A 44609-nucleotide genomic window follows, 5' to 3' on the forward strand; every position below is an offset into this window, starting at 1 on the left:
CCGACATCACCCTTGGCGGTCAGATCCGAGCCCGAGATCAGAATGCCGGTATTGGCATTGATCGCGATGTTGCCGCCGGCCGAGAGCTGCGAGGCCTGCTGATCGATACCGGTCGTCTTGGTGTAGCCATCGTCCGTCTTGCGGGCGAGATCGGTCGAGACGATGTTGACCGCACCATCCGTGGCCTTAAGTTTGAGATCGCCACCGGCCTTGGCCGAGGAATCTATGACATTGATGTCGTTGTTGGCCGCAATGGTGAGATTACCACCGGCGTTGACGCGGGCGCCTGTCGCATTCTGCTGACCGCCGTTGTCGACCTTGACGGTGGTGAGATTGACATTGGTGCCGGAAAGCTGGGCATTGCCGCCTGCGGCGATCTTGGTGCCCTGCAAGCTCAGCGTACCGCCCGCGGCGATCTGCAGGTTGCCGCCTGCCGACACGCCGGCATTGGTGTTGACGACATTCTGGCCGCCGATGGTCATCGTCTGCGCGGCGAGCGTGATGCCATTGGTGGCATTGAGGTTCATGTTGCCGCCGGCCAGGAAGGTGCCGCCATTTGCCTTGATCTCGGTGGCATTGATGGTCATGCCATCCGCAGCGGCAATCGCACCGGAATTGTTGACGGAGCCAGCATCGATGTTAACGCTGTTGCCGGCGATGACCGCACCGCCGCCGTTGACCTTCGCCTTGTCAGCGGCCGAGAGATAGACGACCGGCACCAGCACCTGCGCGCCGTCGACGATCTCAGTCTGATAGATCACCATCGACTGGGTCAGCGATGCGGCCTGTTCCGGCGTCAGCGCCTGCCCAAGGGTAAGCCCGTGTGCTTCGGCATAGGCGACGCCATTGTCGAGCAGCGACTTCATCTGGTCGGTGGCATTGTTGCCAGGGATGAAGGACCCAGCTCCAAGACCATCGCCCACCAGCTGCCGCATTTGTTCGTCGACGAGCTGATTGTCGAAATAGGCGTCGCCGAGGAAGGGAACCTTGGTCTCCGGCGTATAGCCGACACGGTCGATGAAATAACTCGAGCCGTAGAACTTCGATACGTCGAGGAAGGCGGCCCGGGTCTCGAACAGGAAGACCTGGCCCGGAACCGTGCCACCGACACCGCCCGATTGCGGTTTGGCAAGCGAGGCGAGTTCCGCGCCGTTGATCTGCAGCACCTGGGCAAGGTTGCCGCTGTTACCGAGAGCAGCGGTGAGCTTGCCCATCAGGCTGTTGGGATTGATCGCAGCGCCGCCGGTTGTCAGGGTGGCCGAGCTGATCGAAGGGCCGCTGGTGAGCGTCACACCGTTGCTGCTGACCGAAGCACCGACTGCTGCCGTCAGGCTGCCGCCGTTGACGGTCGGGCCGCCGGCGATCGTTGTGCCGGTACCAGTCAGTGATGGGCCGTTTGCGACGCTTGCGCCACGATTGGAGGCAACACTGCTCAATGCGGCATTGACATTGAACAAGGCGCCGCCGGCCGTCATGCCATTAAGAGCGGACAGAGGGTCGTTCGATGTCGACGGCGCACTGACGGCCGCGCCGCCGCCCGTCGAACCGAGCGACGTATTGTTGACCGTACCAAAATTGAGGCTGAGGGCACGGGCCGCCTTGAGCGTGCCAGCCGCGCCGCCGACAATCTGCGATCCCGATACGATCGACGTACCATTGGCGATATTGCGGGAAGGATCGGCCGTGCCGTCGGCGTTGTAGGCCGAGCACGCGCTTTGAGCGCTGCAGGTCAGTGTCGTGGTGCGATTGAGGACGACGCCTTCATTCGTGAGCGTCGATCCCTTGAGCGTCGCACTACCGCCGGCCTCGATCCGGCTGTAGGAATTGGTGAGGTTGGTGGCATCCACGGTGAGATTGCCGCCGGCGCGGATCACGGCCTCGGGGCTGAGCGCACTGGTGAAGCGGTCTTCATAAACCGACTGCGATATGTTGGACGTCGGATCCCAAGTGTAGGTCGTGCTTGTGTCCGAGCCGTTGCGGACGACTTCGTCGACAATGAAATAACGCGACGGATTGTTGGGATCGAGGAGGGGATTGCCATTGGCGTCCTTGGGAACGCGAGCCTTGATCCAGTCGAAAATCGGCCGCACTTCCGTCGGGCCACTGCCGCTGACCCAGGTCCAGGCGTGGTAGGAGGTACCGTCGGCAAGCGTTGCGACCGAATACAACAGCGGCTGATAGTCAGAAAACTGTCCCGGATCGACCCCCGCATAAAGCTGAAACATGTTCTGGTCAGTCGATTCCAGATAGGCGAAGGGCTGGCCTGCGACCGCTGGATTGAGCACGAAGGTCCCGACAACGGCACCGGAGGAGACCAGCTGGCCCGTCACCCAGGTCGGCGTCGTCGATCGCCTGTTGGTGAGATTGCTGGTGAGTATCGTCATGTCACCGCCGGACTGAATCAACCCGGACACATTGGTGACTGCCGCACTGCGCTGACCGGCGGTCGCTCCCTGGATCGTCAGCCCGTTATTGGCGACGATAGCACCCTGATCATTGGTCAACGTGCCATCGATAAAGAGGTTGGCATTGTTGCCGGCAAAGACGAGGCCGGACGGACTGTTGTAGAAGTCGCCAGCGACGTTGAAGGTGAGATTGTTGCCGGCGGCAAGCTGGCCGGTATTGCCGAGTGACGGCAGGTTGAGCGTCAGGTCATGCGCGGCAAGCAGGGACGTATTGGCGGTGGTGATGAGACCCGCTGCAGAAATGGCGATGTCGCCAGAGCCGCCGGCATTGGTGACCGTGCTGACGTCAGCGTTGGACAGATCCGCATTACCGGAGAGATTGAGCGACAGGCCGCCAAAGACGAGATTGCTGCCGGAAAGATTGGCCGAGGAGCCGTTGACGATCAGCATACCGCCGCCGGCAATCCGGCTCCCCCTGTTGCCGGAAAGATCGACGGCACCGGTATTGAGCGTCAGATCGCCGCCGACACGGGTAGTGTTGGTATAGGCAATAGTGCCAGGTGCGGTGAGCGTGGCGCTGCCGAGGCTCTGCAGGCTGCTGTAGCTGACGTTCTGCGTTGCCGTGGCGGCAAGATTACCGCCGGAAAGCAGGGAATTGGCACTGATGCTGCCATTGGAGGCGGACAGCGTCATCGCGCCGGTCCGTTGCAGCATAAGGCTGCCGCCGGCCGCGGCATTGGTGGCTGCGAAATCGACGCCGGAGACCAGCGTATCGATCGTCATCGATCGGGCGGATAGATTGGCGCTGCGGCTGGCAAGCGATTGGCCGGTGAGCGTGATCGCATTGCCGGCGGTGATCGTCAGATCGCCATGGGCGACGGCATTGGCGCTGACATTGTTCGCAGCATTGGCTGTGATGCTCCCGGCAGCAAGTAGGCTGTTGAACGAGACGTCTCCGGCCGTAGCTGTGAGCGTCAGATCGCCAGCCTGGCCTAGAATGACATTACCGGCACCCGACTGGTCCATCGCGGCAAAATCGACACCGGCCGCGATGACGTTACCGCTGACGGAAGATCCGATGAATGAGACATTGCCGGCGCCAAGGAGCTGGCCGTTGATCTTAACCGCGCCGGGACTCGTGGACGAACCGATCGTAACCGCGCCGTGGCCTGTGATGTTGCCGCCCGTAAAGCCACTCGACGCCACATTGAGGCTACCTGCGACGATCAACATGTTGGCGGTGGCGCTTCCCGCATTGATATTAAGATCGCCGCTTGTTCCGAGAGCGATAGCGCCGTTCGATGAACGCGCGGTGGTGGCGAAATCGACACCAGTGACCGCCTGATTGATCTGGACGGTCGAACCGGACAGCAAGACGTCGCCGGCACCGAGGAGTTGGCCGGTCACGTTGACACTGCTGTTGCCGGCAAGGATGATGTCGCCATGCCCGGTAACGGCATTGGCCGTGATCGTGGCGCCGCTGGCGTCGATTGTGCCGGCCGACAGCATGGTCTGCGTGGTGATGCCCGCAGAAACGGTGAGATTCATATTGCCGGACGATCCAAGCACGATACCGCCGCCGGCAGCATTGGTGGCAGCGAAATCGACGCCGGAGATCAGCGTTGGCGCGTTGATGTGACCGCCAGTCAGCGTGAGATTGCCAGCGGCAATGATCTGGTTGCTGACATCAACATTGCCGGCAATGCCAGCGTTACCGCTAGCGGTAATCGCGACCTTGCCGTGGCTGGTGACGCTGTCGGCGCTGAGGTTTGCCGCTGTTGCCGTGACATCACCGGCCGAAAGGATCGTTCCGGCCGTGATATTGCCGGAGGCCATCAGGCTGGTATTGCCGGATTGTGCCAGCACGATAGCGCCGCCGGCGGCATTGGTGGCGGCAAAGTCGATGCCGGAGATCAAGGTCGGCGCGCTGATGCTGCCGCCATTGATCGCGAGATCGCCGGCGGCCAGGATCTGATTACTGATATCGACGTTACCGACAACACCGATATTGCCGTGGCTGGTGATGCTACCGGCCTGAAGATTGGCCGTCCTTGCCGTGATATCCCCGGCCGACAGGATCGTGCCGGCCGCGGCATTGCCGGAGGCGGTGAGGTCTGTCGCGCCGGACCCTCCAAGCACGATGTTGCCACCGGCAGCGTTGGTCGCGGCAAAATCGACGCCGGAGACCAGAAGTCCGGTATCGAGGCTGCCGGTGTCGACCGAGAGTGTGCCTGATGACAGCACCTGGCCGCTGACATTGACGCGACCATTTGCCTTGAGGTCGGTGCTCCCATGGCTTGTGATGCTACTTGCCGTGAGATCGGCCGCTTGTGCGGTCAGATTGCCCGCCGACAACAGTGTGCCGATGGTGAGATTACCGCTCGAGGCCAGCGACAGATCGCCACTTGATGTCTGGACGATGTTACCGTTGGCGGCAGCCGTGCTTGCAAAATCGACACCGGAGACGATGGCGCCGGCCGAGATGCTCGGGCCTGAGACGCCGATGTTTCCGCCACCAAGGATCTGGCCGTTGACGGTGGTCGTACCAGCGAGCGTGATATCCTTGTGTCCGGTGACGGTGTCGGCCGTCACGCTGGCGGCGTTGACATCGGTAGCACCGGCGACTTCCACCGTCGATGCAGAGAATCCACCATTGAGCCGGGCGGTCAGGTCCCCGGTGCGACCAAGAACGATATTGCCACCGGCGGCATCGGTGGCGGCGAAGTCGATACCGGCGACGACAGACTGTGCCGACAGGCTTTGACCGGTGAACAGGACATTGCTCGCACCGAGAATCTGGCCGCTTACGGTCGTGGCACCATGGAGCGTTATGTCGCCATGCGCCGTGACTGCATTCGCGTTCACGGCCGCGCCGCTGGCCGAAAGAGCACCGGCAGACAGCAGTGTGCCGGTGTCGATATTGCCGGCGGAGGCAAGTGTCAGATCGCCGCTGCTGGCGAGCATGATATTGCCGTTGGAAGCAGCGGTTCTGGCGAAATCCACACCGGAGACGATGGCACTGGCCTTGATGCTCTGCCCGGAGATATCAATGTTGCCGCCGCCAAGCACCTGATTGGTGATCGCAACGCCACCAGCCGCCGTTCCGGAAAGAGTAATATCCTTGTGAGCGGTGATCGCGTTGGCTGCGATGGTTGCACCGCTGGCATCGACGGTACCGGCGGCCTGCACGGTCGAAGCCACAATGCCACCATTGACCGAGACCTTGAGGTCACCCATCTGGCCGAGCACGATGTTGCCGCCGGCGGCATTGGTGGCGTCGAAATCAATACCGGAAACGAGGGTCTGAGCCGCCAGACTCTGACCGGTGATCGATACATTGCCAGCGCCGAGGATCTGGTTTGTAACGCTGATGGCGCCGCCGAGCGTCATGTCGCCATGCGCAGTCACGCTATCCGCGCGAACGGTCGAACCGGAAGCGCTGAGATCGCCGGCCGACAATAGCGTGCTGGCATTGATATTGCCCGACGAGGCAAGGCTCAGGTCACCGCTGCCGGCAAGCACGATGTTGCCATTGGCGGCAGCAGTCCCTGTGAAATCGACACCGGAGACGACGGTGCCTGCCTGAATGCGCGAGCCAGAGATCGCGACACCGCCACCGCCAAGCACCTGATTGGAAACACTCACGCCACCGGCCGTGCCGGAAAGGGTGATATCCTTATGACCAGTGACCGCATCGGCGCTGATGGACGCGCCGCTGACATCGATGCGACCGGCAGCCTGTACTGTAGGCGCTGTCACAGCGCCATTGACGGATACGCTTAAATCACCGGATTGGCCAAGGACGATATTGCCGCCGGCTGCATTTGTGGCATCGAAGTCGATGCCTGCGACAAGAGTCTGGGCCGACAGGCTCTGGCCGCTGATCAAGATGTTACTGGAGCCGAGAATCTGGCCACTAACGGTGGTGGCACCATTGAGTGTCAGCGCGCCATGCGCGGAGACATTGTCGGCCGTGATCGTTGTGCCGCTGACGTTGAGGTCGCCGGCGGACAGCAGCGTAGCGACTTTGAGCTGATCGGATGCCGTCAATGAAAGATTGCCGGTCCCAGCCGCCGTCGAGCCCGCGACAATCGCAGGTGATTGCGCTGAGAGCACGATGCTGCCGCCTGAGGCATTAGTGGCGGCGATGTCGACGCCGGAGACGATAGCGCCCGCCTGGATGCCGAAGCCGGAAACGCCGACATTGCCGGCACCAAGAATCTGGCCGCTTACATCGATGCGACCGCTGCCGGCCACAGCGCTGGTAGCGCCTGAAAGCGCGATGTCCTTATGGCCGGTGATCGTGTCGGCGGTGATGGTCTGGCCGGTCGCGCTGATCGTACCGGCTGAAAAAATCGTCCCTGCCTTGATGGCGCCGAGGCCATCATTGACAGTTAGATTGCCGCCCGCACCAAGCACGATATTGCCGCCATTAGCTTTGGTCGCGGCAAAGTCGACGCCGGAGGCGAGAAGACCGGCGCTGACGCCATTGGCGTTGCCGTTGATGGTTATATTGCCAGCGCTGAGCAGTTGGTTGGCGACATCAACGCCGCCTGTGATGCCCACGATCCCATGGCTCGTGATGTTATTTGCCTGCAAAAGGGCGGCCTGAGCAGTCAGGTCGCCGGCCGACAGCAGCTTATCGACAACGATATTGCCCGCCGTGGCTGTCAAGCCGAGCGTGCCGGCCGAACCGATAGCGACGCCGCCACTGTTCGCACTCGTGGCCGCAAAGTCGACGCCAGAAGCGATCGCACCAGCCTGAATGGCGGCGCCGGAGATCAGGACGTTGTTCGCAGCAAGAACCTGGCCGCTGACATCAACGCGACCGCCTGTTGTATTGACCGTCAGCGCGCCATGCGAGGTAATGCCGCTCGCATTGAGCGATGCCGCGGTGACTGTCAGATTGTTGGTCGACTGGATGCTTCCAGCCGTGACATTGCCGGCCGCGCCGATGCCGACGCTTCCAGCCGACAACAGATTAGCGGTCGCAATATTGCCGCCGGTGGCCGTCAGGTTGAGATTGCCGGCCGGGCCGAGAACGACATTGCCGCTGGGATCGACACCGGTGGCAGCGATATTGATGCCCGAGACGACCATGCCGGTCGAGATCGAACGGCCTATGGCGCTGACATTGCCTTGCGCCAGCACGTTGCCGGCAACGGCAATATCGAGCCCGGCACTCAACGCGATGGTCTGGTTACTCAGCAGCGAAGCGGCCGAGATCGAACCGGCCGTTGCCGTCAGATTAAGATCACCGGTGCTATTGGCAGCACCGGTGATGGCTATATCGCCGGAGGTGGCAACAAGCGTCGCTGCCCCATTGCCAGCGCTGACGCTGCCGGCTGAGATCCCGCCGCCCGAACTCATCTGCACGGCCGTGCCACTGTTGACGTCACCCGTGACGCTCAAGAGGCCAATGCCGCTTGCAAGCACAATATCGCTATCGGCGGCAACCGACTGCAGGGTGATGCCTTGATCAGCCTGAACAGCAATCTTCCGCTTCGACGTGACCTTGGCCGCCGTCACCTTCTGTTTCGAGGTAATGGTGACGCCATCGCGACCCGAGGCATTGCCGATCGAGATCTTGCCATCGGCCGATAGCGTCAGCTCGCCGGCATTGGCGGCCATGTCGCCGCTCATCTTGACGCCGGCACCCTTCTCGGTGACGACGACCTTGATGCGATCGGCCTGCATGGCGCCGAGTGCCGTGCCGTCGATCGCATATTCCGGCGTGCCTGACGTGGCGGTCAGCGCCGTCGCCTCGCCGGTGGCATAGTTGTATTGGCTGGCGCCGCCTGTCAGCCGGATGGTTTTGCCGTAGACCGGTGCATTGACGTGGATATTGCGGGAGACGACGTCGAACAGGTCGACGGCGCCGGGAGCGGCTGCGAAGTTTCCGTCAGCTCCCTCGAAGGTAACGTCGCCGCCATTGACGGTGAAGCCGGACAGGCTGCCGTCGGCGCCGATATTGGGCACGCCGGTCGTCAGCGTCGCCCGCGGCGTGTTGATGAAGCCGCAGCCGTTGCAGGTAATTCCGTTCGGATTGGCGATTACCACATCGGCCCTGCCGCCGAATACTTCAGTCGGACCGTTGAGCGCGGAGCGATTGCCTGAGGTGACTTCGTTCAGGATGACGGAAGCCGGGCCTGATGTCCTCAGGTTCGGGTTACCAGGGGTGGCGCCGCCGAGGTTCGAGGTGCCGACCTCGCCGTTGAAGTTATTGAGGATGAGACCCGGCGCGCCGACGTTGAAATTGTCGTATTTGTTATGCGACAGGCCCGTGCTGTTCGGCGTGACGATGTCGATCAGCGGCACACCGTTCGGTGCAGCCCCGACGCCTGGCTGGTTAGCTGCAGGCGCCGACCCTGCCGCCGAGACCGACTGCGCATTGGCAATTGCCGGCTCAAGGAAGAGAAGCAAGCTCAGAGTGACGGCAAGCGATTGCCGCCCAAGACGCAGGAGCGGGCTTCGCAGATCAAACGCGACCTCCCTGTCCTTGGCCGCAAGCCGTGATCCAACCAACGCGATCTTCTTGCTCATCACACGCCTTCACTGGTGACTGCGCGGCACACCGAATTTGCCGCAGTTGAACCTAAGCTTGCAGATCGATCGCGACATCCACAACCGCGCGATCAACGCGCTTCCGGCCTATGGCTGAAGCAATCTTTGTGACCGGCATGGGCCGTTCACTCTGAACCCTCTCGGAAGGCCGACGTCAGAGCCGGCCTCCCGCTATTTCTTCGTCAACAACCACGTCTTGACGTTGGCGGTGAACGAGTCGGAAAGGCGCTGAGCCATCACCTCAGGAGAGCCGGAGGTCTGGATCGCATTCACGGCGACTGCGACAATGACGCCATAGCCACTCCCGCGCATGGAAAGGTCTTCACCGTGTATATTCTGCGCCGCTGCAATCAATTCCCCGGTCTTTGCGTTTTCCAGCCGGATCGTCCCGTCGATGCGACTGTCGTGGCCTCCGATGACGCGCGCCTTCTTCGTGCTGACGTCAAAGACGTGCAAAGTGACGACCAGGCGACCCGGGACGGGTCCGCCTGGCAAGCCGACGAGCTGCTTTGTCATTGTGTTCCGCAATACACGGATCGCATCCGCCATCTCTTGTTCCCCAAGCTTTTTATCCGCTTCAGGAAACGCCGTTAGATCAGGGGTCGTCTCGATGCGGATTTCGCGCACGGAGGTCTTTTGCAGAGCAGCCACAAGCCGTGGATCCGTTGTGACGCAGGACGCGAGCAACATCACGAGAACAATGGCGATACCGCCGGAGATATATCGCATCACCTGAGCGCCCAAGCCACCGGTTACAATTATCAAGCGCAAATCCATCTTCATTTCCTTAACCGCCTCTCGTCGCCGGCGCGGTTTTCACGCCGCCGTCAAGCTTCTTGTAGAGGTCACCGAGCTGCGATTTCAGTGCCGGGCACTTTCTCGAGCGGGCGAGGTCGGTCAGCACCTGGTTGCGATTGCGCAAGGCGTCGATCTCGATCTTTTCCGGCGACTTGGGATCCATGAAGAACAGCGCCGGCCAGAACAGAAGAACGCCGGTAGCCCCAAGGATCACGTTCTTCCCCTGCGCCTGCGAACGTTCCTTCACCGTCGTCAGGATCTGGCGTTCATTGGCCGCAAATTCCCGGGATATTCCGCTGCAGTCGGCGCCGCTATCGCCGGCATTGGTCGATGCGATCGGGTGTGCCTCGCGGCCACCGCAGCCAGAAAGGACGAGTGCACAGCAGACAAGCGCGGTCATGGAGAGAGACACCGTGAAGCGTGTCCTATTCTCTTTCTTTCCAATCAAGCTCATGGTTTCCCTCTAAACGTATAATTACCAACGTACGGATGAGCTGACGAAGATCAGCCCTGTATTGTTTTTGTCGACCGTGCCCCCAAGCACATCCGAATAACCCATATCGAAATTGACGTGGCCGCCGGCGAGCTTGGCGCCGACCGTCCAGCCGAGCATGTCGCCACCCTCGATGCGGTAGCGCGCCTGTGAGGCGATCCGCCCATAATCGAGGCCGACATAGGGCCGGAACTCGCCGAAGATCTTGGCGAGGTCGGCATTGTCGGCGAACGGCTGCGTGCGCCAGACGAGATCGTTGCGGATGAAGAAACCGTTATTGCCGTAGAGCATCGTCTCGCGCGTGCCGCGCACGGAGGAATAACCGCCGACCGAGATCTGCTCGGCTCCGAACAGGTTGTCGGGCGAATACTGGCCCGTAATGAGCGAATTGACCTCGAAGCGCTGGTCGGCAAGCTCGAACGGCTTCGTCATGGTGATCGTGCCAGTGAACTTCGAAAAGCGAGGGTCCGCATCCCCTGCCCCGGCATCACCGGGGGCGACCGCATCGAAGAGGTTCAGCCCCTGGCTATAGGAAAGGTCGAAGACCCAGAGGCCGCCCAGCATGCGGCGCGAATGCGAGATGCCAAGATCACCGACGGTATATTTGCGGCTTCCGACCTCTATTTTGTTGCCGAGCAGAAAGTTGTTGGTTTCCTTGTAGGTCAGCCCGCTGTTGAAGGTGGTGATCGAATCCTTGTCGCGGAAAATCACTCGATCGGCACCGATCCCAACCTGCTTGGAATCGCCCGACGTATTGAGCGGCCCGAAATTCCCCGGAACCGTGCTGTCGTATTCGTACCAGGAGCCGTTCGCCGAGAATGTCCAGTAACCGTAGGGCACGCTGACATTGCCGGAATAGCTGTTGCTCTTGCCCAGGCCGTCATCACGCCATGGGTAATCCGGGCCGCTATGCTCGTAAGAAAAGTTCCATTGGTCATTCACGCCGAACAGATTGTCATAGCCGATCGAGGCCGAGGACTTGGAGTATCCCGTCTGCTCTTGACCGAGATTGCTGTTGCCTAAGGAAAGATGCCAGGGATGATCCGGCTTGTTCTCGATATTGAGGATCGAGGTTCCATCCGTCTTTCCCGGCAGCATCGCTGTCTTGGCATTGTTGGAGGTCAGGCGGTTGATCTGGTCGAGACCCTGCTCGATGTTGCGCAGATTGGTGATCGCACCCTTCATGCCGGGAAAGGCCGTGGCGATTACACCGGAATCTGGCGCCGGCTTGCCGTTGATGTAGATGTCGGCAAGCGTGCCTTCGATGGCGACCAGGCGCAGCACCTTCGTCCCGGCAATATCCTGCGCCGGCACGTAGACGCGGGAACTCACGAACCCCTTGTCGAGATAAAGATGCGTGAGATCACGCAGCAGCCCATTGATCTCACCGACACCGACGCAGCGGTTCGCATAAGGCGCTGTGACCTGGTCGATGGCGGCAGCCGAAAACTGCCTTACGCCTTCGACCTCGACATGGGTGATCGCAAAACAGGGGCCGGCCTTCTTGCCCTCAGCAGCCGCAGGCTGCTGAGCCTCCACCGCAGATGGCTTCGGCGTCATCTCGCCGAGGGCCTTCAGGCGCTGCTGCTCGGCCTCCTGCGCCTGCCGGCGTGCGAAATCATCATTGGGCGCCGATGGAATTACTTGCGCCATTGCGGGCGAGATGACAAGAATCGCCGCCAGCAAAGCGCAGGCGGCCAGATCGAGGCCGTACCGAACAGCAGCGGATCGCCGGGCTGACTTCATAAATGCGCCCGTCCGGTCAGTTGGAAGCGGTCTTCTGCAGCGCATCGAGCGCCGCCGACAATCCCTTCAGCGAGAATTTGATGTTGACCTTCTGGCCATTCATCATCTGGACATGGCCGGTGCCATCGGACGCCTTGGTCAGTGCCGCGACCATCTTGGCGTCCAGCTTCTGCTGCGACCAGCAACCGGCCTGGTTGCAGTTGCGATAGGCAAGCTGCACCACCGGCTTCTCGGCCGCATCGATGCCAAGACCTGCAGGAATGTACATGTTGAGCGGCACGAGCGCCGTCAGCACGAGATCGCTTGCCGGCTGCTTTGCCGCCTTCTTGTTCGATGTCACAGGCTCGCCCGTCGCCTTGGCAATTGCCAGCGTCAAAACGTTCACGTCCTGATCGCCCTGCTTGACCGTGGCAATCTGCGCCACTTCACAATGCGTGGCCGTCGAACCATCGGCCGCCTTGCTGTCGATGCAGCGATAGTACCAGTCGTCGAACTTCTGTACCCGCGCCTGTGGGGCTGGCTGTTGTTCGCTTGCAGCGGGAGCGGGACTTTGCGCAGCGCTTGCATTGGAAGGCGGATTTGCGGCTGGCGCGGACTGCTCTTGCGCCATTGCCGAGGATGCAAGGAGTGCACTCGACAAAAACGTAACGAATCTCAGGGTTTTGATGGAAAACGTCTTACTCGTGTGGGGCATTCATAACTTCCCAAAGCCAAAGCCATTCGCTTGCGCAAGGCGTGCCTTGCTCAAGCGGCAAATCGTCAAAATTCATGAGAATGCACCCAATACGCGGCGCGGCCGATCATCGGCTAAGGCGCTACATAGCAGAATTCTAATCCATGCATCAGAAAGTAGTGGGCGGTGCACAATAATTCGCGCACGTTTCTGGGGAGGCGTGTCGATTCCGCAACATTGGCGGTTGCTATTCGCGAAGGCCGTGTGACGTGTAGCCCAACATTTACAACTATAGAATGATTTATTTGCACCGATCGGGATCAATTATAGCGAGCTGTCGCTGAATATCTCTCCGCGCGCAGCGCCAGCCGCCTGTCTTTGACGTCGCATGCCACGGCGACGTCGCTGAAAGCACTCTTTCATCGCCCACCGGCGGTGACGGCAAATAATCGGACCACCGCTCAGATAATCAGCCCCTTCATCGGCAGGACGTGATCGGATCCCGGGAAGACATCGCGCGTCAATACAGCTGGCGAGGCGCCGAGCAGGTCGACGGCGATGCCCTTCACGATGGCGCGAAGATCCGTGGTAGCCGCCAGATCACGCCCGTCGCGCAATTGCGCCTGCTTGAGGCCGGGCCAATCGGCGATCACCCGGCCGCCCTTGATGGCGCCGCCGGCGAGGAATGCGGTCGTTCCGGTGCCATGGTCCGTGCCCTGCGTGCCGTTGACCTGCGCCGTGCGACCGAATTCCGTCGCAACCAGGATGGCGGTATCTTTCCAGGCGGGGCCGAGTTCCTGCTGGAATGCGGCAAAGGAATTGTCGAGCCCGACGAGAAGCTTGCTGAGCCGATCCACCTCGCCGGCATGGGTATCCCATCCTTCGAAGGCCAGTGCCGCGACGCGGGGACCGTCGTCCTGCGCGAGCAGGCGGGCGGCACCTCTCGCCATCTGCTCCATTCCATTGGGATCACCGGGGCCGCCCCTTGCCTTGACGTCGAGGCCGGCGGCAATCTTGCCGGTCGAAATGCCCTCGGCGAGGATTTTCGCGAAAAGCGGATCGGTGTGATTGTAGAGGTCCATCAGCCGCGGCGGCAGGTCGTCGCTGACCGGCTTTAGATTAGACGGCGACCATCCGAGCACCGGCGCCTTGCCGCGAATGACGAGCGGTGCGTTCGCGCCAACGGACAATCCGCGAATCTCCGAAGCTCCCGGTGAAATCTTGTCACCCTTCGGCAGCCCTTCCAGCAGCCGGTTGAGCCAGCCGGAATCGACGCGGCCGGGTATCTCGTAGCCGGACTCCAGCACGTCCTGCCCGTCGAAATGGGAACGATCGCGATAGGGTGTGGCGCTGGCGTGAACGACGGCCGCTTGTCCCGTACGATAGAGCCGATTGAAATTCGGCATTGACGGATGTAGCGCGAAGAAGCTGTCGAGCGGAAGAGCGGCATTGGGACCGCTCGTCGTCATGGCGATCGACTGCCGCAGCGTTTGATAATCGGGATCGCCGACAGGCGGCACGGCCGTCAAACCATCGAGCGCCCCGCGCAGGATGATCGTGACGAAGCGTGGGTCGCGGCCGCCGGCGGCATGGGCGAAGCGTGGGATGAAGGCCCAGGCAAACAAGGCGCCGGAAGCACCGAGCACGGCACGACGGGTGGGGGTCATGAGTTCGCAGGTCATGGTCAGCGCCTTTGAAATTCGGGGGAGAGATAAGCGATCGCCAGACCCTGGTTGCGGGTCTCCGCGCGCGATACGGCCTGCAGCGTTTCATTCGAAAGAAGCGGGCCCAGGCTGTCGGAAACGAAGCGACGCGGATCGATCTGCGGCGGTACAGCGTTTGCGATCATATTGGCGACATCCATGCGCATGCTGAGGCTCTCGCTGGAGGCCCAGACATCGACGGTATCGGCAAAACCGTTCGGGCCGGCGGGTGCCCAGAAGGGCTGGCCCATGGCGGTCAAGGCACCGAGAATGACATTCGGCTTCGGCGTCTCGCCGCTTGCTCGCAGAAGTGCGGTCATGAATTCCAGCGGCGAGCGCACCTTTGACAATGTCGGATTCCAAGCGTCTTCGGAGGCAATCAGCGCCCGATAGACCGCCGAAAGATCGCCATCCGTCTTGCTGAAGGTCGCAGCGACGGCCTGTACGAGCGCCGGCGGCGGCGTATCCGCGACGAAATGCCGGACGAGCTTGGTGGCGATATGCCGCGCCGTCGCCGGATGGCGGGCGAGATCGCGCAACGCCTCCCGCCCCTGCCCGACGCCGTTATCGGCATAGGTGAGACCAAGCAGCGTCTGGTCGCCGGGCTCATGAGCGCCAGCGTTGAAGACGAAGGTGCCGGGTGTCCCAAGCTTGCCCTCGGCGCGCGCCACCGTCCAGCCGGTGATGATCTTGGCAAGCGTCGTCACGTCGGTCTGCGTATAGCCGCCATTGACGCCGAGCGTGTGCAGTTCCAGCGTCTCGCGGGCGAGATTTTCGTTGAGGCCGCGCTTCTTGTTGGCATTGGCCCTGGAGTTCGGCCCGATCGACTGCTGGCTGTCGAGATAGCCGAGCATGGCCGGATGAGTTTCGACGGCGAGCAGCATATCGGCAAAACGACCAAAGACATGTGGTCGGATGGCTTCGCGCTCGAAGGCGCCGGCAACGATATGAACTTCCTCGCTCTTCGAGACGGCAACCGCGAAATGGTTCGCCCAGAACATGGCGAGCCGCTCGCCGAACCCGATCAGCGGCTGCCGGATGGTGCCGTTGAAACGGGCATCGACTTCGGCCAGCAGGATCTGCTGCGGAAGATAAGGCATTGCGGGCTTTTCCAGCTTCTCGACCACCTTGCCGATCGCCGTTGCCATTGCCTGGTTAGCCGCTCGGGCCTGGTTGGCTGGCTGGGTCTGTTTGCTTGACTGGGCGGCCATGGCATCTGACGGCTGTGCTGGCGGCTGTTGCGGCCCCTGTATCGGCTTGTCCGGCTGCGTCGCAGCGGCGGTTGCGGCCTGCTGCCTTGCCTCCTTACGCTGCTCCTGGAATGCATAAAGGGAAACGAGAAGATCGGCCGTGGATTGAAGCTGCTGTCCGACGGGAACGGGCACGAAGCGCTCGGTGATTTCTTCCATCAATGCGCCGCGCGGATCCGAGGCGATCGACGCCGTGCCGTTATGATCTGCCCCTAGCCCAAATCGGGAAAGGGCAAGCGCGGCATAAACATCATTCGATTGCTGAGCCATGTTCCTGCCAACTCCTGCATCAAACACGCTCCTTGAACGCAGGGCTTGTTCCGATCCGTCGCTCGGCAAGTATGATCATTTTGTGGCAGCGGCTCTCGGCGCGCTGCGGCGAATGAGGCTTTCGGCAAGCGCCCGGCGTTCGTCGTAGGAGAGCGTTGCGGCGAAATCGACGGCGCGCTCCTCCAGTTTCGTTCTGAGGCCGATATCGGCATTGCGCGCCCGCGCCAGAGCAGCCAAGAGCGCCTCCTTGTCCAGCGTCGGCTGGCCGAGAATGGAGGCGGCGTCGACCTTGGCTTGCTGGGCCTCGAGAATGGTCTGCCTGCTATCCTTGCGGGCCTCGTTGAGCGCGGCACGCAAAGCTTTCTTCTGCGCCGAAGGCAGCTGCTCGCCGGCAAGGGGCATCATCCCCGCACGCGCCTGCGTCTTGCGGATCCAAGTCAAGCCGCCGCCCGCCAATGCTCCGATCAGGAACGTATTCAATATCAGCAGGGAAACGACCACTATTCTAAAACTGCGATCCGTCATTGGCTGTCCTGCGCTATACCCGCGTCCACTATGCCTGTATCCGGCCCGATATCGCCGAACATGGTCGCGGTTCCGTCGGAGACGACTGAAGTATCGGATGTCAGGCTTGGCGTCAGCACGGCAATGGCGATGCTGCCGGCAAGCGCGCCGGCGATGCCGACGCCGACAAGGCCGATGCCGGCGGAACCGAAGCGGAACCAGTTTCTGATCGTCACACGGCGGGCGACGTTTTTGAGGATCCGGGCTTCCAGATCCGCGCGGCCCGGTCTGACGACATAGGTATCGAGCAGTGCATCCAAATCGGCGGCGCGCGCAAGAATTCCGGCGGCGGCGGGGTCTTTGGCAAGTTCCCGCGCGGCGGCGCGTTCGGCCTGCGGCCACCGGGCGATATCGCCGCCATAGGCAGCGGTCAGTTCCTCAAACCGCCCGGCATTCATCGGACCTGCGATATTCTCAACCATCGCCCTGTTCCTTCAACAAAAGCAGCTGCAATGAGCGCCTTCCACGCGCAAGCAAGCTCTCCAGTGCGTCGACGCTGACGTCCATGATCTCGGCCGCCTCGGCATTCGACAGCGCCTGATAGTAGACCAGAATGATCGCCTCGCGCTGCCGGGGCGCGATCATCTGTATCGCCCGCTCCACACGCTTGGACGGATCGTCCTCACTCATCAGGCCCGCATCCGGCGCTGGCCCTTCATATTCGATGTCGGACGGATGCTCGGAAAGAACATCCTTGCGTCGGCGCAAGCGGTCGTAGCAAAGGTTGATCGCCACGCGATGCACCCAAGTACTGAAGCGGGCATTGCGCTGACGCCAGCTGCCGGCATTCCGCCAGACGCGCAGAAACGTCTCCTGCGCCACATCCTCGGCTTCGCTCGCATCGCCGAGCATGCGGGTTGCCACGGCGATGATGCGTGGCAGCTGCCTTGCCACCATCATACGCATCGCCGGAACGTCACCAGCGGCGATACGGCCAAGCAGATCCTCGTCCGGGTCGCCACTCCTGGGCGCGCGATCCCACTTCATCGACAATCGCCACCGCTCCTGTTTCGTGCGATACCGGCATGGCGCGTCGCCCGGCTCGGGCTTTCGGCAAGAAAGCTCTGCCTGGCCGTCAAATCCGGCAAGCGGCTCCCGTCGGATCGCAGCATCTCGGTCAGCGTATCATCCTTCGACATCAAGCGTGGGTTCGCAAGGATTGAACGGTTTATCTGCCGAATTCCGTCGCTCCCGCATCGAGGATTTTCAGATTTTCCTCCCTTCTCCGGCAAACTATCTATCGAGCGAATATGAAAAGAGCTGGCTCACCCGGACGTGGAGGCACCAACGTCTCCTGTCCGAGTTGCCGGCACTTCGCATGGATTAAATGCGAAAGCTCATGCGCGATCAGAGCGTCAGAAGATCGCTCCTCGTCTGGTCTTGCTCGTTGAATGCATAGAAACTGCCGAAGTCCGGCACCTGCGGCGGCTGCGGCCTCATGGCCTGCTCGAACCGGCTCTGCGTCAAAGATCCGGAACCGGCCGTATCGAGGCTCTTGAACAGCGCCGTTGCCTGATCTTCGCTGACATCGGACGGACGGGCAGCAACAGATTCCGCTCCCGGGCGAGCGAACTCGGCTTCATGCAGCCAATATATCGCCGCCATGGCCACGCATTAGCATCCGCGTATTTTCGACTGTTCACTTCCCAACGCGCGGAAATTGCACGCGGAAACTTGCGCGTGGCTTATAGGCGCTTGACGAAGGCCTCCTGTTACGATTTCCTTCCCTAATTTTAGGGGATTATATAATTCGGCCGCATTGCTGGTATGGGGAATTCCAGCGATAAGCGGCAGCGGTGGGGTAAAATGGCAAAAAAAGAGGGGTACAGCTTGAAAACTGATTTCCGTGGAGACGCGAATGAGGCGCACTAAGGAGGAGGCTGCGGAAACGAGGAGTGAGATCCTGCACTCTGCAAAGGCTCTGTTTCTCGACAAGGGCTACGAGAATGTCAGCCTTGAGGAGATAGCCACAGCGGCTGGTGTGACGAGGGGGGCCGTGCACTGGCATTTCAAGAACAAGCAGGGGCTGATGTTCGCGATTCGCGATGAGGCGCAGCAGCCGTTTCACGAATTGGCCGAGCGGATGTCGAGGGAGCTCCCGGCAAATCCGCTTGATCTTGTGGCGGAGGCGATTGCCGGGATATTCGACGATGTCCAGGGCGATCCGCGCAAGAGAAGCATGTTGAAGGTGATGATGCACCTCGATATGGCTTTTTGTGACGGCACCACAAGCCGCGCCAGCTCCTTCCGGCACGATATGCACGAGCACTTCGAACGCATATTCACCCTGATGAACGAGAAGACGAAGCTGCCCGCGCCGTGGACGCCGGATACGGCCGCCTCCGCGCTGACGGCCGTCATCGGCGGGCTGATCACCGAATGGACGCTCGACAGGGGCAATTTCCAGCTCGTGCCTTGCGGACAGATGTTCATCAAGATGGTCTTGAAGACATGGTTCCCGCTGGAGCAGGCACATGAGGTAGAGACCTCGGCTGCATAGAGCAGGTCACACAGAATCAAGGCTTTGAACATAAAAAAGGATCCGGAGGGAAAGCCGGATCCTTTACTTTGATCGGAGGTCAACCGATCGGGGGAAGAAGCCTGACGGATTGGAACATCAGGCTTCTGCATACCCGGCACAAGGCCGGGTAATTCAAACTTAGAAGCTACGCTCGAAGCGCAGGATACCAGCCCACTGATCCTGGTTTACAGAATCGAAGTTGGTGTAGGAGACTTCCGGCTCGATGAGCAGGTTCTTGACCGGGTTCCACTTGACGTTCGTGGTAGCGGCAAAGATCTTCGAGTCGGTGTAGGCGAGCTGCAGGTTCCACTTCAGCTTTTCGTTGATCGGAACGCCAACGCCGCCCCAAACAGCCCAATCACCCCAGCCGCACTTCGATTCGTCGTTAACCGGGCAAGCCGAACGATCGAGGTTGGTGCCGGCATACTTGTTCAGCTTGTCGCCGTCGGTGTTCCAGCCGCCCATCAAGAAGGCCGAGAATGCGCCGAAGTCGGCGTCAACGCGAGCCTTGATGGCGCCTTCTTCGACGATCGAGTCGTAACCGCCGACGACCTTGAAGCCCCATGCGCCAGACTTGAAGCCGGCACCGGCAACGACGTCAGGAGCATAATGGTTGCCCTTGTCGTCGGACCACCAGCTTGCGCCGTAGGAAGCGTCGGAGCCGCTGGAATTCGAGTCTTCAACCGAGATCATAGCCGTGAAGCCGTTGCCGGCATCATAGTTGTAGGTCAACTGGTTGAGTTCGTACGGGCCGTCATAGATCACGTCGTCGTTGATGACGTCGCCGGCATAACCGATGTAGGAGTTATACTGCGAGTCGGCCTTACCGACGAGGAAACCGCCGAGGCTGATGTTGGCGAACAGCAGCTTGGTGGAGGTGGAGTTGCCGTCGTTCCAGTCCCAACGGATGACCGTGTTGGTCTTCAGCGGGCCGTATTCGGTGTCAGTCGCGGTGTCGACGCTCAGCTCTGCACGGGTATGCCACAGCGTACCGTTCTTGCTGTTCGGGTTGTAGGCATCGTACCACTCGCCTTCGGAACGGACACGACCGCCGATCTTGAGGCAGGTTTCAGTGCCCGGAATGAAGAAGTAACCAGCACCGTAAGCGTCGCAGATGCGGACGTATTCCAACGGCTCCGGCTCGGCAGCAACGATAGCGTCAGCTGCATGGGCACCGGAAACTGCTGCCAGCGCAGCAGCGGAGCCGAGAAGAAGGCTCTTGATATTCATATTAAACTCCTGGTTGTAATATGCATTTCTAATTTGCCGCGAGTGCTGAGCTGGAAACCACCTTGAAGATCGGCTCGGTCGAAAACGCGACCGCGTAGCCCGGCAAGTACGCACGTAATGTTGGCTTGAGTCCCCTCGAACCTCCATGATTGACCCCGCGGCAAAGGTCTTGAAATGCCCCTACCGATCCGGCCGATCGCTCGACCGTAAGACAATTTCTGTCCTGCATCTGGCTTACAAACAGCCCGTATGTTTGTCAATTATATGAAACCGTGACGGGCGCCGGTCTGGCGTTAGTCTTGGCCGCTGTTGCTTAAATGCAACTGGGGACGGCAGGGCAAGGTTCGCTTCGCCCGGCGATCGCAGGGAGAGCACCAAAGGCTCGAATGCACGGCAAGGCTTAGAAACAAAACTCAACAAATCGCTACACACAGAAATGATGAATCTTCTTAAGATTCCGGCGACTCGCACCATTGGAAGGGAAAATCGCGCGCGAACGAGAATCGGTTGGTCTTCATAGCGACACCCTGCTTCGGCGGCCTCGTCACCAAGGATTATATGCAATCCATCTTTTCCCTGATGCAGACGGGAGCACAGGCCGGCGTGCAACTGACGCTCGCCCTTCTCTGCAATGACGCGCTGATTACCCGCAGCCGCAACACACTGGTATCGTCCTTCCTGAACGATACCACAGCGACCCACATGCTCTTCATCGATGCCGACATCAGCTTCGAGCCTGGGGTGGCGTCATGCCGACAGCCCGCTAAAACACGCTTAAGCTGTAGATTCTTTAATTCAGCGAAGCGCCGCTTTCGGGAAAAGGGCAATCATCATTGCAGGGTTGACAGGAGCCGAAGGGAGAGCATAGCCTTTCCGCATTCACCAGGGGGGTCCCGGCAAGGGGCTGAGATACTGCTGAACAATACGGCTTTGCCGATTGTGGGCGCAGTGACCCGTTGAACCTGATCCAGTTCATACTGGCGTAGGGACGGTGCGAGCGCTCGAAGGCTTCGGATTCCCGCGTGGATTCCATGCCGGCGTCTTTCCATCATTCCGGCTGATTGACTGGGTCTCCAACCGCAACTTGGAGCCTCAAACCATGACCATTGCCGCAAAAAACCTCACCCCGACCGTCACGACAGGCCCGCTGCCGGCCTCGCGGAAGATCTACATTCCCGGAGATATACACACCAACATCCGCGTACCGATGCGCGAGATCAGCGTCCATCCGACCTCGGGCGAGCCACCTGTCGTCGTCTATGATTCCTCCGGCCCCTATACGATCGAGGGTGCCGACATCCGCATCGAACAGGGCCTGTCGCAGCTCCGCCGCGACTGGGTGCTCGCCCGCGGCGACGTCGAGACCTATGAAGGCCGCCATGTACGCCCCGAAGACAATGGCTTTGTCACCGGCGAGCGGCTGACGCCGGAATTTCCGGCCAAGCGCCGGCCGCTGCGGGCAAAGGACGGCAAGGCCGTCACGCAGCTTGCCTATGCGCGCGCCGGCATCATCACGCCGGAAATGGAATTCATCGCCATCCGCGAGAATCTCGGCCGCAAGGCGAAAGCCGAGGCCTTGATTCGCGACGGCGAGAGCTTCGGCGCCCATATTCCGGATCATGTGACGCCCGAATTCGTCCGCCAGGAAGTCGCGGCCGGCCGGGCGATCATCCCGGCCAATATCAATCATCCGGAAAGCGAGCCGATGATCATCGGCCGGAACTTCCTGGTGAAGATCAATGCCAATATCGGCAACTCCGCCGTCACCTCCTCCATGGCGGAAGAGGTCGAAAAGATGGTCTGGGCCGCCCGCTGGGGTGCCGATACCGTCATGGATCTTTCGACCGGCCGCAACATCCACAATATCCGCGAATGGATCATCCGCAATTCGCCGCTGCCGATCGGCACCGTGCCGCTCTATCAGGCGCTGGAAAAGGTCGGTGGCATTGCCGAGGAGCTAACCTGGGAGGTCTATCGCGACACGCTGATCGAGCAGGCCGAACAAGGCGTCGACTATTTTACCATCCATGCCGGCGTGCGGCTGCATTACATCCCGCTCACCGTCAATCGCGTCACCGGCATCGTCTCGCGCGGCGGCTCGATCATGGCCAAGTGGTGTCTCCATCATCATCGCGAGAGCTTCCTTTACGAGCATTTCGAGGAGATCTGCGACATCTGCCGCGCCTATGACGTCTCCTTTTCGCTCGGCGACGGCCTGCGTCCCGGCTCGATCGCCGATGCCAACGACGCCGCGCAATTTGCCGAACTCGAAACGCTGGGCGAACTGACGAAGATCGCCTGGGCTAAGGATTGCCAGGTGATGATCGAAGGCCCCGGCCATGTGCCCATGCACAAGATCAAGGAAAACATGGACAAGCAGCTTGCCGTCTGCGGCGAGGCGCCCTTCTACACGCTCGGGCCGCTGACGACGGATATCGCGCCGGGCTACGATCACATCACCTCGGGCATCGGCGCTGCCATGATCGGCTGGTTCGGCACGGCGATGCTCTGCTACGTCACGCCGAAGGAGCATCTCGGCCTGCCCGACCGCAACGACGTCAAGACCGGCGTCATCACCTACAAGATCGCCGCCCATGCGGCCGATCTCGCCAAGGGTCATCCGGCCGCTCAGGTGCGCGACGACGCATTGTCGCGCGCCCGCTTCGAATTCCGCTGGGAGGACCAGTTCAACCTGTCGCTCGACCCCGATACCGCCCGCAGCTTCCATGACGAAACCTTGCCGAAGGAAGCCCACAAGGTGGCGCATTTCTGCTCGATGTGCGGTCCGAAATTCTGCTCGATGCGGATTTCGCACGACATCCGCGCCGAGGCGCAAAAGGAAGGCTTGGAGGCCATGGCGGCAAAATACCGGGAGGGTGGCGATCTCTATATGCCCGTCGAAGCCCCTGCGCAGTCGGCCGAGTGACATGCGTATCCTTGTCAAAGGGGCCGGCGTTGCCGGCCTCACTGTCGCCCACGAACTGCATGCTCGCGGTGCCGAGGTCACGGTTGTCGATCCCAGCGCGAATTTCCGCCGAGCCGCCTCATGGCTTGCCGGCGGCATGCTGGCGCCCTGGTGCGAGCGGGAAAGTGCCGATGGGGCCGTGCTGGAGCGCGGTCGCGATTCCGCCGATCGATGGGACGCTATCCTCCCTGGCAAGATCGTGCGCAACGGAACGCTGGTCGTCGCGCCGAACCGCGATCAACACGAGCTGAAGCGGTTCGCCAGTCGTACCACCGGCTATCGCTGGGTCGAGGAACCCGAGATCGCCGCCCTCGAGCCCTCACTTGCCGGTCGCTTCAGGCATGGCCTGTTTTTTCCGCAGGAAGCGCATCTCGATCCCCGCGAGGTCTTGCACTCGTTGAAGGACGCTCTTTCGGCAAAGGGCGTAACCTTTGTCGATCACATCGCGAATGACGCCGAATTTTCTGGCGTCATGGACTGCACGGGCGCCGCCGCTGTCGGCGAAAGCAGAGAATTGCGGGGCGTGCGCGGCGAAATGCTCTATCTGCAAACGCGGGAGGTCGCCCTTGCGCGGCCGGTGCGCCTGCTGCATCCGCGATTTCCCGTCTATATCGTGCCGCGCGGCGAAGGCCTGTTCATGGTCGGCGCGACCATGATCGAAACGGATTTCGAGGGACCGATCACCGCCCGCTCGCTGATGGAACTGCTGAACGCCGCCTATGCGCTGCATCCCGCATTTGCCGATGCAGCCGTCGTCGAAACCGGCGCCGGCATCCGTCCCGCCTTTCCAGACAATCTTCCGCGCGTGACGCGGCAGGGCAAAACCATCCTTATCAACGGCCTTTATCGCCACGGCTTCCTGCTGGCGCCGGCGATGGCGGCGGAGGCCGCGGATCTCCTCTTTTCCGGACACACCAGCGACAGGAACCGCCAATGCGCCTGATCATCAATGGCGAAGCACAGATCGTCGACGCAACCACGCTTTCGCAGCTTCTCGCCGCGCTCGAATATGAGGGCGAGTGGCTGGCAACCGCCGTCAATGGCGAACTCATCCATCGCGAAGAACGCGACGACCACACCTTAGCCGACGACGACAGGATCGAGATCCTGACGCCGATGCAGGGAGGCTGACCATGATCGAACTCTACGGAACCCGGATTGCATCGCATCTTCTTCTCGGCACGGCGCGCTATCCCTCGCCGGCCGTGTTGACTGAAGCCGTCAAACGCTCGGCAGCGGAAATCGTCACCGTATCGCTGCGCCGGGAGACGGCGGGCGGGCGCAATGGCGGTGCCTTTTTCGAAATGATTCGCGAACTTGGCGTTCGCGTTCTGCCCAATACCGCCGGTTGCCATGGTGTCTCCGAGGCGGTGCTAACGGCGAAGATGGCGCGCGAGGTCTTCCGGACCAACTGGATCAAGCTCGAAGTGATCGGCAATCACGACACGCTGCAGCCGGATGTCTTCGCGCTGATGGAGGCTGCGAGGATACTGACCGACGAAGGGTTCGAGGTCTTTCCCTATATGACGGACGATCTTGTGGTCGCCGAGCGACTGCTGGAAGCCGGATGCAAGGTGCTGATGCCCTGGTGCGCGCCGATCGGAACAGCGGCCGGTCCGCTCAATCTTTCCGCCCTTCGCTCGATGAGGGCGCATTTTCCGGAGACACCCTTGATCGTGGATGCCGGCATCGGCCGGCCCCCCCCGCCCCCCCCAGTCTGCCACCGCGCCACCGAGGCGGTGCTGCAAAACCCGGCCGGCGCGGGCGCCGGCCACCCGGCCACGATGGCGGAAGCCTTCGCCAAGGCGATCGATGCCGGCCGACAGGCATTCGGCGCGGGCATGCTGGAGCCACGTGATATGGCGGTGCCGTCGACGCCGGTCATCGGAAAGGCGGTTTTCTCATGATACTCGATCCCTTCTACCTGATCGTCGATAGTGCTGCCTGGATAAAGAGGCTGGTGCCGCTCGGCGTCAAACTGGTGCAACTGCGCGTCAAGGATCGCACGCAAGCGGAAATCCGCGCGGAGATTCGCGAATCGAAGGCAATTTGCGCCGCTTACGGATGTCAGTTGATCGTCAATGACTACTGGCAGCTCGCGATCGAGGAAGGCTGCGATTTCATCCATCTCGGCCAGGAGGATCTTGCCGTTGCCGATCTCGCGGCCATTCGCGCTTCCGGACTGAAACTGGGCCTCTCGACGCATGATGAAACGGAGTTGGCGACAGCACTTGCAGCCAAGTCAGATTATATAGCCCTTGGGCCGATCTATCCGACCATTCTCAAAGCCATGGCCTGGGCGCCGCAGGGTCTGGAACGCATCGGCCGATGGAAAAGCCGCATCGGCAATCTTCCGCTGGTCGCGATCGGCGGGTTGACGGTCGAGCGTCTTGCCGGCGTCTTCGAGCATGGCGCCGACAGCGCGGCCGTTGTGACGGATATCACCCGCAACAGCGACCCCGAATCACGGACCCTTGAATGGATGGAAGCGACGCGGCGATTGCCCCCACGCTGAACTCGTGCCGAAATCACGGTTTTGGCTTCGATTTTCCAATCCTTCGCCCGATGAACGACGCATTCATACAATATTCAGCTGAACATAATCATGCTCAAGACGTTGATTAATTGACTCGCGCATTCGCTGAGCAAGAAGGCTGCTTTGGAGGTAGTCATGATAAAGAAAACGGTTCTAACGGTTATGCTGGCCGCTGCGGTGGTAGGCGGCGCATTGGCGCCCGTCAGTAACGCACAGGCGCAGTATTACGACGGCCGCGGTCCCTATCGCGGCGACTGGCGTGGCGATGATGGTTGGCGCCGCCACCACCATCACCACAATGGTGGCGCGATCGCCGGCGGTGTTGCTGCGGGTCTCCTCGGCGGACTGATCGTCGGCGGCGCCCTTGCCAATAGAGGTCCGGTGTACGAAGTATCGCCCCCGCCGCCGAGATGCTGGTTCGAAAACCGCCAGGTCGACAACGCATATGACGACGGTTGGCACTACGAACGCGTTCGCGTGTGCGACTAAGCAATCAACCGGGCACTGCCCTTCGGCAGATGCCTGGCTTGATGGACGACTTTGGGATTGCCGGCGGCCGAAACCGCCGGCAAACTTTTTGGAGCCTTTCGGACGATCGAATTACAAGCCATGCGTCCCGGGATAGGCGTTGCGCTCCGGGAAAACCCTACCGATAAGACTTGCTGGCTCGGGCCGCCAGATCTCCACCCGCAACGGATAGCAGGGCACCGCATCGCTCGAATGCTCGCTGCCGCAATCACCGCCCGGGCAGGCCGAAAGCGCGCCAAGAAGATCGATCTCGGCGAAGAACTCGATGAAATCGCCCGGCCGGACCGGACTTGCCTTCATGAAATATTGATAGGTATCGCGCGTGAAACCGGTGCACATGAAGACGTTCAGCACGTCATGGACGTGAAACTCGGCTTCCTGGACGGAAATGTTCAGTTCCTTGGCGAGGGCGCGCGACAGGTTGGAGTGGCAGCAATGGTGATAGTCTTCACCGTTCAGCAGCCGGTTCGTGTAGGGATCGCAGCGCGTGCCGATCACATCGTGGATGCCGGCTCCGTCGGCATCGAAGCCGTACCAGCCAAGCGTATCATGGGTGATCGTCGCCATCGGCCGCAGGTATGGCAGGTTACTCCATAGCCTGTCCCCGACGCCAACGTGGGTGCCGTGCAGCGCCCGGGTCTTGCCGCTGAAGAACCGTTCCGAAAGATCATCGGCATTCCACAGATTAAGGTCGCCGACCTGCGAGCCCTCCATGCCGACGATGCGAAAGAAATGCCCCTTCGGCACGCGAAAGCTGCCGCCCTCGCGCGGCGGCACGATGATGTCTTCTATCTTGGCCATGTCCCGGCGGGCAGCACGCAGCACATCCATATCGGCCGGCGGCAGCGTCCCGTTCGGATAAACGACGACGGGCGGCTTGCGGCGCCGCTCGTCGGCATCCACGGGGGCAGGCATATCAAAAAGATTGTCCATAGCGACGTTTCATTCCTTACCGATTTAGGATAGAGCCATTCGATTGCCCCGCAATGTAAGGATATAAAGCCCTTGCGCAACGTCGATTGCACTTGTGCTTTGGCTAAGTCCTACTTAGCCTTGAGGGATGCAACCTATCCCACTTGCCTCCCTTCGCGCCTTTGAGGCCGCCATCCGTCATGAGAGCTTCGCCAAAGCGGCGAGCGAACTCAATCTCACGGCTGCGGCGGTAAGTCAGCATGTGCGCACAATGGAGGAATGGCTTGATATCAAGCTCTTCACGCGCCATGCCCGCGGCGTGACGGCAACGATAGCAGGCCGCGATTTCGGGACGGCGGTCGCAAACGGTCTTGGACATATCGAGATCGCCGCTCGACGGTTGCGGCTGGATGGCGGTGAGCGGCCCGTCAGCGTGGCATGCATTGCTTCTGTGGCCACCCGATGGCTGATACCCCGATTGCCGGCATTCAGGAAGGAACACCCCGAGATCCATATCAACATCGTCTATGCGCTCGATGCGAGGACGCCGGAAGCGGCAAGCGTCGATCTGTTGATACGCCATGGACCGCGCTCCGGCGCAAACGCCATCTCGCTCCTGACCGCGGAGACGCGGCCGACCTGCTCGGCGGAATACAAACATCGTCATGGCCCGATCGGGAAGCCGGCAGATCTTCTCGATCTGGATCTCTTGCATGATGAGACGACGGCAGCCTGGATACGCTGGTTCGCCCTTGAGGGTATCCACCGTTCGCTAAAGCCCGGCCCGATCTTTGCCGACTTCAGCCTGATGATCGGCTCCGTCATCAGCGGACAGGGTGTTGGTCTCTGCCCGACCACGCTCATTGCCGAGGAACTGGCCAATGGAGCGTTGGTCACCCTGTTCGATACGCCATTGGATACGGAAAAATCCTATTGGCTGCTCGAGGCCAGCCGCCTTTCCGATGAGGCACAAATCTTTCGCGACTGGCTGATTGCCGCCAGCCAAGCTTCCGCTTTCGCAGCCCTTTAGCAAAAATCCGCCGCCGTCAGGGTAACAGCATTGCAGCCGCGGCGGGAGTAGACCTTGCGGGCGATCTCCTGGATCGACGTGCGCAAGGCATCGAAGGCGAAAAGGCACTTGGTTTCCGAGATACGGCTTCTTTGCAGTTCGGCATCGGATTTGGCGAGTGCGTCGACCTCGACAAAGAACAGGACCTCGAAAACGCCGTCATGGCCGATGAAGCGCACGGCATTTCTCACAGTGTCGAAGCCGCGGCTCTGGTTCGGGAAGGCAAGCGTCATGATTAGCCTGCCGTCGTTTCATGCGCCGTTACGGCGGGTGTTGACAGCCTGGTCCGTTCCCTGCGGCGTCCGGTATTGACGAGATTGAGTGACAGCATGCCCTTGGTCGCGTCCGATCGGCTCATTCGGGTCAGAAACTGGCCGTCTGCCTGTGCTGGAATGCCGGTGAAGACATGATAGACGGTCCAGGAGCGGTCGGATTCGATGCGGCGGCCATATTGAATGTCCATCGAATCTTGGCCGGGAGCGCCACCTTCGTTTTCCCATCTGCCAAGTGCAATGGCATTCGGTCGTTGTTCGATCTTGTCGTCTTCGATGGTCATGGTGCTGCTCCTTTTTACGTTCCGTCCTTCAGCTGTGGCCGAATGTCTTCTCCATGAGGGTCGCACCAGCGCCGGGTAACATGCTAACCAGTTCCAGAGCATCCTCCGTCGTTACGCGTTCATGGCGCTCATCTTCGTTGCGGATGCGGTATTGCAGCAAGTTCCCCCTCGCCGGTAACCTGCCGGTGACGCGATAGACGTCCGTCGACTTGGAAGCGAGTGTGCGGAAACCGTTCTTGAGCTGGACCAATTGTCCTACCGCGAAGATGTGTGTCGTCGCGGTGTGGAGGATCGGATGGCCATTGCGCTGTAGGATAGCTGGTGTGGTCATGACTGCTGGTGGTCCTTTTCGAGGATGGTTTCGAGGTCCGATATGTTGATCGGCACCATCTGTTGCGCCGAACCCTGCATGGCAATCGCCGGCAGATATATGAAGGCGGCAACACGTCGCCATGCCAGCCGGAAGACACCTTCGAGAGGCTCCTCGTCGTAATCGACGCGATATTCTCCGGCCGGCTGTGGCGTTTCGAAGCCCGGCAGCCGGAACGGATAGGAAAAGCGAATGACGGTTTGCGTGGTGCGACTGTTCATGACGGCAGGTCTCCGCGGGAACACGCGGGTGCGGCTCCCTTAATCATTCACATTCGAACCGAAATGATCCCAAGGCTGCCGGTAAATCCGCGGTCAGCGACGGGTTCATTTCAATTCGAACACAGCGAAACGCACACCGAAACGGCGCATGCATTCGCTATCGAGAATTCGGAGTGTATGGCGGGTCGTAGTCTCTGACGCCGCGAAGCCAGATAGGCCAAATTAACGAGATCAATCTTTACTCCCCAAATGAGTTACAATCAAGACGCTCAAAGTTATTTTCGATCTTCTCAAAAAAACGCCGACGGCATAAAATAAAACGATTTTTCATATCCCATATATTCAACAATAATCTTGGACATCTATCGTCTTAAACGTGAAATATGCCAAAAATTATTTTCACGCATCTGTCATCATCCGAGAATATTCCCTGGCCGCCTATCAATCAATTGTCGTCTGTGCTATGTAAGGGTTGCAGCCGCCCTATGCGCCGGCAGTAGAAAGATTTCCCATGATATTCCGTCCGCTTCACGATCGCGTCGTCGTTCGACGCGCTGAAGGTGACACCAAATCCAGGGGTGGGATCATTATTCCCGATACCGCCAAGGAAAAGCCCCAGGAAGGCGAAGTGATCGCCGTCGGCCCTGGCTCGCGTGACGAAAGCGACAAGCTGATCCCGCTCGACGTCAAGCCCGGCGATACGATCCTATTCGGCAAATGGTCCGGAATCGAGGTCAAGATCGATGGCCAAGACCTGCTGATCATGAAGGAAGCAGACATCATGGGCATCGTCGAGAAGACCGGATCTCTTGCTGACAAGGCCGCTTGATCCGTCAAAATTCCGACCCCTTCTCTCAAGACCGAACTGGGCAAGTCCATGTCTGCCAAAGAAATCATCTTCTCCACCGACGCTCGCAACCGGCTGCTGCGTGGAGTGGAATTGCTGAACAACGCCGTCAAGGTGACGCTCGGCCCCAAGGGCCGCAATGTCGTCATCAACAAATCATATGGCGCTCCACGTATCACCAAGGACGGCGTCTCCGTTGCCAGGGAAATCGAACTTGAAGAGAGGTTCGAGAACATGGGCGCGCAGATGGTGCGCGAGGTCGCCTCGAAGACCAATGATCTTGCCGGCGATGGCACGACGACGGCGACCGTACTCGCCGCCTCCATCTTCCGCGAGGGCGCCAAGCTGGTTGCAGCCGGTATGAACCCGATGGACCTGAAGCGCGGCATCGATATCGCCGTTACCGCCGTGCTCACGGAAATCACGGCGCGCGCCACCAAGGTCAAATCTTCCGGCGAGATCGCGCAGGTCGGCACGATCGCCGCCAATGGCGACGCCGCCGTCGGCGATATGATCGCCAAGGCGATGGACAAGGTCGGCAACGAGGGCGTCATTACCGTTGAAGAGGCCAGAACGGCCGAAACCGAGCTCGATGTCGTTGAGGGCATGCAATTCGATCGCGGCTATCTTTCGCCCTATTTTGTGACGAATGCCGAAAAGATGCGCGTCGAGCTGGATGAGCCCTACATCCTCGTCCACGAAAAGAAACTCAGCAATCTGCAGGCCATGCTGCCGATCCTCGAGGTCGTGGTGCAGAGCGGCAAACCGCTGCTGATCATCTGTGAGGATATCGAAGGCGAGGCTCTCGCGACGCTGGTCGTCAACAAACTTCGCGGCGGGCTGAAGGTTGCCGCCGTCAAGGCGCCGGGCTTCGGAGATCGCCGCAAGGTCATGCTCGAAGATATCGCTATCCTGACGGCCGGCACGGTCGTCTCGGAGGACCTTGGCATCAAGCTGGAGAATGTGACACTCGACATGCTCGGCCGCGCAAGACGCGTGCTGATCGAGAAGGACACGACCACGATCATCGATGGCTCCGGCGACAACGCCTCCATCCAGGGGCGCATCCAGCAGATCAAGGCACAGATCGAAGAGACGACCTCCGATTACGACAAGGAAAAGCTGCGGGAGCGGCTGGCGAAGCTGACCGGTGGCGTTGCGGTGATCCGCGTCGGCGGCGCGAGCGAGCTTGAGGTCAAGGAAAAGAAGGATCGCGTTGACGACGCCCTGAACGCCACCCGCGCAGCGATCGAAGAGGGTATCGTTCCCGGCGGCGGCGTGGCGTTGCTGCGTGCGACATCGGTGCTGGCGGGGTTGACGGGCGAGAACGCCGATATGACGGCGGGCATCTCGATCGTGCGGCGGGCGCTCGAAGCGCCGATCCGGCAGATCGCCGAGAATGCCGGCGTCGAAGGTTCCATCGTTATCGGAAAGCTCCTCGACGGCAAGGATCACAACCGGGGCTTCGACGCACAGACGGAAACCTATGTCAACATGATCGAGGCCGGCATCGTCGATCCGGCCAAGGTTGTGCGGACCGCATTGCGGGACGCCGGTTCGATCGCGGCACTGCTGATCACCTGCGAAGCCATGATCGCCGACATTTCCGCAAAAGGTTCAACCCACAGCGCCGGAAATGACACCATGGCAGGCATGGAATACTGAGAACCGTGCCTGAACCGCACGGCCAGGTGGCCGGGCGGCGGAATCCCAACAACAATAAAATAGGAGAATTCCAATGGCCACGCAGAGCAGCAGCAAGACATCGATCAGTCAGCGCTTCGACAGCTACCAGCCGTCCAAGACAATCTTCGTATGGGCCTGCATCGCCACGGCGATCGCCACGATGATCATCGGATTCGGTTGGGGCGGCTGGGTGACCGGCGGCACATCTCGCACGGCCGCGGCAACGGCGGGTGACGTTGCGCGCGGAGAACTGGCATCCGCCATCTGCGTCGAGCGCTTCAACGCCGCACCGGGCGCCGCTGCCAAACTCATCGAATTCAAGGCGCTTGCCGATATCTACAGGCAGCGCCAGTTCGTAGAAGCCGGCGGCTGGGCCATCATGCCAGGGCAGACCTCGGCCGATAGTCGTAGCGTTCAAGGCTGCACCACCGCTCTTGCCACGTAAGAGCCGATTCGCGGATGCGCTCCTCCATGCTTGGGCGGAGCGCTTCACAATCTAACAGAGCAGGAGAATGACGAGTGATCCGCTTCGAGAAAAAGCCCGATCCGCAGCCATCGGCGAAGGAAGCCGATACCAATCGCGCCGAGCCAGTCCGCAATTCTACGAAAGACGAGAACAAAAAGACGGGTGCAGAGGCCCAACGTCGTGGCGGACCTCAAACGGCTGATGACGAATGCCCCATTGAGAACATGCCGGAACGCTAGGCCTGCCCGTTATACGCTCTGCCCCGCATCGCGGGGCTGGTGCCATCAATTTCAACGATCAAAGGATTGCCCCAATGGCCAAAGGACAAATGAGACGCAACCGCGAGACGCGGAAACCGAAACAGGAAAAGGCGCCAGTGAAGGTAGAGGCGAGCTTCGCCAACCAGATCAAGGAAGCCTCGAAAAGCAGCCCGCAGGGCGGCAAACACAAGAATTGAAGCCACATGCCAGGCAAGGGCGCCAAGGCGCCGGGCGCACGCTCTGAGCTATCGCCTTGCACAGACATGTTCCGAAACCCAGGAGATCCGACCAGGCGAACACTCTTCATGCGATCTATCGCTTCAACGATCCGCTGTTCCTCATCAGCCGCTGTGGTGATGTCCCTCCCCCTTTCGGCATTCATTGCCATGTATGGAATTATTCTTTGATGCAGCCTATCGACCACGACGCGAACCCTACCCTTTCCGACGAAAGGGCATGGCTCAAGATCATCGCCAGCTATCGTCAGCCGCACCTCAAGCGCAGCATTGTCGAGCTTGCCGTGACCGCCGTCCCGTTCGCGCTTTTCTGGGCCGGCGCATGGGCGTCGGTTCACTACGGCTTCTGGCCAGGCCTGATCTTGATTGTTCCGGCAGCCGCCTTTCTGCTGCGTTTGTTCATGATCCAGCATGATTGCGGCCATGGGTCCTTCTTCGCGCGTCGACGCGCGGACGACTGGACGGGCCGCGTGATCGGTGTCCTGACGCTGACGCCTTATGATTATTGGCGCCGGGCGCATGCGGAGCATCATGCGTCGGCAGGCAATCTCAACGAGCGCGGCGTCGGCGACATAACGACATTGACGGTATCGGAATATAAAGCCCTGTCGTGGACCGGACGGCTCAACTACCGACTCTACAGGCACCCGGCGATCATGTTCGGCATCGGCCCGGCATTGCTTTTCCTGTTCAAGCAGCGACTGCCCTTCGGCATGATGCGATCGGGTTCCCTGCCTTGGATATCGACCATGGCGACGAACCTGGCGATCGCCATCGTCTCTGCGATACTGATATGGGCAATCGGACTCCTGCCCTTCCTGCTGGTGCATCTGCCGATCGCCCTGTTGGCCGGAGCCGCGGGCATATGGCTCTTCTATGTACAGCACCAGTTCGAGGAAACCCATTGGTCGAAAGAACCCGAATGGCAATTTTCATATGCGGCCCTTCATGGCGCGTCGCATTACGATCTGCCGGCCGCACTGCGCTGGATCACCGGTAATATCGGCATCCATCACGTCCATCACCTGTCAAGCAGGGTGCCCTACTACAGGCTGCCGGAAGTGCTGAGGGATCACCCGGAACTGGCAAACATCGGCCGTATTACTCTGATCGAGAGCCTGCGCTGCGTGAAGCTGGTTCTCTGGGATGAGCAAAACCGGCGCCTGATTTCGTTTCGCGATGCCGCGGAGCTGCGGATTGCCCAATAGCGGTCGCGTTAGCCGGTTCCCGTGGGTGGACCATGTTATTCCGCCGCAGGACTTTTTGCGGAACCGCGGGAGCGTCCTCTTTTTGCTTCCCCCTCGACGCTCGGCTTCGTCCTCACGCGTATCCCGAGAGGGCTGCCTTCGGTCCGTTCGATGTCGAACTGCCCTGTCTTGCGGACAAGGTCGCTCAATTTCTTGAAACCGAATGTTCGCGGATCGAAATCCGGTGCCAGATTGAGCAGCTGCTTGCCGACCGTGCCGAGGCTCACCCAACCGTCGTCCGTATCTTCCTGGGTCAGCACCCTCCTTATGAGCAGGCTTGCCGCATCCGGCGACTGCAGCGGCTTATGGCTCGTTGCGGTATAGCCCTCTTCCTTGATCTTTCCCAGCAAGAGGTTCTCGGTATAGATGAAACGTCGGCATGCTTGGCGAAAACTCTCGGGAGTTTTTTGCTCTCCGAATCCGAAAACATCGATGCCCTGCTCGCGGATGCGGGCAGCAAGCCTTGTGAAATCGCTGTCGGACGAAACCAGGCAAAAGCCGTCGAAGCGTCCGCTGTGCAGCAGATCCATCGCATCGATGACGAGTGTGATGTCGGACGCATTCTTGCCTGTCGTATAGGCAAATTGCTGCTGCGGGATGATCGCATGTTTGGCCAGTATGGCGGCCCAGCCTCGTGAGCGTGTCCCCGAAAAATCACCGTAGATACGGCGTACGCTTGCTTCGCCAATCTTGGCGACCTCTTCAAAAAGGCCGTCGGCGATTTTCGCGGATGTGTTATCTGCGTCGATCAGAACGGCCAGCCGTGGCGAGCGTGGTTCAGATGGCATGGTATCGCCTTCCCTATTTCAATTCAGCCCTGCTGGATTTCTTCGGTCATCACTTCGAAACGGGCAAGCGTTGCCGGTCCGAAAGCCGTTGATAGGGCGACGTCCGTCGCGTCACGGCCGGTCGCCATCAATATTCGCCCGATGCGGGGCTTGTTATGACGCGCATCCACTGTATGCCAGTGACCGCCGAGATAGACCTGGAACCAGGCACTGAAATCCATCGGGTTAGGATCGGCCGGCACGCCGATATCGCCGAGATAACCGGTACAGTATCGCGCCGGGATATTCATGCAACGGCACAGCGCAATGGCAAGATGGGCGAAGTCGCGGCAAACCCCTGTCTTGTCGGTAAATCCGCCATGCGCCGTGCGAAGCGGATCGGCCTTCATATAGTCGAAGATGATGTGATTATGGACGAAGTCGCAGATGGCCTGCACGCGCGGCCATCCGAGCGGCGTCTGCGAAAATCGCGCCCAAGCGAAATCGGCAAGCCTGTCGGTATCGCAATAGCGGCTGCCGAGCAGGAAGACCAGAACCTCGTTCGGCAGGTCGTTGATCGCATGCTGAAACGCGCCTTCCGGGACGATATCCGGCTGCCCGTCATCATAGATCTCGAATTGCGTGGAAATCGTCGTCAGTCCGGGCGGCGCAACGATGCGGCTACAGGAATTGCCGAACACATCGGTGTAAGTCCACGCTTCTATCCGCCTGTCAAAGCTCAGAGCCTGATCGCCGAAAAGATCGACGCGGCGGGAGGGATGGATGTTCAGCGCAAGCAGCATCGGCGTCGGCTGCGTGCATTCGTAGCCTATATGAAATCCGGCGCGTATTTTCATCCTGCATTCCTTGTTTGAGCGATCGGGCATGCACGGAAGATCATTGCGAAACGTCAGCGGGTTAAGCGGAGTTCCCGCAAATCCGTTTCGTGTCGCTTCATCGGGTCGTGACGTTGACCTGCACTGTCATGCCCTCGAAATCGGAACGGCTGCCATCATAGCTGCCGCTCAATGGCACCGCCTGGCTGGGATCACGGGCGACGGCCACGCGAATAAGATCTCGGTTGCCGACAATGCCGTTGGTCGGATCGAACTCCGTCCAGCCGGCACCTGGAAGATAGATCTGGCACCAGGCATGCGTGGAGCCGCCTCCAAGCGTGTTGCTGCCGTCCCGGTCTGCCACGTAGATGTAGCCGGTCACGAAACGCGCGGCGAGCCCGAGCGAACGCGCAGCTTCCATCATCAGCAGGGCAAAATCGCGACACGAGCCTGAGCGCAGCGAAAGGGTCTGCAGCGGGGTCTGCGTTCCGTGTTCGAGGCGGCGCACGTAGGAAAAGCTCTCGCGGATGGCATAGCAGAGCGTCATCAGCAGATGGCCGGTTTGCGTCGGCTGGCCGTAACGGACGAACTGACGCGCCCAGCGTCCGATCTCGTCGTTCGGATCGGCATAGTGGCGCTGCATCACCGGCTCGATATCGGGAATCTCATCCGCATTGTAGGAGAACGGATAGGTCAATGCGGCGCTGTCGATCTGAAAATCCAGCGGCTGGGGCGCATGATCGAGCGTAATGCGCGTTTCAAAACGCAGCTCGCGGGCAGGATGGGCAAGATGAACCAGTGCGACGCAATTGCCGAAAACATCATGAATCCAGCGAACGCGGCTGGCTTCGGGATAGGTTGTCAGAGATTCTTCGAGTAGTCGCTGATCGAAGCTGTCACGAGGCCGGAACATTACCCGGTGCTCCCCAAAGGCAACGGTGCGGAAATAGCGATAAGAGGTGACGTGGCGGACGGAAAAAATGGTCATGACCGCACGCCTCTATCCGCAAACTGGACGTTCACCCCAAATGTCACGAGCCACGTCCGTGCTTCGCGAAATCATCGACGATCCAGCGATCGTTTTCCATGACGTTGACCGACCTTCCTATGCCCGCGAAGCAGCGGGCTGTCGCCGCGCGTATAAAACCCGTCTTCAATCGGAAAAAACGGCATCAGGATCAGAGATCGGCTCGATGATATAGAGATTGCTTTGGGAGACGATACGCTCCTGGTCCATCTCGTCATTGCGCAGACGATATTGTCCGACGCCGCTCTTCATTGGCAGGAGGGCTTCGATCCGATAAATAGAAGCAGCTTTCGGAGATAGGCCGGTCCTGTCCTTCAGGCGCACTGTTTGGCCTACGCTATGGCGGTGAGACGACATAATGCTCGCTTTTCTGACCGCTTTTTCTGGTAACCGGTCGCTTTCAGGCGCCCGCCAATGCGGGCAACAACCTGCTATTCAAGCTTGAGACTGGCAACCGATCTGCGGCCTCGAATGTCGAATTCGAAACCGAATTTCAGTCTTTGGCCCGCTCTCAGGCCTACTATACCTGCCCTGTCGGCAGTCTCGGAATGAAAGAACACGGCAAGGCCGCCGTCGGATGGAAGGATAAATCCGTAGCCCTTGACGGGATCGAAGTTCTTTACCGTGCCATTGATCATGAAAACTTCCCCTTAAACAGCCAGTCATAACACTGCTATATCGGCGATTGGAGAAGATTGGCGGGTCGAAAACCTCTGACGCCGCGAAAGCCAAACTGGCCAAAGACGATTTGTCCGTTTAACGGCGATATTGCGGTTTAATTAAGTTTGGAGTCTCTGATAACAGGGTACTGTCGCATAAATGCGGTGTCCCCGTGAATTGGACACAGAAATGATGGCATGAAGAGCCCCTCTGCATCCGTGGTCAAACTACAGTTCCAAGGGCCACCGCTGATGAGCATGCATCACCGTCAGGATTTCGACATCCTGCCCAACGCGATAGGGAATGATATAGGGAATGTCCCCCAGCACCAGTTCGCGGGTGCCCTTGAGGCGACCGGCACGCCCCGTCGCCGGAAAATCCGCCAGCATGTCGACAGCCGACACGATCCGGGCGACAACACGCGCTGCGGCGTCCGGATTGTTCCTTCTGGATATACTCACCAATCACGTCAAGCCGCCGCAAGGCTCGCAGCGTCCAGCGGATGCGTTTCCGACTCATGATTGATGGGTGGACTTAACGTATTTCCCGACTACCTTCGCCACGTCGTCGTCGCAGGCGAATTCGCCCCGGTTGGCTTCAGCCAACCCAGCTTCGATCTCGGCAAGCTGCCACTCTTCACGCACGACATAATCTTCGATGGCTTGAGCAGCCATATACGAACGGGAGCGATCAAGCTTCTCCGCGATTTGATCAAGCTTGCTGGCGGTTTCATCCGAGACGCGTACGGTGAACGCAGTCATGACATCTAACTTTCCTTGGTTCACTATGATTATTGGTGAACCATCTTGGTTAGTCAAAGTTCTGCTGATGAAAGAGGACTTTCGTTTTGATAAATGAATTGCGACCATCGAGCGATCAGGCTGGATTTGATCATAGACCCGCGAGCGACGAAAGAGGTTCAAGCCTCAGCCAAAGCGGGCAACCAGAAAATCGATGACGCTGCGCAGCATCGCCGTCGGACGCCGATCCGGCGCATAGACCAGATGCATCGGCGTCGGCTTGTAGGACCATTGCGGCAGCACCGGCTCAAGCCGGCGGGCATCGAGATCGGCCGCGAGCAACAATTCCGGCTGCAGCACGATACCGGCGCCATGCAAAGCGGCAACGCGCAGAGCTCCGCCCTGGTTCGTGGTGAACCGGCCTTTTATGGCGATTTCGCGGGTTTCTCCCTCCGGGCCGACGAGATGCCAGCGACCCTGCAGGCGCCAGTAGGAATGGCCGAGGCACATATGATTGGCGAGATCCTCAGGAGTTTCCGGTCTACCGCAACGGGCGAGATAATCCGGCGATGCCGCGAGAATGCGCCGATAGGGTTTTAGCGGGCGAGCCACGAGATTGGTATCCGTCAGCTCGCCGATATGGAAGCCGAGCTCATAGCCCTCACCGATCAGATCATGCGGATTATTGTCGAGCGCCAGATCGACGCTGACGTCGAGATTCTCATGCAGATAGTCGACAAGCGCCGGCACAAGGCTTTGCGTCCCGAAGCTGACCGGCGCGACGAGCCGCAAGCGTCCGCGCGGAGCCGATTGCAGTTCGGAGGCCGAAGACTCGGCGAGCTCTACCTCCGCCAGCACCGTCTTGCAGCGTTCGTAATAAAGCTTGCCGACCTCGGTCAGCTGGTGGCGGCGCGTCGTGCGGTGAAGCAGGCGCGCACCCAGCCGCTGCTCGATCGTCCTGATATGTTTGGCGACCATGGTTGACGACACCTGACTGACGTCGGCCGCGGCGGCGAAGCTGCCATGCTCGACTACTCGCACGAACATCGCCATGCCGGCCAATTTGTCCATGATTGCATACCTATAGGTTCGGAGTGAAGCAAATATCAGCCTATTTATCGCTCATTGGTTTTGCAAGATAGTCCACCGCGCCTAACGTCAGGCCATAAACTATCAAGGAGCCACCATGCCCATCCTTCGCTTGGAAATGCATCCCGGACGCACACAGGACCAGAAGCGCGCCTTCGTTCGCGAAGCGACCAGGGTCGCCGTCGAAACGCTCGTCTGCCCGCCGGAATCGGTGGAAATCGTCATTACCGAGATCTCGAAGGATTCCTGGGCAACGGCGGGCAAACTGAAATCCGATAGTTGATCCGATTTCATGATGATGGCCTGGCGATCGTAGCCGACCGTCAGGCCTCGTCCGGCATCAGGCTCCGGCGTCCCCAGGCCTCGGCCCAATCCATTAGGCGCACCATCTCCTGCTTGAGAGTGTGGGAACGGATGATCTCGGCTGCGTGGTTCGGATTTGTGCGCGGGTTGTAGAATGTGCCGATCTCTTCGCCATTCTCGCGCCTTGCCGCCTCCAGGCGGGATTTCACGTCCTCGACTTCGGCCTTCACCGCAAAGTACCGCTTCATGACCTCGACAAGGTCGCGGTCGCCGGCATTGGTCTCCATGCGTACTCCATCTCAACTATTCTGGCTTACTTATTTTAGCGCCTCGCAATGATCCGATTCGAATGGCAAAATCTAGGTCATTGTTTAGCCGGCAAGATGAATTGGCCGACGGGAGCCTCATCAGGAAGGCCAGGACGTGCGCGGAGGGCGGAGCGGATTTACGACCAGTTTTCCTTGACCGACTGCATCACCACATTGGTCGATGTGCTGGCTACAAAGGGCAAGCTGGAGATTTTTTCGCCAAGAACGATGCGATAGCGGCGAATGTCCGAGGTTCGCACCTTGAGGAGATAGTCGAAGCGGCCGGCGATCATGTGGCACTCTTCGATTTCCTTGATCTTCTTGACGGCGTTGTTGAAGCTGAGCAAAGCTTCCTCGCGGGTATCCGTCAGCTTGACTTCGGCAAAGGCGACGTGATCGAGGCCGAGCTTGATCGGATTGAGGATGGCCTTGAAGCCATCGATATAGCCGGAATCGATCAATTTCTTCAGGCGCGCCTGGCATGGAGTCTTGGAAAGACCGACCCGCTCGGAAAGCTCGGTGATCGACATGCGGCCGTCTTCGACCAGCGCGTCGAGGATCTTTTGGTCGAATTGGTCAATTTCACTGTATTTTACCATTTCAGCAGACATTCCTATTTGAAATAAGCGATATTGGAGTTCAATATGACTGGAAAGCCGCATTTTCAAGGCGGAACGCTTTTCTAAGATGACGTATGTTCTGATCGAAGCAACGGGAGGGCCGCGTGGGCGATATCGCCGACGCCCACAAGGCCATCGGGACCCTTGCACCTAGAGGTTATCATGACTGTCTCTGCCAAGCTCGCCACAGAAGAACCGGCTCCGGACGCCGTCCCATTTTCGCATTTCGCGCCGCCCATTCGTGAACAAAGCCCGCTTCGTCAGGCAATCACCGCCGCCTATCGGCGCCCCGAAACGGAATGCCTTCCCGCCCTGATCGAGGCCGCCACCGTGCCGGAAACCACCCGCGAGGCGACAAGGAAGACGGCCAAGAAGCTGATCGAGGCGTTGCGCGCCAAGCACAAGGGCGACGGTGTCGAAGGGCTGGTGCAGGAATATTCTCTTTCGAGCCAGGAAGGCGTTGCACTGATGTGCCTTGCCGAGGCGCTGCTGCGCATTCCGGACACAGCGACGCGCGATGCGCTGATCCGCGACAAGATCGCCGGCGGCGACTGGAAAGCGCATCTGGGCGGCGGCCGCTCGATGTTCGTCAACGCCGCCACCTGGGGATTGGTGGTGACAGGCAGACTGACATCGACCGTCAACGAAGGTGGGCTTTCTGCCGCCTTGACGAAGCTGATCGCCCGCGCCGGCGAGCCCGTCATCCGCCGTGGTGTCGACATGGCCATGCGCATGATGGGCGAGCAGTTCGTCACCGGCGAGACGATCGACGAGGCTTTGAAGCGTGCACGCGCACTGGAGGCGAAAGGCTTCCGCTACTCCTACGACATGCTCGGCGAAGCCGCGACGACGCATGCCGATGCCGAACGCTACTATCGCGACTATGAAAACGCGATCCATGCGATCGGCAAGGCATCGGCTGGCCGCGGCATCTATGAAGGGCCGGGCATCTCCATCAAACTTTCCGCGCTGCATCCGCGCTATTCGCGTTCGCAGGCCGAGCGGGTGATGAGCGAGCTTCTGCCGAAGGTGAAGGCGCTGGCTCTGCTCTCCAAGCGCCACAATATCGGCCTGAACATCGACGCCGAGGAGGCCGACCGGCTGGAGCTCTCGCTCGACCTGTTGGAAGAACTGTGCCTCGATCCGGAGCTTTCCGGGTGGGACGGCATTGGCTTCGTCGTGCAGGCCTACGGCAAGCGCTGCCCCTTCATCCTCGATTTCATCATCGATCTTGCCCGCCGTTCCGGGCATCGTCTCATGGTTCGCCTCGTCAAGGGCGCTTACTGGGACGCGGAGATCAAGCGCGCGCAGCTGGATGGCCTCGAAGGTTTCCCGGTCTATACCCGCAAGATCTACACCGATGTCTCCTATGTCGCCTGCGCCAGGAAGCTGCTGGCGGCAACCGATGTGGTCTTCCCGCAATTTGCCACCCACAACGCCCAGAGCCTGGCCGCGATCTACCACATGGCCGGAAGCGATTTTTCCATCGGCAAATACGAGTTCCAATGCCTGCATGGCATGGGCGAGCCGCTCTATGAAGAGGTCGTCGGCGCTCAGAATCTCGACCGTCCCTGCCGCATCTACGCCCCCGTCGGCACGCATGAGACGCTGCTTGCCTATCTCGTCCGGCGCCTGCTTGAGAACGGCGCCAACTCCTCCTTCGTCAACAAGATCGCTGATCCCGCCGTGCCTGTCTCCGAGCTGATTGCCGATCCGGTCGAGCGTGTGCGGGCCATGCCTGTCGTCGGGGCGCAGCACGACAAGATCGTCCTCCCTGTAGACCTCTTTGGCGGCGCGCGACAGAACTCCGATGGTATCGACCTGTCGAATGAAACAACGCTCTCCGATCTATCCGCGCAGCTGCAGGCCTCCGCAGCCAGGGACTGGACCGCGAAACCGCTCCTTGCCGACGGCTCCGAGCGCGGCACGGCCCGCGCCGTCCTTAACCCAGCCGACCATGCAGATATCGTCGGTCATGTCACCGAACTCGAACCGCAGGATGCCGCCGATGTCATGCGACTGGCGGCGACTGCTGCCGAGCAATGGGCAGGAGTAAGCCCCGACGAGCGCGCCGCCATATTGGAACGTGCAGCCGTTCTCATGCAGAGCGAGATGCCGGCCCTGGTCGGGCTCACGATCCGCGAGGCCGGCAAATCGGCCGCAAACGCCGTCGGCGAAATCAGGGAAGCGATCGACTTCCTTCGCTATTACGCCACACAGGCACGCAAGGTGCTGAAGCCGGAAAGCGTGCCGCTCGGCCCCGTCGTCTGCATCAGCCCATGGAATTTCCCGCTGGCGATCTTCACGGGTCAGGTTGCGGCAGCACTGGTTGCCGGCAATCCCGTCGTCGCCAAGCCCGCCGGCAATACGCCGCTGATCGCCACACAGGGCATCCGCATCCTGCATCAAGCAGGAGTCCCCCGAAATGTCCTGCAATTCGCCCCCGGCAGCGGCAGAATGGGTGCCGCACTCGTCGGCGCCCCCGAAACCGCAGGTGTCATGTTCACCGGCTCGACTGAAGTCGCGCGCCTGATCCAGGCTCAGCTTGCCGAACGGCTCTCCAAATTCGGCAAGCCGATCCCGTTAATCGCCGAAACCGGTGGCCAGAACGGCATGATCGTCGACTCCTCGGCCCTTGCCGAACAGGTGGTTGCCGACGTGATCGCCTCGGCCTTCGACAGCGCCGGACAGCGCTGCTCGGCCTTGCGCGTCCTTTGCCTGCAGGAGGAGGTGGCGGATCGCACGCTCACCATGCTGCGCGGCGCGCTTCGCGAGCTCTCGGTCGGCAAGACTGATCGGCTCGCCGTCGATATCGGCCCGGTCATCGATGAGAACGCCCAGCGCGGCATCGATGAGCATATTGAGCGCATGCGCCAGCTTGGCTGCAAAGTCGAACAGCTCGATCTTCCCGAGAGCGCCGATAGGGGCACCTTCGTTCCCCCGACCATCATCGAGCTGAAGAAATTGAGCGATCTCAAGCGGGAAGTGTTCGGCCCCGTTCTTCATATCATCCGCTATCAGCGCAAGGGACTGGACAAGCTCATCGCTGACATCAACGCCTCCGGCTACGGCCTCACCTTCGGCCTGCATACCCGGCTGGACGATATGATCGCCCATGTGACCGAGCGCGTGCGGGCCGGCAATCTCTACGTCAACCGCAACGTCATCGGCGCTGTTGTCGGCGTCCAGCCATTCGGCGGCCGTGGCCTTTCCGGCACGGGTCCGAAAGCGGGCGGCCCGATGTATCTGCGCCGTCTGGTCGCCTCCTCTACCGAACCATTGCGCGATGCGTCGGTGCAGAGCGATCCGGCTGTGCGGCAATTCATTGCCTGGCTCGAAAGCAAGGGTGCTGGGGATGCGGCAAAGCAGGCACGCGCCGTCGCCGCCCAGTCGTCGCTGGGCTTCAATATCGAGCTCCAAGGCCCGGTCGGCGAGCTGAATCTTTACGCGCTGCATCCGCGCGGCAGGATCCTGCTCGCTCCACAGACGGCGCTCGGCCTTAACGTTCAGATCGCGGCAGGGCTTGCGACAGGCAATTCGGTGGTCATCGATGCCGCATCGGGCTTGCAGGACGAGCTTCGCAACCTGCCGATGGAGGTCGCCAATCGCATCTCCTGGACGAAGGACTGGGCGGCGGATGGGCCATTCGCCGGCGCCCTCATCGAGGGCGATGCCGCGCGAACCCAACAGGCGGTCAGGGCGATCTCGGCCATTCCCGGCCCGCTGGTCCTCACCCAGGCGGCGTCGAGCGAAGAGATCGCCAAAAGCGCCGATGCCTATTGCCTGAACTGGCTGCTCGAAGAGGTGACGACATCGATCAACACTGCCGCCGCCGGCGGCAATGCCAGCCTGATGACGATCGGATAACATCGATCACAATCTGAAATCTACGCGGCGGCCGGATCAGCAAGGTCTCGGCCGCCGTATTTTTTATAGTAGACCCCGGGCCATCCTCGCCCTTCGAGGCTTCGCACCTCAGGGTGAGGATGGAGCGCGCATCTTCGCATAAAACCGGTTCCCGTCGCAGCAAGCCAGCTCTATGTGCGGTATTGCGCAGAAGGTTAGTCCTTGTATTAGGCGGGTGTGTTTTACTGGTGCATCCTTAGGGATGCCGGGATCTGGATGACGGTCCAGATCCCGGCG

General features: G+C 60.3%; 42 protein-coding genes, 1 pseudogene and 1 riboswitch. Of the genes and pseudogenes, 16 read left to right on the forward strand and 27 right to left on the reverse strand.

Going from position 1 to position 44609, the window contains the following annotated elements:
* The 11 genes from ACPYOP_RS26780 to ACPYOP_RS26830 form a co-directional block, all read right to left on the reverse strand.
* Positions 1-8948, reverse strand: an 8948-nt coding sequence (locus ACPYOP_RS26780) for a two-partner secretion domain-containing protein (protein WP_481413291.1), incomplete at its 3' end; no start/stop codon positions are given.
* Between the two features lie 192 nt (positions 8949-9140).
* Positions 9141-9698, reverse strand: a complete 558-nt coding sequence (locus ACPYOP_RS26785; RefSeq protein ID WP_481413330.1) for a hypothetical protein — start codon at positions 9696-9698, stop codon at positions 9141-9143.
* A gap of 58 nt (positions 9699-9756) precedes the next feature.
* Positions 9757-10167 carry a hypothetical protein gene (locus tag ACPYOP_RS26790; RefSeq protein ID WP_481413331.1) on the reverse strand — a complete coding sequence of 137 codons (411 nt, stop codon included), beginning with the start codon at positions 10165-10167 and terminating at the stop codon, positions 9757-9759.
* A 75-nt stretch (positions 10168-10242) separates the two neighbouring features.
* Entirely contained in the window at positions 10243-12006 is a 1764-nt protein-coding gene (locus tag ACPYOP_RS26795) for a ShlB/FhaC/HecB family hemolysin secretion/activation protein (protein ID WP_481413292.1), read from the reverse strand.
* A gap of 16 nt (positions 12007-12022) precedes the next feature.
* On the reverse strand, positions 12023-12616 hold the full coding sequence (locus ACPYOP_RS26800) for an invasion associated locus B family protein (protein ID WP_481413293.1): 594 nt from the start codon (positions 12614-12616) through the stop codon (positions 12023-12025).
* 524 nt (positions 12617-13140) lie between these two features.
* A complete protein-coding gene (locus ACPYOP_RS26805) occupies positions 13141-14361 on the reverse strand; it encodes a DUF1501 domain-containing protein (RefSeq protein ID WP_481413294.1) in 1221 nt (406 codons plus the stop codon).
* Positions 14362-14363: 2 nt separating this feature from the next.
* Positions 14364-15902 carry a DUF1800 domain-containing protein gene (locus ACPYOP_RS26810; protein ID WP_481413295.1) on the reverse strand — a complete coding sequence of 513 codons (1539 nt, stop codon included), beginning with the start codon at positions 15900-15902 and terminating at the stop codon, positions 14364-14366.
* Between the two features lie 75 nt (positions 15903-15977).
* Positions 15978-16427 carry a periplasmic heavy metal sensor gene (locus ACPYOP_RS26815; protein WP_481413296.1) on the reverse strand — a complete coding sequence of 150 codons (450 nt, stop codon included), beginning with the start codon at positions 16425-16427 and terminating at the stop codon, positions 15978-15980.
* Complete coding sequence (locus tag ACPYOP_RS26820) at positions 16424-16888, reverse strand: hypothetical protein (protein WP_481413297.1); 465 nt, start codon at positions 16886-16888, stop codon at positions 16424-16426. Before ACPYOP_RS26820 ends, ACPYOP_RS26815 begins: the two co-directional genes overlap by 4 nt.
* Positions 16881-17570 (reverse strand): RNA polymerase sigma factor, encoded by a 690-nt coding sequence (locus tag ACPYOP_RS26825; protein ID WP_481413332.1) that lies wholly within the window; start codon positions 17568-17570, stop codon positions 16881-16883. The genes ACPYOP_RS26820 and ACPYOP_RS26825 overlap by 8 nt, the downstream gene beginning before the upstream one ends.
* 243 nt (positions 17571-17813) lie before the next feature.
* Positions 17814-18071, reverse strand: a complete 258-nt coding sequence (locus ACPYOP_RS26830; protein ID WP_481413298.1) for a hypothetical protein — start codon at positions 18069-18071, stop codon at positions 17814-17816.
* A gap of 253 nt (positions 18072-18324) precedes the next feature.
* Here ACPYOP_RS26830 and ACPYOP_RS26835 point away from each other — a divergent pair, with 253 nt between their 5' ends.
* The gene (locus ACPYOP_RS26835) at positions 18325-18966 is read left to right on the forward strand and encodes a TetR family transcriptional regulator (RefSeq protein WP_481413299.1); all 642 of its coding nucleotides are present in this window, start codon (positions 18325-18327) and stop codon (positions 18964-18966) included.
* A gap of 159 nt (positions 18967-19125) precedes the next feature.
* Here the strand turns inward: ACPYOP_RS26835 and ACPYOP_RS26840 are convergent, their stop codons facing one another.
* Positions 19126-20217, reverse strand: coding sequence for a porin (locus tag ACPYOP_RS26840; protein WP_481413300.1), 1092 nt, complete (start codon positions 20215-20217; stop codon positions 19126-19128).
* Between the two features lie 874 nt (positions 20218-21091).
* Positions 21092-21224, forward strand: a riboswitch (TPP riboswitch).
* Between the two features lie 92 nt (positions 21225-21316).
* On the opposite strand from ACPYOP_RS26840, the gene thiC reads away from it, so the two are divergent.
* The 6 genes from thiC (at position 21317) to ACPYOP_RS26870 (ending at position 26207) form a co-directional block, all read left to right on the forward strand.
* Positions 21317-23143, forward strand: coding sequence for a phosphomethylpyrimidine synthase ThiC (gene thiC, locus ACPYOP_RS26845; protein ID WP_481413301.1), 1827 nt, complete (start codon positions 21317-21319; stop codon positions 23141-23143).
* A 1-nt stretch (position 23144) separates the two neighbouring features.
* Positions 23145-24125 carry a glycine oxidase ThiO gene (thiO, locus tag ACPYOP_RS26850; protein WP_481413302.1) on the forward strand — a complete coding sequence of 327 codons (981 nt, stop codon included), beginning with the start codon at positions 23145-23147 and terminating at the stop codon, positions 24123-24125.
* A complete protein-coding gene (thiS, locus tag ACPYOP_RS26855; protein WP_481413303.1) occupies positions 24116-24313 on the forward strand; it encodes a sulfur carrier protein ThiS in 198 nt (65 codons plus the stop codon). The genes thiO and thiS overlap by 10 nt, the downstream gene beginning before the upstream one ends.
* Positions 24314-24315: 2 nt before the next feature.
* Positions 24316-25089, forward strand: coding sequence for a thiazole synthase (locus ACPYOP_RS26860; protein ID WP_481413304.1), 774 nt, complete (start codon positions 24316-24318; stop codon positions 25087-25089).
* Positions 25086-25697, forward strand: coding sequence for a thiamine phosphate synthase (locus ACPYOP_RS26865; protein ID WP_481413305.1), 612 nt, complete (start codon positions 25086-25088; stop codon positions 25695-25697). The genes ACPYOP_RS26860 and ACPYOP_RS26865 overlap by 4 nt, the downstream gene beginning before the upstream one ends.
* A 156-nt stretch (positions 25698-25853) precedes the next feature.
* Positions 25854-26207, forward strand: coding sequence for a hypothetical protein (locus ACPYOP_RS26870; protein ID WP_481413306.1), 354 nt, complete (start codon positions 25854-25856; stop codon positions 26205-26207).
* 111 nt (positions 26208-26318) lie between these two features.
* Here the strand turns inward: ACPYOP_RS26870 and ACPYOP_RS26875 are convergent, their stop codons facing one another.
* A complete protein-coding gene (locus ACPYOP_RS26875) occupies positions 26319-27179 on the reverse strand; it encodes an urea carboxylase-associated family protein (RefSeq protein WP_481413307.1) in 861 nt (286 codons plus the stop codon).
* 127 nt (positions 27180-27306) lie between these two features.
* On the opposite strand from ACPYOP_RS26875, the gene ACPYOP_RS26880 reads away from it, so the two are divergent.
* Positions 27307-28188: a LysR substrate-binding domain-containing protein gene (locus ACPYOP_RS26880; protein ID WP_481413308.1), complete on the forward strand. Its 882-nt coding sequence runs from the start codon at positions 27307-27309 to the stop codon at positions 28186-28188.
* Here ACPYOP_RS26880 and ACPYOP_RS26885 read toward each other — a convergent pair.
* From ACPYOP_RS26885 to ACPYOP_RS26900, 4 genes are read right to left on the reverse strand one after another with little or no spacing between them, the layout of a single operon-like run.
* Positions 28185-28460, reverse strand: coding sequence for a DUF1488 family protein (locus ACPYOP_RS26885; RefSeq protein ID WP_481413309.1), 276 nt, complete (start codon positions 28458-28460; stop codon positions 28185-28187). The genes ACPYOP_RS26880 and ACPYOP_RS26885 overlap by 4 nt on opposite strands.
* A 2-nt stretch (positions 28461-28462) precedes the next feature.
* Positions 28463-28783: a hypothetical protein gene (locus ACPYOP_RS26890; protein ID WP_481413310.1), complete on the reverse strand. Its 321-nt coding sequence runs from the start codon at positions 28781-28783 to the stop codon at positions 28463-28465.
* 28 nt (positions 28784-28811) lie between these two features.
* Positions 28812-29114 (reverse strand): hypothetical protein, encoded by a 303-nt coding sequence (locus ACPYOP_RS26895; RefSeq protein WP_481413311.1) that lies wholly within the window; start codon positions 29112-29114, stop codon positions 28812-28814.
* Positions 29111-29374: a hypothetical protein gene (locus ACPYOP_RS26900; RefSeq protein ID WP_481413312.1), complete on the reverse strand. Its 264-nt coding sequence runs from the start codon at positions 29372-29374 to the stop codon at positions 29111-29113. The genes ACPYOP_RS26895 and ACPYOP_RS26900 overlap by 4 nt, the downstream gene beginning before the upstream one ends.
* 511 nt (positions 29375-29885) lie before the next feature.
* On the opposite strand from ACPYOP_RS26900, the gene ACPYOP_RS26905 reads away from it, so the two are divergent.
* From ACPYOP_RS26905 to ACPYOP_RS26930, 6 genes are all read left to right on the forward strand, one after another.
* Positions 29886-30203, forward strand: coding sequence for a co-chaperone GroES (locus ACPYOP_RS26905; RefSeq protein WP_481413313.1), 318 nt, complete (start codon positions 29886-29888; stop codon positions 30201-30203).
* 48 nt (positions 30204-30251) lie between these two features.
* A complete protein-coding gene (groL, locus tag ACPYOP_RS26910) occupies positions 30252-31886 on the forward strand; it encodes a chaperonin GroEL (RefSeq protein WP_481413314.1) in 1635 nt (544 codons plus the stop codon).
* A gap of 73 nt (positions 31887-31959) precedes the next feature.
* Entirely contained in the window at positions 31960-32352 is a 393-nt protein-coding gene (locus ACPYOP_RS26915) for a hypothetical protein (protein WP_481413315.1), read from the forward strand.
* 74 nt (positions 32353-32426) lie between these two features.
* On the forward strand, positions 32427-32612 hold the full coding sequence (locus ACPYOP_RS26920) for a hypothetical protein (protein ID WP_481413316.1): 186 nt from the start codon (positions 32427-32429) through the stop codon (positions 32610-32612).
* 74 nt (positions 32613-32686) lie between these two features.
* The gene (locus ACPYOP_RS26925; protein ID WP_481413317.1) at positions 32687-32830 is read left to right on the forward strand and encodes a hypothetical protein; all 144 of its coding nucleotides are present in this window, start codon (positions 32687-32689) and stop codon (positions 32828-32830) included.
* 209 nt (positions 32831-33039) lie between these two features.
* A complete protein-coding gene (locus ACPYOP_RS26930; RefSeq protein WP_481413318.1) occupies positions 33040-34077 on the forward strand; it encodes a fatty acid desaturase in 1038 nt (345 codons plus the stop codon).
* Positions 34078-34112: 35 nt separating this feature from the next.
* On the opposite strand, the gene ACPYOP_RS26935 is transcribed toward ACPYOP_RS26930, so the two are convergent.
* The 8 genes and pseudogenes from ACPYOP_RS26935 to ACPYOP_RS26970 form a co-directional block, all read right to left on the reverse strand.
* Positions 34113-34904 carry an NYN domain-containing protein gene (locus tag ACPYOP_RS26935; protein ID WP_481413319.1) on the reverse strand — a complete coding sequence of 264 codons (792 nt, stop codon included), beginning with the start codon at positions 34902-34904 and terminating at the stop codon, positions 34113-34115.
* A 23-nt stretch (positions 34905-34927) separates the two neighbouring features.
* Positions 34928-35740, reverse strand: coding sequence for a transglutaminase-like domain-containing protein (locus tag ACPYOP_RS26940; protein WP_481413320.1), 813 nt, complete (start codon positions 35738-35740; stop codon positions 34928-34930).
* 97 nt (positions 35741-35837) lie between these two features.
* Positions 35838-36707, reverse strand: a complete 870-nt coding sequence (locus ACPYOP_RS26945) for a transglutaminase family protein (protein ID WP_481413321.1) — start codon at positions 36705-36707, stop codon at positions 35838-35840.
* Between the two features lie 165 nt (positions 36708-36872).
* Positions 36873-36998, reverse strand: coding sequence for a hypothetical protein (locus tag ACPYOP_RS26950; RefSeq protein ID WP_481413322.1), 126 nt, complete (start codon positions 36996-36998; stop codon positions 36873-36875).
* A 179-nt stretch (positions 36999-37177) separates the two neighbouring features.
* The gene (locus ACPYOP_RS26955) at positions 37178-37384 is read right to left on the reverse strand and encodes a cold-shock protein (protein ID WP_481413323.1); all 207 of its coding nucleotides are present in this window, start codon (positions 37382-37384) and stop codon (positions 37178-37180) included.
* A 249-nt stretch (positions 37385-37633) separates the two neighbouring features.
* Positions 37634-37925: pseudogene (locus ACPYOP_RS26960) on the reverse strand (type II toxin-antitoxin system RelE/ParE family toxin).
* On the reverse strand, positions 37922-38167 hold the full coding sequence (locus ACPYOP_RS26965) for a CopG family ribbon-helix-helix protein (RefSeq protein ID WP_481413324.1): 246 nt from the start codon (positions 38165-38167) through the stop codon (positions 37922-37924). The pseudogene ACPYOP_RS26960 and the gene ACPYOP_RS26965 overlap by 4 nt, the downstream one beginning before the upstream one ends.
* A gap of 165 nt (positions 38168-38332) precedes the next feature.
* Entirely contained in the window at positions 38333-39217 is an 885-nt protein-coding gene (locus ACPYOP_RS26970) for a LysR substrate-binding domain-containing protein (protein ID WP_481413325.1), read from the reverse strand.
* A 115-nt stretch (positions 39218-39332) separates the two neighbouring features.
* On the opposite strand from ACPYOP_RS26970, the gene ACPYOP_RS26975 reads away from it, so the two are divergent.
* Positions 39333-39518 carry a 4-oxalocrotonate tautomerase gene (locus ACPYOP_RS26975; RefSeq protein ID WP_481413326.1) on the forward strand — a complete coding sequence of 62 codons (186 nt, stop codon included), beginning with the start codon at positions 39333-39335 and terminating at the stop codon, positions 39516-39518.
* Positions 39519-39558: 40 nt separating this feature from the next.
* Here the strand turns inward: ACPYOP_RS26975 and ACPYOP_RS26980 are convergent, their stop codons facing one another.
* Together ACPYOP_RS26980 and ACPYOP_RS26985 are read right to left on the reverse strand one after the other, a co-directional pair.
* On the reverse strand, positions 39559-39825 hold the full coding sequence (locus tag ACPYOP_RS26980) for a hypothetical protein (RefSeq protein WP_481413327.1): 267 nt from the start codon (positions 39823-39825) through the stop codon (positions 39559-39561).
* Between the two features lie 158 nt (positions 39826-39983).
* Positions 39984-40445: an Lrp/AsnC family transcriptional regulator gene (locus ACPYOP_RS26985; RefSeq protein WP_481413328.1), complete on the reverse strand. Its 462-nt coding sequence runs from the start codon at positions 40443-40445 to the stop codon at positions 39984-39986.
* A 183-nt stretch (positions 40446-40628) separates the two neighbouring features.
* On the opposite strand from ACPYOP_RS26985, the gene putA reads away from it, so the two are divergent.
* Positions 40629-44333 carry a trifunctional transcriptional regulator/proline dehydrogenase/L-glutamate gamma-semialdehyde dehydrogenase gene (gene putA / locus ACPYOP_RS26990; protein WP_481413329.1) on the forward strand — a complete coding sequence of 1235 codons (3705 nt, stop codon included), beginning with the start codon at positions 40629-40631 and terminating at the stop codon, positions 44331-44333.
* Positions 44334-44609 lie beyond the last annotated feature (276 nt).

The organism is Rhizobium sp. KNZ2-6A, from assembly GCF_056755475.1.

Excerpts from the sequence above, each read along its gene's own strand:
- ACPYOP_RS26835 (WP_481413299.1), top strand. The coding sequence starts at position 18,325 with ATGAGGCGCACTAAGGAGGAGGCTGCGGAAACGAGGAGTGAGATCCTG.
- ACPYOP_RS26875 (WP_481413307.1), bottom strand. The coding sequence starts at position 27,179 with ATGGACAATCTTTTTGATATGCCTGCCCCCGTGGATGCCGACGAGCGG.
- ACPYOP_RS26860 (WP_481413304.1), top strand. The coding sequence starts at position 24,316 with ATGATCGAACTCTACGGAACCCGGATTGCATCGCATCTTCTTCTCGGC.
- ACPYOP_RS26805 (WP_481413294.1), bottom strand. The coding sequence starts at position 14,361 with ATGACCTGCGAACTCATGACCCCCACCCGTCGTGCCGTGCTCGGTGCT.
- ACPYOP_RS26980 (WP_481413327.1), bottom strand. The coding sequence starts at position 39,825 with ATGGAGACCAATGCCGGCGACCGCGACCTTGTCGAGGTCATGAAGCGG.
- ACPYOP_RS26880 (WP_481413308.1), top strand. The coding sequence starts at position 27,307 with ATGCAACCTATCCCACTTGCCTCCCTTCGCGCCTTTGAGGCCGCCATC.
- ACPYOP_RS26815 (WP_481413296.1), bottom strand. The coding sequence starts at position 16,427 with ATGACGGATCGCAGTTTTAGAATAGTGGTCGTTTCCCTGCTGATATTG.
- ACPYOP_RS26840 (WP_481413300.1), bottom strand. The coding sequence starts at position 20,217 with ATGAATATCAAGAGCCTTCTTCTCGGCTCCGCTGCTGCGCTGGCAGCA.
- ACPYOP_RS26930 (WP_481413318.1), top strand. The coding sequence starts at position 33,040 with ATGCAGCCTATCGACCACGACGCGAACCCTACCCTTTCCGACGAAAGG.
- ACPYOP_RS26885 (WP_481413309.1), bottom strand. The coding sequence starts at position 28,460 with ATGACGCTTGCCTTCCCGAACCAGAGCCGCGGCTTCGACACTGTGAGA.
- ACPYOP_RS26935 (WP_481413319.1), bottom strand. The coding sequence starts at position 34,904 with ATGCCATCTGAACCACGCTCGCCACGGCTGGCCGTTCTGATCGACGCA.
- ACPYOP_RS26985 (WP_481413328.1), bottom strand. The coding sequence starts at position 40,445 with ATGGTAAAATACAGTGAAATTGACCAATTCGACCAAAAGATCCTCGAC.
- ACPYOP_RS26905 (WP_481413313.1), top strand. The coding sequence starts at position 29,886 with ATGATATTCCGTCCGCTTCACGATCGCGTCGTCGTTCGACGCGCTGAA.
- ACPYOP_RS26800 (WP_481413293.1), bottom strand. The coding sequence starts at position 12,616 with ATGGCGCAAGAGCAGTCCGCGCCAGCCGCAAATCCGCCTTCCAATGCA.
- ACPYOP_RS26975 (WP_481413326.1), top strand. The coding sequence starts at position 39,333 with ATGCCCATCCTTCGCTTGGAAATGCATCCCGGACGCACACAGGACCAG.
- ACPYOP_RS26895 (WP_481413311.1), bottom strand. The coding sequence starts at position 29,114 with ATGACCACACCAGCTATCCTACAGCGCAATGGCCATCCGATCCTCCAC.
- ACPYOP_RS26870 (WP_481413306.1), top strand. The coding sequence starts at position 25,854 with ATGATAAAGAAAACGGTTCTAACGGTTATGCTGGCCGCTGCGGTGGTA.
- ACPYOP_RS26955 (WP_481413323.1), bottom strand. The coding sequence starts at position 37,384 with ATGATCAATGGCACGGTAAAGAACTTCGATCCCGTCAAGGGCTACGGA.
- ACPYOP_RS26795 (WP_481413292.1), bottom strand. The coding sequence starts at position 12,006 with ATGAAGTCAGCCCGGCGATCCGCTGCTGTTCGGTACGGCCTCGATCTG.
- ACPYOP_RS26830 (WP_481413298.1), bottom strand. The coding sequence starts at position 18,071 with ATGGCGGCGATATATTGGCTGCATGAAGCCGAGTTCGCTCGCCCGGGA.
- ACPYOP_RS26820 (WP_481413297.1), bottom strand. The coding sequence starts at position 16,888 with ATGGTTGAGAATATCGCAGGTCCGATGAATGCCGGGCGGTTTGAGGAA.
- ACPYOP_RS26790 (WP_481413331.1), bottom strand. The coding sequence starts at position 10,167 with ATGACCGCGCTTGTCTGCTGTGCACTCGTCCTTTCTGGCTGCGGTGGC.
- ACPYOP_RS26950 (WP_481413322.1), bottom strand. The coding sequence starts at position 36,998 with ATGAAGAGCGGCGTCGGACAATATCGTCTGCGCAATGACGAGATGGAC.
- ACPYOP_RS26970 (WP_481413325.1), bottom strand. The coding sequence starts at position 39,217 with ATGGACAAATTGGCCGGCATGGCGATGTTCGTGCGAGTAGTCGAGCAT.
- thiC (WP_481413301.1), top strand. The coding sequence starts at position 21,317 with ATGACCATTGCCGCAAAAAACCTCACCCCGACCGTCACGACAGGCCCG.
- ACPYOP_RS26945 (WP_481413321.1), bottom strand. The coding sequence starts at position 36,707 with ATGACCATTTTTTCCGTCCGCCACGTCACCTCTTATCGCTATTTCCGC.
- ACPYOP_RS26890 (WP_481413310.1), bottom strand. The coding sequence starts at position 28,783 with ATGACCATCGAAGACGACAAGATCGAACAACGACCGAATGCCATTGCA.
- ACPYOP_RS26810 (WP_481413295.1), bottom strand. The coding sequence starts at position 15,902 with ATGGCTCAGCAATCGAATGATGTTTATGCCGCGCTTGCCCTTTCCCGA.
- ACPYOP_RS26865 (WP_481413305.1), top strand. The coding sequence starts at position 25,086 with ATGATACTCGATCCCTTCTACCTGATCGTCGATAGTGCTGCCTGGATA.
- putA (WP_481413329.1), top strand. The coding sequence starts at position 40,629 with ATGACTGTCTCTGCCAAGCTCGCCACAGAAGAACCGGCTCCGGACGCC.
- ACPYOP_RS26925 (WP_481413317.1), top strand. The coding sequence starts at position 32,687 with ATGGCCAAAGGACAAATGAGACGCAACCGCGAGACGCGGAAACCGAAA.
- ACPYOP_RS26965 (WP_481413324.1), bottom strand. The coding sequence starts at position 38,167 with ATGACTGCGTTCACCGTACGCGTCTCGGATGAAACCGCCAGCAAGCTT.
- ACPYOP_RS26940 (WP_481413320.1), bottom strand. The coding sequence starts at position 35,740 with ATGAAAATACGCGCCGGATTTCATATAGGCTACGAATGCACGCAGCCG.
- thiS (WP_481413303.1), top strand. The coding sequence starts at position 24,116 with ATGCGCCTGATCATCAATGGCGAAGCACAGATCGTCGACGCAACCACG.
- groL (WP_481413314.1), top strand. The coding sequence starts at position 30,252 with ATGTCTGCCAAAGAAATCATCTTCTCCACCGACGCTCGCAACCGGCTG.
- ACPYOP_RS26900 (WP_481413312.1), bottom strand. The coding sequence starts at position 29,374 with ATGAACAGTCGCACCACGCAAACCGTCATTCGCTTTTCCTATCCGTTC.
- ACPYOP_RS26915 (WP_481413315.1), top strand. The coding sequence starts at position 31,960 with ATGGCCACGCAGAGCAGCAGCAAGACATCGATCAGTCAGCGCTTCGAC.
- ACPYOP_RS26785 (WP_481413330.1), bottom strand. The coding sequence starts at position 9,698 with ATGCGATATATCTCCGGCGGTATCGCCATTGTTCTCGTGATGTTGCTC.
- thiO (WP_481413302.1), top strand. The coding sequence starts at position 23,145 with ATGCGTATCCTTGTCAAAGGGGCCGGCGTTGCCGGCCTCACTGTCGCC.